Origin of the sequence: Rathayibacter sp. Leaf248 (assembly GCF_920939495.1) — a bacterium.
GTDB lineage: Bacteria > Actinomycetota > Actinomycetes > Actinomycetales > Microbacteriaceae > Rathayibacter > Rathayibacter caricis.
In genome coordinates, this window is sequence record NZ_CAKLAV010000002.1 from 562449 (window position 1) to 618348 (window position 55900).

Sequence of the window (55900 nt, forward strand, 5' to 3'; positions counted from 1 at the left end):
CCGTGATGCCGGGCTCGCCCACATCGCCGAGGACCGCATGCACGTGGGCCTCAACCGCGGCGCGACGCTGGAGGAGAACGCCGTCTCGGTCGCCTACCGCTCACCGCGCTTCCATCGGGCCGGGCTGCTCCGCCGCGGCGCCATCCACCGGTTCGCGGTGCAGCTCATCGACGACTACATCGTCCGCGGCGCCTCCGCCCGCCGTCTGATCGGCTCGCTCTCGGGCGGCAACCTGCAGAAGATCGTGATCGGCCGCGAGCTCGACGGCGACCCCGCGGTGATCATCGCCAACCAGCCCACGCGCGGACTGGACGTCGGCAGCATCGAGTTCGTGCACCGGGCCCTGCTCGCCGCGCGCAGCCGGGGCGCGGGCGTCCTGCTCCTCTCGGCCGAGCTCGAGGAGATCCTCACGCTCTCGGACCGGATCGTCGTGATGTACGACGGCCGCCTCGCCGGGCCGTTCGCCCGCGGCGAGCTCGACACCGCCGAGATCGGCGCGCTCATGGCCGGCTCCGACCTCGAGACGAGCACCCCGTGACGCGCACGCTGATCGTCGCCGACCACGTGCTGCCCGATGTCGAGGCCGACGAGCTCGGCCCGGCGGTCGTCGCGGTCGAGGACGGCATCGTCCTCTCGGTCGATCCGCTGCGCGGTGCTCGCCCCCGCGGCGCGGACGTCGTCGACCTCGGCCGCTCCGTCGTGCTGCCCGGACTGGTGAACGCGCACGCCCATGCGCCGATGATGCTGTTCCGCGGCGTCTCGGAGGGGCACTCCCTGCTGAACCTCGAGGGCTGGCTCGGAGCGATCCGCTCGCTCGAGGCGCACCTCTCGCCCGAGCTCCTCTCGGCGTCGGCGTCGGTCGCCTGCGCCGAGATGATCGGCAGCGGTACGACGTCGTTCGCCGACCAGTACCTGTTCGCCGAGTCGTACCTCGCCGCGATCGAGGACTCGGGTCTGCGCGCCCGGGTCGCGTACGGCATCGTCGAGCTCGGCGACGACGCCGTCCGCGCCCGCGAGCTCGCCGCGGCGGAGTCGTTCGTCGCGGCCTCGCAGGAGCACCCGTTGGTGCGCGGCTGGGTCGGACCGCACGCGTTCTTCGTCGACAACCAGGTCGAGGCGATCGAGGCCGAGGTCGCCCTCGCGCACCGCTTCGGCGTCGGGCTGCACACGCACTTCGCCACGTCGGGGGAGGAGGAGAACGCCTGCCGCGAGCGCTACGGCCGCGGCGCCCTCGAGACGATGGGCGGGCTCGGCCTCTTCGACGTCCCCCTCCTGCTCGCCCACTCGAACGAGATCGTGGTCGAGGATCTGGCGCTGCTCGCCGGGTCGCGCGCGAGCCTCGTGGCCGCCGCCTCCGTCGCCATGATCAGCGGAGCAGCGGCCCCTCCGGTGCGGCAGGCTCTGGACGCGGGCGTCAACGTCGCGATCGGCACCGACAACCTCTGCGGCAACAACAACGCCGACCTGTTCGAGGAGCTGCGCACGCTCGGCAAGCTGGCGGCCTTCGCCGAGCGCCGGCCGAACGCGATCACCTCCCGCGAGCTGCTCGGCCTCGCGACCTGGCGGGGGCACCGTGCCCTGGGCGGCGCCGCGGAGGACGGCTCGCTCGTCCCGGGAGCCGTCGCCGACCTGATCGCGCTCCCCGTGGAGGCCCTGCACCGCGGGCCCGTCGCGGCGCAGTCGCTCCACTCCGCGCTCGTCTACGGGGCGTCCGGCTTCGACACCTCCGACGTCATGACCGCCGGGCGCTGGCTCAAGCGCGATGGCGCCGTGACGACGGTCGACCTCGCGGCGGCGGTGGAGCAGCGGCAGCGCGACCACGACACCCTGATGGAGCGGGTGCGCGCGGCCTGAGACGCCGTCAGCGGGCCGCGTCGAAGGAGGGAGCGAGCCGCTCCTCGAGGATCCGCTCGCGCAGCTCGGGGTCCGCGAACCCGCCCGCCAGCGCGGTCCGCTGCGCCCGCTCGACGTCCGCGAGGCCCCAGCCGAAGCGGTCGACGAGCAGCCGCAGCTCGCCCGTGACGCTCGTCGCCGAGATCAGCCGGTTGTCCGGATGCACCGTGACGGCGGCTCCGATCCCGGCGAGCAGTCCGATCGGATGCTGCGCGAGCGTGTCCACCACGCCGCCGGGCTGGGAGTTCGAGCTCGGGCACAGCTCCAGCGGGATGCGCTCGTCGACGATCCGCTGGGCGACCGGGCCGAGCTCGAGCGCTGCGACCCCGCCTCCCGCCCGGCGCCACGCGGCGACCACCTCGCCCACCGGGTGCCGCGCACCGCCGATCGCGAGGTCCTCCGCGAGCCGGGCGCCGTGCCCGATGCGCTGGGCGGAGCAGTCCTCCAGCGCACCGAGGATGCTCTCGACGCCGGCGGCCTCGCCCGCGTGCACCGTCCGCGAGAGCCCGTGCTCGGCGGCGAGGCGGAACCACTCCGCGTGCTCGGCGGGCGGATGCCCCTCCTCGTGCCCGGCGAGGTCGAGTCCCACGACCGCGTCGCGGTTGCGCAGGGCGGTCACGACGACCTCGCGCCCGTGCTGCGCCGTGCGCATGATCGAGAGGATCTGCCGCACGAGCACCGGGCGGCCCTCCCGCGCGGCGTCGCGCATCCCGGCTTCGAGCCCGTCCTGCACGGCCGCCAGCGCCTCGTCCATCGAGAGGCCGCGGGCGAGGTGCTTCTCGGGCGCCCAGCGGGTCTCGGCGTAGACCACGCCGTCGGCGGCGAGCGCGGCGACGTACTCCCGCGCGACCCGGCGCAGCTGGGGAGCGGTCTGCATGACCGAGGTCGTCAGCCCGAACAGCAGCTCCCAGTCGGCGCCCGGTTCGAGCGCCGCGAAGTTCCCGAACCAGTGCTGCAGAGCCTCCGGGTCGCGGCGCGGCACCGGCGCCCCGCTCTCGGCCGCGAGGGCGAGGAGGGTCTCGGGCCGCACGGAGCCGTCGAGGTGGTCGTGCAGCGAGACCTTGGCGAGGCGGGCGAGCGGATCGGAGTGGTCGACCCAGGTGGTCGCGCGTTCGCGTCGCGAGGTGAGGTCCATGGGTCTCCGATCCGCCGGATCCCAGCGTACAAAACGTTTTGTATCGTCCGTATGACGATCCGTGGCACGCTGTCGCCATGACTGCTCCCCGGCACCTCGTCGTCTTCGACACCGACATCGGCACGGACGTCGACGACGCCCTCGCTCTCGCCGTCCTCCTCGGTGCGCGGGAGGAGGTCGAGCTGCTCGCCACGACGACCGTCTACGGCGACACCCTCCTGCGCGCCCGCCTCGCGCAGCGCTACGCGGGGCTCGCCGGTGTGCGCCTGGACGTCCACGCGGGGGAGCGCGACACCCTCTCGGGCCGCGAGGTGTGGTGGGCGGGCCACGAGGGCACCCTGCACGACGGGCTCGACGCCGAGGACGTGCAGGCCGAGCCGGCCGTCGACGCCCTCCTCCGCCACGTGCTCGCGCGGCCGGGCGAGGTCGACGTGATCGCCGTGGGGCCGCTGACCGACATCGCGGAGGCGATCCGGCGCGAGCCGCGCTTCGCCGGTGCGGTCCGCCACCTCTGGCTGATGGCGGGAGCGTTCGGCACGGGCGCGACCGAGCACAACGTCCGCAGCGACGCCGACGCGGCGCGGGTGGTCTTCGGCGCCGGCCTGCCGACGACCGTCGCCGGACTCGAGGTCACGCAGCGCCTCGCGATGCGCAGCGAGCAGGTCGAGGCGATCGCCGCCTCCGGTGCCCTCGGCGCCGCGCTGCACCGCGACATCCGCCAGTGGTGGGACTTCTGGAGCGAGACCTGGAACGTTCCGCACGACCCCGTCGCGGTCCTGGCGATGCTGCGGCCCGAGCTCGTGACGCTCTCGGAGCCGGGCACGGTGACCGTCGTTCCCGGCGGCGACCCCGTCGAGGACGGCCTCAGCGTCTTCACCCCCGATCCCGAGGGCACCGTCCGGCTCGTCGTCGACCTCGACGTCGACGCCGTCTCGGAGGCGATCGTCGCGGGCGTGCGGGCGGCCGGTGCAGGGCCGCTCGGCCTCAGGCGCTGATCGCCGCCCGCACCTCGGGAGGGGTCGGCGGAGTGGTGGCCATCAGGTCCCGCACGTAGGCGAAGAAGCGCTCGCCGTCGATCCGCTCGACGGCCGTCGCGTTCGCCGTCTCGGGCGTGCACGTCCAGTCGAAGACGGTCGCGCCGAGCGTCAGCTGCCCGTCGGTCTCGACCGCCACCGCGTACGCGCGCTCCTCGAGCACGAGGTCCTCGTCCAGGCTCAGCAGCACCGAGAGCGAGTCCGGGTGCGTCGAGCCGTCGATCCCGACGCGCACGTCGAAGTCGAAGGTGGCGCGGTTGGCGCGCACGAAGAAGTCCGACAGCGGAGTCGCGGCCGCGGCGATCTCGGCGATCCGGCCCTCGTCGAAGACGGCGTCGCGGAGGGTCAGCGGGTCCCAGGTCACGAAGCGCAGATCCGCGAAGCCCGCCCCGGTGACGATCGCGGCCGCCTCCGGATCGACGTAGACGTTGAACTCGGCCGCGGGCGTGATGTTGCCGCGGCCGTTGAGGGACCCGGCCATCACGGTCAGCCGCTCCACGTTCCGCACGAAGGACGGGTCCTTCCGCGCCGCGAGCGCGATGTTGGTCAGCGGGCCGATCGCCACGATGCGCAGTCGGCCCGCGTGCTCCGCGGCCAGTCGGATCAGGGCGTCGACGGCGTGCTCCTCCTCGGGACGCTGCGAGTCCTCGGGTCGGCGGATGCCGCCGACGCCGTCGCCGTGCACCTCGGTGGCGCTCACCCACGGGCGCAGGAGCGGAGTGCGCGCGCCGAGGTGGACGGGCACCTCTCCCGCGCGCCCGGCCAGCGCGATGGTGAGGAACGCGTTGTGGAGCTGCTGATCGAAGCCGACGTTCCCCGCGACCATCGTCACCGCCCGCAGATCGGCGCGCGGATCCAGGAGGCCGATCAGCAGGGCGAAGCAGTCGTCGGCGGCGGTGTCGGTGTCGATGAGGAGAGGGATCACGCGGCGAGCGTACGGTGCGCTCGTGTCGGGCGTGTTGCGGGGAGGCAGAATGGATCCCGATGACCTCCACACCGCCTCCGCTCGGCCTCCTCCTCGACGTCGACGGCCCCATCGCCAGCCCGATCAGCCGCACCATCGCGATCCCCGCCATCGCCGACGACCTCGTGCGCCTCGCCAACGCCGGCATCCCGATCGTCTTCAACACCGGACGCTCGGACGCGTTCCTGCGCGAGCGCGTGCTGCCCTCGCTCCTGGAGCGCGGGGTCTCGCCCGAGGCCCGCATCGTCTGCGTCTGCGAGAAGGGCGCCGTGTGGTTCACGGTCGACTACCGCGGCACGTCCGAGCCGATCGTCGACGAGTCGCTCGCGATCCCCGAGCCGGTCGCCCGTGATCTCGAGCGCATGATCCGCTCCGACTACGACGACCTCGTCTTCTTCGACGAGACCAAGCGCGCGATGGTCTCGGCGGAGCAGCTGGTCGACCTGCCCAGCGACGAGTACCTCTCGCGCCAGCTCGTCTTCGACGCCGACGCCCTGCAGATCATGACTGCGGCCGGCCTCGGAGTCGAGCGCCGCGGCATCCGCTACCCGAACGACTCCGGAGCGGTCGACTACCGCATCGACCCCACCGTCATCTCGACCGACATCGAGTCGAACCGCCTCGGCAAGGACCTCGGCGCCCAGCGCGCCGTCGAGCTGCTCGGCGCGACCGGGCCGATCCCGCAGCGCTGGCGCACCGTCGGCGACTCCCGCAGCGACTACGCCATGGCCGACTGGCTGTACGAGCACGCCTACGAGGTCGCCCACGTCGACGTCCGCCCGGCCGAGGGCGTCCCCGAGAAGCGGTACCCGATCCTGGTGGTCGACGACCTCGTCAACGACGCGGCCGGAGCCGCGGTGCTGCGCCGCTGGACCGAGCTCGTCGACGACGAGACGACCCCCGAGGCGGGCGACGGGATCTCGCTGTACACCCGCTCCTGATCCGCCACCCCTCGTTCGCGTGAAGCCCGGCCCGCTAGCGTTCGAGGCATGAGAATCGCAGTCACCGGTGGATCCGGCAAACTCGGCCGCAGCGTCGTCGCTCGCCTCCGCGCATCCGGCCACGACGTCTACAACCTCGACCGGGCGGGGGAGCGGGGCCCGGGCTTCGTGCGCATCGACGTCGCCGACTACGGCCAGGTCGTCGACGCCATCCAGGCCGTGGGCGACCAGTACGAGGGCATCGACGCGGTCGTGCATCTCGCCGCGATCCCCGCGCCGGGCATCGTGCCCGACATCGCCACCTTCCAGAACAACATGCTGTCCACGTTCAACGTGTTCCACGCGGCGATCCGCTCGGGCATCCGCAACGTCGTCTACGCCTCCAGCGAGACGGTGCTCGGCCTGCCCTTCGACGTGCCGCCGCCCTACATCCCGGTCGACGAGAAGTACCCCGCCCGTCCGGAGTCGGTCTACTCGCTCACCAAGCACCTCGAGGAGCAGCTCGCGATCGAGCTGTGCCGCTGGCACCCGGACCTGAAGATCATCGGCCTGCGCTTCTCGAACGTGATGGACGAGGCGGACTACGCCGAGTTCCCGTCGTTCGACTCCGACGCCCTGCAGCGCAAGTGGAACCTCTGGGGCTACATCGACGGCCGCGACGGCGCGCAGGCCGTCGAGAAGGCGCTCGCGCACGATGCGACCGGCTTCGACCGCTTCATCATCGCGGCGGCCGACACGGTCATGTCGCGCCCCAACGACGAGCTGATCGCCGAGGTGTTCCCCGGTGTGGAGGTGCGCGGCGAGGTCGGAGCGAACGAGACCCTGCTCTCGATCGACCACGCCCGGGAGGTGCTGGGCTACGCGCCCGAGCACTCCTGGCGCGACTCGCAGCAGGGCTGACCGAAACGCGACCGGCCCGCCGGGATCCGAGGATCCGGCGGGCCGGTCGCGTTCCTGCCGACTACTGCAGCATCAGCTGGGGATGTAGTTGAAGGTGTCGGGGTCCGGGCCGGTGCGGTGGCCGCGGTCCAGCGCCGTGATGTCGGTCATCGACTCGTCGTCGAGCTCGAAGTCGAAGAGCGCGAAGTTCTCCTCGACACGCGCGCGCGTGACCGACTTCGGGAACACGATGTCGCCGCGCTGGATGTGCCAGCGGAGCACGACCTGCGCGGGGGAGCGGTCGACGTTGCGGGCGATGCGGGTGATCGTGTCGTCCTCGAGGACCAGGCCCTGGGCGATGGGCGACCACGCCTCGGTGGCGATGCCGTGCTCGACGCCGTACGCGCGCAGCTCGTCCTGCACGAGGTAGGGGTGCACCTCGATCTGGTTCACGGCCGGCACGATCGTGGCCTCGGCGCGCAGGCGGTTGAGGTGGTTGGTCTGGAAGTTGGAGACGCCGATCGCCTTCGCCTTGCCGCTGCGGTAGATCTCCTCCATCGCCTTCCAGGTCTCGAGGTAGTCGCCCACGTTCGGCAGCGGCCAGTGGATCAGGAAGAGGTCGACGTAGTCGAACTGCAGCTCGCCGAGGGTCACGTCGATGGCGGCGAGGGCGTCCTCGCGGGCGTGGAAGCCGTTGTTGAGCTTCGAGGTGACGAAGACCTCGGAGCGGTCGAGGCCGGAGGCGCGCACGGCCTCGCCGACGCCCGCCTCGTTGCCGTACATCTCGGCCGTGTCGATGTGGCGGTAGCCGGCCTCGAGGGCGGCGAGCGTCGCGTCCTTCGTCTCGGCGGGATCGATCTGGAACACGCCGAAGCCCAGCTGGGGGATCTCCACTCCGTTGTTGAGGGTGATCGTGGGGACCGTCGTGGCGTCCGTGCTCATACTGAGTCTCGTCCTTTCATCGGGGAGGCCGCGCGCTCGACGCCCGCGGCCAGGAGTCCAGTCCACGCCCGGGGGCCTGTCGGCTGCAACCCCTTGAACACTCAGGGAACGTCGAGGGGTCGCCCCCCGTCACGCCCGCGTCGAGGGAACCGGGGCTGCGGCCGCGACGAGTCGCCGCGCGGAGCGGTCGGCAGCCGACCCGCCAAGCAGCGCGGCGATCGCGAGGGCGACCAGGAGCGGGACGTGCCCGGTCACCGGGACCAGCGCCGCGATGATCAGCGGGAAGAAGAAGCCCAGGTAGGTGAGCGTGTAGAAGGTCGCCGTGAGCCTCGCGAGATCGTCGGGTGCCGCCATCGTCTGCACGGCCTTGAGTCCCGAGAGCAGGCAGATGCCGTAGCCGGCGCCGAGGAACGGGGCGGCGAGGAGCACGAGCCACGGCGAGCCCGTGAGGGCGGCCGGCGCGAGCACGAGCGCCCCGGCCGCGAAGCAGATCGTGCCGACCGGGCCGTTGCGCCCCCGCAGAGCGTGGTCGATGCGTGCCGAGAGCAGCTGCACCGAGGTCCCGACTCCGAGGGTGATCAGCATGACGAGGGTCGCGAACGCGATCCCGAGCGTGCCGAGTCCGCCGGTCACGAGGCTCGGGCCGACGGCGAACGAGAGGCCGCAGCTGCCGAAGACGAACGGGGCGATCGGAGCGACCGTGCCGCGGAACCGGCCGCGGTAGACCGCCGGGACGCGCAGGTCGCCCAGGAGCGAGCGCCGGTGCGGGCTCGACGTGCGCGTCTCGGGCGCGCGGAGCACCGCGAGCAGCGAGAGCGCCGTGACGCCGGCGTGCACGAGGTAGGGCAGCACGGTCGGATTCGGCGCCCACTGGGCGAGCACCCCGCTGATCGCGGCCCCGCCGCCGAACCCGATCGAGAGCGAGATGCCGCTCCGACGCGCTCCGGTGCCCGCCGCCGCCGACAGCTCCTTCACCCAGCTGCTGCCGACCACGGCCGCGACGGCGACGCTGACCCCGGCGAGCAGACGGGCGACGCAGAGCCCCGCGAGGTTCGTCCCCGCTAGTGCGAACACGACGCCCGCGAGGGCGCCGAGCGCCACTCCGGCCAGCATGATCCTCCGTCGGCCGAAGCGGTCGGACCACGCCCCGGCGAGCGCGAAGCCCGGCACGATGCCGATCACGTAGACGGCGAGCAGCAGCGTGACCTCGGTCTGCTCGAAGCCGGCCACCTGCCGGTACATGACCATCAGGGGGATGAACTGGTTGCCGCCCCAGCCCAGGGCCGACATCGCGGCGGCCACGAGCAGCCACGACGACGGCGACGTACGAGGTGCGGACGGGGATCGGTCGGGGCGGGGCCGCATGGCGTCCTTCGGGTCGGGGGCACCCGGGCCGCTCGGCGCGGGAGCGGTCGCCGACCTCCGATTCTCGGGACACCGGCCGTGTCGGCGCAAGCTCCGATTGCGGACGTGTCCGCTGGAGGACGTCGGGGCGGGTGCCGGAGCGCCGTCAGCAGCTGATGCTCGGAGCCGGCGGACCGCCGGCGATGGCCGTCCCAGCGACGGCGGGAACGCCGCCCCGATGCGGCCGACCCCCGGTCGGGCGTCAGGCCGCGCTGTCCAGCCGCAGCATCGCCTCGCGGGCGAAGGCCGACGCCGCCGAGCGCCACGTGCGCTCCAGCGACAGCACGTCGTCGCCCGCCGCGCGCGAGTCAGGGAGCTGCTGGGCGGCGGCGTCGAGCACTGCGGCCCGCAGCTCGGTGTTGATGTTGATCTTGCCCAGCCCCGCGCCGACCGCGCGGCGCAGGTCGGCCTCGGGGATCCCGGACGCGCCGTGCAGGCTCAGCGGCACCCCGCTCGCCGCGTGGATCGCGTCGATCAGCGGCCAGTCGAGCTCGGGCTCCGCGGCGTAGGTCCCGTGCACGTTCCCGACCGACGTCGCCAGCACGTGCGCACCCGCCGCGGAGAGGAACGGGGCGACCAGGGCCGCGTCGGTGCGGCCCGACGGCAGCGAGGCGAGCGCGCGGTCCTCGTCGCCCGCGAGAGCGCCCAGCTCGGCCTCGACGACCACTCCGGAGCGGCGCACCGCCTCAGCCGTGAACGCCGCGTTCTCCTCGAACGGCAGAGCGCTGCCGTCGGCCAGCACTGCGTCCGCACCGGCCTCGACGGAGCGGAGGATCAGGGCGAGGTCGGTCGCGTGATCGAGCTGCACCGAGACGGGCACCGCGGAACCGTCCGCCAGGGCGCGCAGCGCGGTGAGGAACCGCGGTCCGTGCCGGTCGGCCGCGGTCTTCGGCGTGACCAGCAGGATCACCCCGCGGCCCAGCTCCTCCGCCGCGTCCACGACCGCGAGAGCTGTCGAGAAGTCGTAGCAGGTGAGGGCGCCGACCGCCCCGCCCGCCGCCTGCCGCTCGCGGATCAGGTCGTCCATCCGGACCCTCACGCGAGACCGCCCGCGACGATCCAGACGACGTAGGTCAGCGCGAACCCGACCACGCCGAGGATCGTGGTGAGCACGGTCCAGGTGCGCAGTCCGTCGGCGACGCTGAGGCCGAGGTAGCGGGTGACGACCCAGAAGCCGGCGTCGGTGACGTGCGAGAGTCCGAGCGAGCCGAAGCCGACCGCGACGGTGATGATCGCGATCTGCAGCGCGGTGTAACCACCCTCGGCGACACCCGTGGCGAGCAGTCCGCCGGTCGTCACGATGGCGACGGTGGCCGAGCCCTGGGCGGCGCGCAGCACGAGCGACACCACGAAGCCGAGCACGATCAGCGGCACGCCGAGGGTGTCGAGCGTGCTCGCGAGCGCCCCGCCGATGCCGCTGGCCTGCAGGACCGCTCCGAACACCCCGCCGCCGGCGACGACGAGCAGGATCGACGCGATCGGCGGCAGCGCGCTCTCGAAGATCTCGTTCGTCTGCGTGAGCGACCAGCCGCGCTTGACGGGCAGGGCGAAGAATGCGATCCCGACGGCGACGAGCAGCGCGAGCACCGGAGTGCCGACGAAGACGCTGAGGCCGTGCGCGAAGCTGCCCTCGGGCAGGATCAGGGCGCCGACGGTGCCGACGAGGATCTGCACGATGGGGATCGCGACGAGCAGGATGATCAGCCCGGCGCGCGGCGGGGCCAGCTCGGTGCCGTCGCGGCCGACCGTGCGGATCGCGGAGGTGACTCCGCCGACCTCGGCGAGCTGGGCTGCCACGGCCGGGGCGAGCTCGTAGTCGCGGCGGTTCATGATCGCCGAGACCGCGTAGGAGAGGACGCCGAGTACCGCGCAGATGGGCAGCGCGATGAGGGCGATGAGCCCGACGTCGGCGCCGAAGACGCCCGCTCCGGCGACGATGCCCGGGTGCGGCGGCACGGCGACGTGCACGGCGAGCATCAGGCCCACCATCGGCAGGCCGAACTTCACCGGGCTGAGCCCGGCGACCTTGCTGAACGCGTAGATGATCGGCACGAGGACGATGACGCCGACCTCGAAGAAGACGGGGATCGCGACGAGGAACGCCACGATCGTCAGTGCCACCGCTACCCGCTTGGGGCCGAGCACGCGGGTGAAGTGGTCGGCGAGGCTCTGCACGCCGCCCGATACCTCGATCAGGCGGCCGAGGATCGCGCCGAGCGCGATGATGAGGGCGACCTTGCCCATCGTGCTGCCCACGCCGTTGGCGACGAGCACGAAGATGTCCTCGAGCGGGATCCGCGCCGAGACGGCGACGAGCACGCTGACCAGCAGCAGGGCCACGAAGGCGTGGATCTTGAAACGGATGATGAGCACGAGCAGCAGGGCGATGCCCGCCGCGGCGATCCCCAGCAGGACCGGGGTGTCGAGGGTGACCGCCGGGGCGATCGGTGCGTCCGCGGCGCTGCGGATCGCGGTGGCGAGGTTCATCGGGCGTCCTTCGGGGTGAGATGCTGCGGGGCGAGGACCTTGATGACGGCGGAGTCGTCGGCGGCGGCGAGGCCCTGCGCGGCTCCGAGCAGGTAGAGCTGCTCGGCGGCCGCGGCGATCGGAGTGGCGAGGCCGGAGCCCCGGGCGGCGGAGGTCACGATGCCCATGTCCTTCACGAAGATGTCGAGGCGGCTCAGCACCTCGGCGCCGTCCTCGTCGTAGGCCTGCAGCATCCGCGGTCCGCGGTTGCCGAGCATGAACGAGCCCGCCGCGCCGGCCGAGAGCGTCTCGAGGGTGGCGGCGACGTCGAGTCCGAGCGCCTCGGCCAGGGCGAGCGCCTCGGCTCCGGCGGCGATGTGCACGCCGCACAGCAGCTGGTTGACGGTCTTGAAGGCCTGGCCGTCGCCGGCGCGGTCGCCGATGACGCTCAGCGTCGAGGCGAGCAGCTCGAGCACGGGCTGCGCCTTCGCGCGGGCCTCGGGAGCCGCTCCGACGACGATCAGCAGGTCGCCCGCTCCGGCGCGGACGGGCCCGCCGCTGAGCGGGGCGTCGACCAGGTGCACGCCGAGCGCGTCGAGCTCGGCGGCCACGGCGACGACGTCGTCGATCCCGACCGTGCTGGTCATGATGACGACGGCGCCGGGCTCGAGGGTCGAGGCGACCCCGTTCGCGCCGAACAGCACGTCGCGCAGCTGGGCGCCGTTGCGCACGGCCAGCAGCACGGCGTCGACGCCCGCCACGGCGCCGCGCGCGGAGTCGAAGGGGGTGATGCCGGCGTCGGCGGCCAGCGCCAGCCGCGGCTCGGCGATGTCGAAGCCGTGCACGGTGAGCTCGGTGGCGAGGCGGGTGGCCATGGGCAGGCCCATGGCGCCGAGCCCGAGCACGGCGACGCGGTAGGAGGGGGTGGTCACGGTGGTCCTTCTTCCTGGGGAGTGGGGGAGGGGGTGCTCGCGGGTCACGCGACTGCGGGGGTGGGACGGGTCAGCGTGCTGACGACGGCGGCGAGCGAATCGTCGTCGCCGACGTTCCCCGCGAACACGATGTAGGGGATGCCGCGCGCGGGGCCGTCGACCGGCTCCCAGAGCGAGACGATCCCGGGCAGCATCGGGCCGCGCACGATCGCGCGCCGGATGCCGAGCCCGTGGGTGGCCACGTCGCTGGACGTGATGCCGCCCTTGGCGATGACGAAGCGGGGGTGCCGACGGGCCAGCACCCGCTGCACGACCTCCACGACCGCGGTCGAGACCCGGCGCGAGATGTCGAGGCTCTCGTCCTTGTCGTCCGTGCGGCGGAGGAGCCGGCTGGTGTGCACGGCGACGTCTCCGCGGCCGAGCGCGTCGACCGCCGCGTGCACGATCCCGTCGAGGTGCGCGGCGTCCTCGGCCAGCACGGCCTCCACGTCGATCTCGAGGGTCCGCTCGAGGGCGCCCTGAGCGGTGAGCACAGCGAGCTGGCGCGAGGTGAGCCCGACGTGCGAGCCGACCACGATCAGACCGCCGACGGCGTCGCTCCCGTCGGTGCCGAAGACGTCCGGCGCCGTGAGCGGAGGGTGCACCTCCTGCCCGATGCGGGCGCGGACGAACGGCGGGCCGACGCGGAACAGGAACCGCTTGCCCTGCTCCTCCGCCGCCGCGAGTCCGAGGGCCAGCAGGCGCATGTCGTCCTCGGTCACGGCGTCGACGACGACCGGGACGGAGCCGGTCAGGGGGAGGAGCGCGCGGACGATGCCGTCGACTCCGCCGCGCAGGACGCTCAGGTCCAGGCGCACGACCTGCTCGGCGCTCCACCGGCCCTGCGTCTTCTCGGCGACGTAGTCGGCGAGGTCGGAGGAGGCGTAGCCGAACGTCGCGTCGCGGGCGAACTCGGTCTCGGCGATCGGAGTGAGGCCGTCCGGCGAGCGCATGAAGTGGACGCCGCCGATCGTGACGCGGCCGGCATCGGGGAACGCGGGCACCAGCAGCACCGCGTCGAAGCCGTGGCCGGTCGACTCCCGCACCGTCTCCTCGATGACGTCGGTCTCGAGCGGGTAGTGCCCGCGCAGCGTCGAGTCGCCCCGGCTGACGAAGGCGATCGGAGTGCCGGCATCGGCGGCCGCGCTCGTCGCGTGGGCGACGATCTCGCGGTTGCGCCGGGCGGCCGACTCGGGGTCCAGGCTGCGCGTGTTCGTGAGGACGTAGACGGCGGGGGCGCCCTGCGCCAGCGCCCAGTCGAAGTCCGCCGTCTCCCACGACGTGAGGACGGGCAGGTCGGCGACCGACTGCGTGCCCGTGGGGTCGTCGTCCAGGACGATCAGGACCCGGGTGCCGCGTCCGACGGCCGCCGCGACGTCGGCCGCATCGACGGGGACGTGCTCGGGGTGGCCCGCGAGGGCGCTCGACTCTTCCATCATCACTCCTTTGTAGCTGATAGCAGATATCATACAAGTTGATGGAGCCGCGTCAAGAGCGGTTCTGCAGGGACCGCTCAGCGCAGCGTCGGCAGGACGTGCTCGCGGAAGTCGTCCGCGGTCTGCTTCATGTGGTCCGCCATCGCGAGGCGCGCCTCCTCGGCGACGCCGCCCCGCAGAGCCTCGAGGACCGCCGCGTGCTTCGCGATCGCGTTGCGCTGGATCCGCTCGACGGCCGACGTCTGCGCGCGCTTCTCGCGCATGACCCGGGAGAGCGGGGCGAACACCGTGCCGACGAAGACGTTGCCGGTCGAGCGCAGGATCACGTCGTGGAACGCGATGTCGGCCTCGACGAACGCGGCGACGTCCTCGTCGTCGTGCGCCGCGCGCATGAGGCCCAGCAGCCGCTCCAGATCCTCGAGGTCGGAATCGGAGCGACGGGTCGCCGCGAGCGCGGCCGCTCCGCTCTCGATCATCTCGCGCACCTCGATCAGTTCGAGCTCGGTCGTGCCGGGGTCGGTGCCGTGCGCGGTCACCCGCAGGATCGCGCCCAGATCCGTCCAGAGCGAGAGGGGAGCGACCGTGCCCCGCTTCCCGCGCCGCACGTCGAGCACGCCCAGCCCCTGGAGGCGCTTCAGCGCCTCGCGCATCGTGACGCGGCTGACGTCGTGCTGCTCGGCCAGCTCCGCCTCGCTGGGCAGCTCGGAGCCGATCGCGAGGACGCCGGCGACGATGTCGTCGAGCAGGGCGTCCGCCACGGTCGTGACGAGGGAGGCGCGGACCACGGCAGGGTCTCCCGTCGGTAGAGGGCTTCCAGTGTACGGGCGCCGTCGCGCCGCCCGCGGGAACGACGAAGGCCCCCGGCACGGATGCCGGGGGCCTTCGATCCTGCACCCGGGGGTGCGGGGCGCGTGACTACGCGCGGGACTTGCGGCCGGTGATCGCGCCGTAGACCAGCAGGACGATCAGGGCGCCGACGATGGCGAGGGCCCAGGTGCCCAGGTCGAAGAACTCCTCGAGACCGCGACCGAAGATCGCGCTGCCGATGAAGCCTCCGAGGAACGCGCCGACGACGCCGAGGACCAGGGTGATGACCCAGCCGCCACCCTGACGGCCCGGGAGGATCGCCTTGGCGATGGCTCCGGCGATGAGTCCGAGGATGAGGAATCCGATGATGCCCATGATGTTTCTCCTTCGTGTTCGTGCTCGACCGGCCGTTCCGATGCGAGCGTGGACGCCTGTCGTGAGGGCGTCCTGTGAAGTTCTCTTCCGGTCAGCGGAGTGAGCGCTGCACCTTCGCGCGGGCCTTGTCCGCGATGGAGGCGAAGTGCTTGGCCTCGCGCTTGGAGGTCTTCTTGAGCTTCTTGCGCGTCTTCTTCGTGGCCGGGTCGTTCCACACGCCGAGCGCGAGGTGACGCAGCTCTTCGTAGCGGGCGCGTCCAGCGCGAGCGCCGAAGACGTACGCCGCGAGAGCGACGAGCGTCAGCAGGACGAGGCGGGGATTCATGCGGTGACCCTTCCATCGGAGAGCACAGGGACGTGCTCGACACCCATTTGACTCTCCTGCGCAGTGCGTGACAATTCAGGGCCCGACCATTGACAGCGACCCCTCCGGCCTGGTTCGCGTGCGCGCAGTGGCGTACCCGGGCCGTTCCCGCTCGCAGCGCGTCGGCGCGTTCCGCTCAGGCGCAGGATCCGGCGAAGCGCTCGTGCAGGTAGCCGCCGTAGCCGCCGTCGACCCGGTTGTCCCGACGGCCCGAGGTCACGACCTCGCCGCGGTCGGTCGCTCCGACCCGCGCACCGATCGCGTGCAGCCGCTCGACCAGGCGCACGTCCTCGTGCAGCGGCTCCACGCCGAAGCCGCCGGCGAGGAGGTAGCAGCCCGCGCGCACCCCGAGGTTCGCCCCGTGGATGCTCCCGATCGACTGCTCCCGCTCGCGGGTGCGCCGCCAGCGGGCGTACATCGCGGGCTCGAGGTCGTCCGGATCCGGCCGGACCGTGCCGACCAGGACGTCGTGCCGGTGCGCGTGCTCCACGTGGGCGAGGAGCCAGTCGATCGGCACCCGCGTGTCCGCGTCCGTGTTCGCGATCCAGATCCGCTCGACGGGAGCGGGAGCGGAGGAGAGCGCGTGCGCGATTCCCGCCGAGCGCGCCGCGCCGACTCCGCAGCGCTCGAGCTCGAGCACCTCGGCGCCGGCTGCCCTCGCCCGCTCGGCCGTGGCGTCGGTGCAGCCGTCCGCCGCGATCAGCAGCCGCACGGCGAGCCCGGGGTGCGAGCGGAGCAGCCGCGTCGCGCTGGCCTGCACCGAGGCGATCAGTCCGCCGATCCGCTCCTCCTCGTCGTGCGCGGGCACGACGACGAGCACGTGTGCGACGCCCCTCACAGCAGGCCCGTGCGGCGCGCCACGGAGCGGGGGTCGCGGGTGTGCACCTCGAGCAGCACGTCCTCCTCCTCGTGCCGCACGATCCGGTGCAGCCCGAGCCGTCCGACGGCGGCCTGCACGGCGTCCCCGTCGAGCTCGAGCCCGGCGATGGGGTGCCGCCAGTGCACCGTCACGAGCTCACCGGAGGGGGAGAGCGCGTCGCGCACGCCCCGCAGCACCCGCTCGAGCGTCGTCGCCCCGAGGTAGTAGCCGACCTCCGAGAGCACGATCAGGTCGAACGGTCCCTCCGGGACCCCGCCGGCGATGTCGTGGTGCTCGACGCGCACGTGCGGCAGCGGAGCGAGCCGGCGCGCCGCCCGATCCACGGCGGCCTCCGACACGTCCACCGCGAGCAGGCGGTCGCAGCGCTCGGCCAGCGCTTCGGCGAGCACGCCGATCGATGCGCCGATCTCGAGGGCGGAGTCGTAGCGCCGCTCGGGCAGGCACGCGAGCGTGAGGGCGCGCTTGCGCTCCTCGTACCAGCGGCTCGTGTAGCCCCAGGGGTCCTCGTGCCGCGCGTAGAGCTCGTCGAAGTAGGTCGTCCGGCCGTCCATCCCCTCGACCCTAGGCACGCGGACGGCGGCGGGCGGCCACTTGTCCGCGGGGCCGCGGTGCGCTATCCGGCCACCCGGAGCAGGTGGTCGTCGCCGAGGAAGTGGCGGAGGAAGAGCGGATGCAGCACTGCCGCCGCCCCGTCCGCGCCCCGCCGCGTCTGGCTCCCGTACTCGCCCAGAGCGGCTCGACGCCGCGCCCGCGCGTCCCCGTCGGCCTCGACGCGCAGGAGGGACGACCACGGCACCGTCGCGTCGTCCGGCCGCGCCCAGTGCCACAGCCAGATCGGCGCGGCGAGCACCGGCTGGCCGCACGCGGCTCCCGCCTCGGCGCACACCTCGCCGACCACGCGGTGGTCGCGGTGCCCGTCGCCCTCCCACGTCGAGAGCACGAGCACCGTGCCCGCGGGTCCGGATGCGCGTCGCCGCACCTCGTCCGCGATGCGGTCACGGTGCTCGGGGGTCGCGGAGTCGGGCACCTCGAGGAAGGCCAGTTGGATGCCGTCGCCGAGCCGGTCGAGCGCGGCCCGCGCCTCGCTCCGGCGCTCGGCCGCGATCGAGGGGGAGGGCTCGCCGTGCGACGCGGCTCCGTCGGTCACGACCACCACGTCGACCGCGAGCCGCCGCCGGCGCGCCAGGGCGATCGTGGCCGCGCAGCCCAGCGTCTCGTCGTCGGCGTGCGCGGCGACCACCAGCACCCGCTGCACGCCCGCGAGCACGTCGGCGGAGGGGAGCCGGTCGCGGCGTCCGTCCTCCTGCCACACCTCGAGCGGCGTCCCCTCGAGGTGGCCGTCGAAGCTCACCACGCTGTCGAACCGCCCGAGGCGAGCACCGCCCGCCCGAGCGCCGCGTCGTCGCGCTCGGCGTGGTGCTGCCGCACGTAGAGCGCGAGATCCGCGACCCGCTTCGAGTGCTCCTCGTCCAGCGCCAGCGGTGCGGGTCCGAGCGCGCGGCCCGCGCGCGAGAGGACCTCCTCGCAGGCCGCCGCCGTGCTCGCCCGCGTCCGCTTCGCCAGGAGCGCGCCGGCGGACCCGGTCGCCGCTCCGCCGTCGACGAGCGCGGCCGCCTCCGCGAGCGCCCGTCGGGCGGCCTCGAGGGCCGTGTCCACCGCGCCGAGATGCGCGAGCAGGTGCGGGTCGTCGCGGCGTGCGGCGGCCGCCGCGACGACGGCGCCGATGCCGCGCGCTCCGCCGTACCAGCAGGCCGCGACGGCGATGCCGCCCCAGGCGAACCCGGGACGCGAGAGGTACCAGCCCGCCTCGCCGACGGGCACGGCCACGGCACTGGAGAAGCGCACGGGGCCGCTCGGGATCTCGGCGAGACCGCGTGCGTGCCAGGCGCCCTCGAGCGGAACCGCCGACCCGTCGCGGAGCCCGACGGCGAAGAGGCGGCGCTCGCCGGAGCCCTCGCCCACGTGCGCCGTGACCAGCGCTGCGTCGAGCCGGTCGGCCAGTGAGCACCACGGCTTCACGCCGTCCAGCCGCCAACCGTCGCCGTCGGGCCGCGCGACGAGCGGCTCCTCTCCTCCCTCCGCCGCGAAGACCCCCCAGGCGGCGGTCGCGGCGACGCCGACGTCGGCCGGAGCGAGGCCCGCCTCGGCCAGGATCGCCAGGGCGTCGAGGTGGGGTTCGACCGTGCGGGCGACCCCGAGATCGTGCCGCGCCAGGCGCGTCAGCAGCGCCAGCAGCTCGGCCGTGCGGCCGGATCCGGGCTGCGGGGCGTCGGAGCCCAGCGCACGGGCGAAGGCGAGCGCGCCCTCGACGTCCGTCGGCAGGGGCGCGTGCAGGGGGAGGGAGGAGGTGAGAGGGTCCATCGCCGCCGACGCTACGCAGTACGCGCCCCTCGCCGCGCGCATTGCCCGGAGGCGCGCTCGGTGCTAACCGCCGCGCGTCAGAGCTCGAGTGCGGTGATGCGGTGCAGCAGCCGGGCGAGCTGGTCCACCTCGCCGGCGGGCCAGCCGCGCAGCTCCTCGTGCAGCTGCGCCTGGTCCGAGCCGCGGAGCTCGCGCAGCCGCTCAGCGGTCGCGGGCGTCACCGACAGGATCGTCGAGCGCCCGTCCGCCGGATCGGGCGCCCGCGAGAGCAGCCCCAGGCGGTCGAGGGCGGTGATCTGCCGGCTGAGCGTCGACTTGTCGGTCTCGAGCAGCTCCGCCAGGGCTCCTGAGGAGATCGGCCCGCGTCGCTCGAGAGCCGACAGCGTCGTGTAGCCCGCGGCCGTCAGCTCCGGATGCACCCGCTCGGCGTAGGAGCGGGTCATCGCCCTCACCCGGCGGAAGAGCGTGCTCAGCTCCGCCTCGACGGAGGCGATGGCCGCGTCGACGTCGCGGGCGGGGGTCGGGCTCTGGCCGGTCATGCCTCCATGGTGCCCCCTCGTCGACTTGCGCCGCTGGGTCCGGATGTCGTACGCTCTCCGAAGCCAAAGACCGCCGGTTTCCGGTGTGCGCACGAGCAGGGCCCCGGCCCCGCGAGATCGCCACTCGGACGAAGGATTCGCGAAGCGAATGGCCCGCGCAGGTGTGAACGAGATCATGACACGCGAGAGATCGCGTCTCCCGAAGCTCCGAGCGCTTGCGCCGGAGCTTTTTTCTTTGCGTGCCTTCGGGCTACCGGCACGAGAATTCACAGGAGTAGCCATGGCGAACAAGGAAGCCTCGGTTGCCGAACTCACGGAGAAGTTCCAGAGCTCGACGGCCGTTCTGCTGACCGAGTACCGCGGTCTCACCGTTGCGCAGCTGAAGACGCTGCGCAAGGACATCAGTGAGCACGCAACCTACGCCGTGGTGAAGAACACGCTGACCAAGATCGCGGCGAACAACGCCGGTATCTCGTCCTTCGACGACGAGCTCGCTGGCCCCTCGGCCATCGCGTTCGTGCACGGCGACCCCGTCGCCGTCGCGAAGTCGCTGCGTGCCTTCGCCAAGGCAAACCCTCTGCTCGTGGTGAAGGGCGGTTACTTCGACGGTAACCCCCTGACCGCAGAAGAGGTGGGCAAGCTCGCCGACCTCGAGTCCCGCGAAGTTCTGCTCGGCAAGCTCGCCGGCGCCTTCAAGGCCTCGCTGTTCGGTGCCGCATATCTGTTCAACGCCCCGCTGTCCAAGGCCGTTCGCACGGTCGAGGCGCTGCGCGAGAAGCAGGAGTCCGCGAGCTGACGTCTTCCTCCGGGAGACAGCGCACGCGGTTCGTAGACAAGAAAAACTAGGAGAAAAATCATGGCAAAGCTCACGCAGGACGAGCTCATCGAGGCCTTCAAGGAGCTCACGCTCATCGAGCTCTCGGAGTTCGTCAAGAAGTTCGAAGAGGTCTTCGAGGTCACCGCCGCCGCGCCCGTCGCGGCTGCCGGAGTCGCCGGCCCGGCCGCTCCCGCCGAAGAGGTCGAGGAGCAGACCGAGTTCGACGTCGTGCTCGAGGCCGCCGGCGAGAAGAAGATCCAGGTCATCAAGGAGGTCCGCGCGCTCACCAGCCTCGGCCTCGGCGAGGCGAAGGCCGTTGTCGATGGCGCCCCCAAGGCCGTCCTCGAGGCCGTCAACAAGGAGACCGCCGAGAAGGCCAAGGCCCAGCTCGAGGCCGCCGGCGCGACCGTCACCGTCAAGTAGTACTGCGCCGACCCCGGTCGGCATGCGCGCAGGGCGCCGTCTCCTCGGAGGCGGCGCCCTTCGCCGTTCCCGCGCCGTGCTCCTGTGGCCGTGTTCTCGCGGGCTCCGGAATCGCCCGGGCTCTAGAATCGGTGCGTGTCCGCTCCTGATCCGCTCGCAGGCCTGCCCGCTCGCGACGTGCCGCCGAGCGAGGTCTCGCTCAGCGAACTGCTGAGCGACTTCGTCTCCGTGACCCACCGCATCACCCGTTTGGCCGCGCAGGCCACCGACAACCAGGAGTCGCAGGCCGTCTGGCGCACGCTCTCGGTGCTCCTGTCGATGGGCCCGATGCGCCTGGGGGAGCTCGCCTCGCAGAGCCGCGTCTCGCAGCCGACGATGACCAAGATCGTCAAGAACCTCGTCGACAGCGGCTGGCTCGCCCGCATCGCCGATCCCGCCGACGCCCGCGCCTGGCAGATCCAGCTCACCGACGTCGGAGCCGCTGCCCTCGCGGCCTGGCGCTCCCAGCTGGGCGACGCCCTCACGCCGATCTTCGCCGACCTCGCCCCCGAGGACCGCCGCGTCCTCGAGCGCGCCGTCGAGATCATGCACGAGCGCCTGGTGGTCGGCCCCCGCCCCTGATCGGCGGTGTCGGTCGTGCCCGCTACCGTCCCCCCGTGACCCGCTTCCTGCTCCACGCCGACGCCGACGCGTTCTTCGCCTCCGTCGTGATGCGGCGGCGCCCCGATCTGCGGCGGGTCCCGATGGCGGCCGTCGCGCATGTGTTCGTCGCCAGCGCCAACTACCCCGCCCGCGCGCTCGGGGTGCGCGGCGGCATGCCGGTGCAGGAGGCGCGCGCGCTGTGCCCGTCGCTCGTCCTGGTCGATCTGCCGCGCGACGAGATCGAGGAGGCGAGCGACGCGCTGTTCGACCTCTTCGCCTCCTCGGCGCGCGCCGTCGAACCCGGCTCGATGGAGGAGGCGTTCCTCGACGTCGGCGCCTCGGACGAGTCCAGCGCCCTCGCGGCGGCTCGCGAGCTGCGCCGGAGGGCCGCCGACGAGCTCGGCCTGCCCGTGAGCGTCGGCATCGGGTCGACGAAGCTGATCGCGAAGCTCGCGTCCCGCGCCGCGAAGCCGGACGGGCTGGTCCTCATCGGCTCCTCCGAGGAGGCGGACCTCCGCGAACGGCTGCCGCTCGTGGACGCCTGGGGCGTCGGCCCCGTGAGCCGTGAGCGCCTCCGAGTCATCGGGGTCGAGCGCCTCGCAGACCTCGACGCCGTCTCGGACGGCGAGCTGACGAGCGTCTGCGGGCTGGCGATGGCGCGGCGCCTCCGCGGCTACCGGACGGGCACCGACGACGCGGTCGTCCGCCCGGTCGAGGAGCGCCGCACGTTGAGCTCGGAGGGGACCACCACCGGGTACGACCGAGCTGACCACTCGCCGTCCGAGCTGGTCGAGGCCTGCCTCGCGCGCGTGTGCCGTCGAGCACGGCGCGCAGGGCTCGTCGCGACCGGACTGTCCCTCGCCCTCCGCCCTGCGTCGGGCGGAGCCGCGATCGTGCTGCGGCGGGCCCGCGCCGACGCCTCGGCCGACGAGGAGGAGTGGGGTGCGACGGTGCAGGAGCTGCTCGCCGGAGCGGTGCCGCCCCCGCTCAGCGGAGCCGCCGTCACGCTCACCGGCCTCGCGCCTCGGGGAAGTGCTCCGCTCGCCCTGTTCTGACGCGCGGACGCGCGCCACACTGGGGGCGTGCGCATGCGACTCGAGCTCGTCCCCCTGCCCGTCGCCGATGTCGATCGGGCGGTGGCGTTCTACAGCGGCGTCGTCGGGTTCGAGGTCGACCACGACGTCCGCCCGACCGAGGGGATGCGCATCGTGCAGCTGACTCCGCCCGGCTCGGCCTGCTCGGTCGTCCTCGGCACCGGCATGGGCCTGGACCCGGCGGACGGCGTGGTCCGCAACCTCCACCTCGTCGTGGACGACCTCGCCCAGGTCCGCGCCGAGCTGGTGTCCCGAGGGCTCGACGTCAGTGAGGTGCACGACATGGGTGGCGTGCTCTACGCGTACTTCGCCGATCCGGACGGCAACTCGTGGGCGCTGCAGCAGATCGGCGCCGACGCCCGCCCGCCGGCCTGACCGGGACTCAGTCCTCGGGCCACTCCACGCAGGCCTGCACCTCGGAGTGCTTGCGGAGCCACGCGGCGATGAACGGGCAGCGGGGGACGACCGTGCCACCCGCCTCCGTCACGGCGGCAACCGCTGCGCGGGCGAGGGCGCTGCCGAGGCCGTGGCCCTCCCAGGCGTCCTCGACGACGGTGTGGGTGAAGACGACGCGGTCGCCGCGGAGGGAGTACGCGGCGTAGCCCGCCGTCTCGCCTCCGACCGAGATCTCGAAGCGCGATCGCTCGGGGACGTCGCGGACTGCGGGGGAGTCGGAGTCGCTCATGCTCCGATTCTGCCCCTCACGCTCCGATCCGGGCCCTCACGCTCCGATCCGGGCCCCTCGCGGCGCCGAGGTGCTGGTGCGGATCACGAGCGACGCCGGGATCGTGGTGTGGCGGGCCGGGGGAGGGGACTCTCCTCGGCCCAGCGCGGCCAGGGCCTCGAGGATCAGCTCGACGGCCAGCTCGCCCTGCTGCCGCGGGTCCTGGCGGATCGAGGTCAACCCGAAGAGGTCGGCGAGCGGATGGTCGTCGATGCCGATGATCGAGACGTCCTCCGGGATCGACAGCCCGAGCTCCCGCGCGGCCAGCACGATGCCGATGGCGATCTCGTCGGAGGCGGCGAAGATCGCGGTGGGGCGTGTGCGCGGGTCGCCCAGCACCTGGCGCCCGGCGCGGTGGCCGCCGGGGATGTCGAAGGTGGTGGGGGCGAAGGTGCTCTCGTCGAACTCGAGCGACGCCGCCTCGAGGGCCTGGCGGAAGCCCACGAGGCGCTTGGTGTGCACGCGGAAGTCCATCTCCTCCTCCGCCAGGCCGCCGATGTGCACGATGCGCTCGTGCCCGAGCGAGAGCAGGTGCTCGGTCGCGAGCCGCGCGGCCGCGACGTCGTCGATGCTGAAGGTGGGGATGCCGGGGAGCTCGCCGCCGATGCCGACCACGGGCTTCCCGAGCGCGAGGAGCGCCTCCGTCTCGCCGGGCGAGATCTCGAGGGTCACGGCGACGATCGCGTCGACGCGCTTGCGCACGAGGTAGTACTCGAAGACGCTGCGCCGGGCGTCGCGGTGCTTGTCGATGTTGTAGAGCAGCAGGTCGTAGCCGGCCGCGAGGAGGGCGTGCTCGATGCCGTCGATGATGCCGCCGAAGAACCACTGGTTGATCACCGGGATGATCACCGCGACGTTGTTGCTGCGCCCGGTGACCAGGCTCGAGGCGTTCGCCGAGACCACGTAGCCCAGGCTCGCGGCGGCCTTCTCGACGCGCTGCTTCGTCCCCGCCGAGACGTAGCCGCGACCGCTCAGGGCACGCGAGACCGTCGCCTTCGAGACCCCGGCGAGCTCGGCGACCTCTTCGATGCCCGTCACGGCGTACCTCCCGTCCCGTCCGGCGTCGATGCTGGAAACGGTTCCAGGAAGTTATACCCCTTCCGCGGGGTCGTCACCATTCCGCGCCAGCGCCGTACGCCGTCGTTCCGCGGCGCGATCCGCGGTTCGACGCAGAATCGTTATCTGAGAGAGCGCTCTATCGTGGGCGTTGTGGTTTCATCGAAGTTGTGGAAAGGTTTCCCTCCGTGGGAGCCCTGCCCACGTGAAACCGGTGATCCGCACGGAGGACCTCCCTGCGGCACTCGAGTCTGACGGGCCTCGCCCTCGGCTGAACCACCACTCAATGAGGAGGAACCATGCGGTCATCCCTGCACCGCCGTATCACCCTTCCGGTCGCCGTTCTCGCGGCCGCCGGAATCGCGCTCGCCGGCTGTTCCGGCGCCAGCGACCCCAACGACCCGAACGCCGGTGGCGGCACCGGCAACTCCGTCGGCACGGCCGACGGCGTCGTCAACGTCTACGGCACCATCAACGGTGACGAGGCCACCCTCCTCGAGCAGTCCTGGGCGGACTGGGAGGAGGAGTCGGGCATCGACATCAAGTACACCGGCGACAAGGAGTTCGAGAAGCAGATCGGCATCAAGGTCCAGGGTGGCGACACCCCCGACCTCGCGATCTTCCCCCAGCCGGGACTGCTCGCCGACACCGTCGCCTCCGGCAAGGTCCAGGAGCTGCCCGAGGGCGCCCTGACCGAGGTGCAGAACAACTGGTCCGAGGACTGGCAGAAGTACGGCCAGGTCGACGGCACCCAGTACGGCGCGCCGCTCATGGCGAGCGTCAAGGGCTACATCTGGTACTCGCCGGCCAAGTTCGCCGAGTGGGGCGTCTCCGTTCCCACCACGTGGGACGAGATGGAGGCGCTCGGCAAGACGATCGCCGAGAAGACCGGCGGACCGTCCTGGTGCGCGGGCTTCAACTCCGGTGAGGCGTCGGGCTGGCCCGGCACCGACTGGATCGAGGACGCCGTCCTCCGCGAGGCCGGCCCCGACGTGTACGACTCCTGGGTCGCGGGCGACACCCCGTTCACCGACCCCGAGATCAAGGCGGCGTTCGACTCGGTCGGCTCGATCCTGCTCGATCCGACGCTCGTCAACGCGGGCTACGGCGACGTCTCGTCGATCAACTCGACCGCGTTCGGCGACGTCGCGCAGAACATCGCCAACGGCACCTGCGCGCTGACCCACCAGGCCTCCTTCTTCGAGGGCTTCCTGATCTCGGCCGGCGCCGACGTGTCCGAGGACGGCGACGTCTGGGCCTTCCTCACCCCGCCGACCTCGGCCGACGACCCGCAGGCCGTCACCGGTGGTGGCGAGATGGTCGCCGCGTTCTCGAACGACGAGGACACCGCGAAGGTCCAGGAGTACCTGGCCAGCGCCGACTGGGCCAACAGCCGCGTCGCGCTCGGCGGAGTCATCTCGGCCAACAAGGGACTCGACGCCGAGAACGCGGGCAGCGAGATCCTGAAGGACTCGATCGCCATCCTGCAGAGCGAGGACACCACGTTCCGCTTCGACGGCTCGGACCTCATGCCGAAGTCCGTGGGTGCCGACAGCTTCTGGAAGGGCATGGTCGACTGGATCGACGGCTCGAGCACCGATCAGGTCCTCGAGGAGATCCAGGCCGGATACACCTCCTAGCGGCAACGACGACGAGGGCCGCCGCTCCCTGGGCGGCGGCCCTCGTCGTCGCTAGGCTTCACCTGAGTTCAGAGTCGCACTCGAAAGGGCGTCCATGTCCGCATTCTTCCAGTGGCTGGCGAGCATCCCCCCGCTCGCGCAGATCCCGATCATCCTCCTCGCGTTCGCGGCAGTCGTCGCGATCATCCTGTTCTTCGTCGAGATCGCGCCCCGGCGCGGCACCGGCTACACGGTCCTGCGTCTCGCGGTCACCGTGCTCCTGCCGGTCGTGCTGCTCCTCGCGTTCGGCCTCTACAACTCGGTCATGTGGGTCGCGGTCGTCGCCGCGGTGCTGGGCGGGATCCTGTTCCTGCTCGACTTCCGGTCCCGCAAAGGCGCGGGCTACGGGCTCCAGCTGGTCGCGTTCATGGCTCCGGCCGCGTTCTTCATCCTGATCGGCCTGATCTACCCGACGATCACGACGGCGCTGAACGCGTTCATGAAGAACGACGGATCCGGCTTCGCCGGGCTCGACAACTTCATCTGGGTCTTCACCAGCCCCGACGGCGTGACGGCGTTCTTGAACACCGTGGTCTGGGTGCTCCTCGCCCCGATCACCGCGACGGCCATCGGCCTCGCCTACGCCGTGTTCATCGACAAGAGCCGCGGCGAGAAGTTCTTCAAGCTGCTGGTCTTCATGCCGATGGCGATCTCGTTCGTCGGCGCCTCGATCATCTTCAAGTTCTTCTACGACGTGCGCCAGGGCGAGCAGATCGGTGTGCTCAACGGCATCCTGACCGCGTTCGGCGCCACTCCGGTCGACTGGCTGGGCCTGGAGCCGTGGAACACGCTCTTCCTGGTCGTCGTGCTCATCTGGACGCAGGCCGGCTTCGCGATGACGGTGCTCTCCGCCGCCATCAAGGGCGTGCCGTCCGAGCAGCTCGAAGCGGCGTCGCTCGATGGCACCAATGCCTGGCAGTCGTTCTGGAACGTCACGGTGCCGGGCATCCGCTCCTCGATCGTCGTGGTCCTGACGACCATCTCGATCGCGTCCCTCAAGGTCTTCGACATCGTCTCGGCGATGACCGGCGGCCGCTCCGACACGACGGTCCTGGCCTTCGAGATGGTGCGCCAGTTCCAGCTCGGAGCCCGCAGCGGCTACAGCGCGGCCCTCGCGGTCATCCTGTTCCTGCTCGTGCTGCCGATCGTCGTCTACAACGCCCGCCAGCTCGCCAAGCAGAGGGAGATCCGATGAGCGTCACGCCCACTCCGATCCAGGTCCCGGTCGACCGCACCACCGAACGGCGCCTCGCCCGCGGGGAGTCGAAGATCGAGACGGCCAGCGGCAAGGTCCGCAAGGCGACCACCTCGCGCGGAGCGACCCTCGCGGCCGCGATCATCGCGGCGATCTGGACGATCCCGACCCTGGGGCTGTTCATCTCGTCGTTCCGCCCCGCGAACGACATCAAGACGACCGGCTGGTGGACGATCTTCGCCAACCCCGGCTTCACGCTCGACAACTACGCGAACGCCATCAACTCGGGCGACAGCCTGACGCTGGGCAAGGCGTTCGTGAACTCGCTCGTCATCACGCTGCCCGCGGCGCTGATCCCGATCACGATCGCGAGCCTCGCGGCCTACGCGTTCGCCTGGATCGACTTCAAGGGCCGCAACACGCTCTTCGTGCTCGTGTTCTCGCTCCAGATCGTGCCGATCCAGATGGCGCTCGTGCCGCTGCTGCAGCTGTTCTCGGACGGACTGCGCATCGGCAACCTCTACATCCTCCCCGGGCTCGGGGTGAACGGGTTGGACGGCTCGTACGCGAAGGTGTGGATCGCGCACACGATCTTCGCGTTGCCGCTCGCGATCTTCATGCTGCACAACTTCATCTCGGAGATCCCCGGCGAGGTCATCGAGGCGGCGCGCGTGGACGGAGCCGGCCACGGCCAGATCTTCTTCCGCATCGTCCTGCCGCTCTCGGTGCCGGCGATCGCCTCCTTCGGCATCTTCCAGTTCCTGTGGGTGTGGAACGACCTGCTGGTCGCGACCGTCTTCACCTCCGGGCAGGGGCTGCCGATCACGAAGGCGCTGCAGGACCTCTCGGGCTCCTACGGGCAGTCGTGGGAGCTGCTCACGGCGGGCGCGTTCATCTCGATCATCGTGCCGCTGATCGTGTTCTTCGCCCTCCAGCGGTTCTTCGTCCGCGGCCTGCTCGCCGGCGCGACGAAGGGCTGATCCCCTCACCCTCGAACGGCCCGGGACTCCTGCTCAGCAGGGGCCCCGGGCCGTTCGGCGTTCCGCGCAGTTCAGGCGCAGCCGCAAGCACGGATCCGCCCTGGGCGGAAGCGGGAGAAGGTGTCGGCGGCCGGGGTTATGGTCGAGCGATGAGCAGGATGGGCGACGTGGCGGCGAGCGGCGGCATGCGCCCGGGAGCGGTGCGCGGGAGGATCTCGAGCAGCGATCCCGACAGCCAGCGGCGGCAGAACGAGGAGGCCCCGCGGGTCGAGCACCTGCTGCGGCGCATCGCGGATCTGTTCCGCGCGCACCGCGCCAAGCTGACGCTCACGGTCGTGCTCGTCCTCGTCGGCGCCGCCCTCACGGTCGTGCCGCCGCTGCTCACCCAGCTCGCCTTCGATCGCGGCCTGTTCCCGCCCGACGGCACTCCGGACCTCCCGGTCCTGCTCGAGCTCGTCGGCATCATGGTGCTGGTCTGGGTGCTGTCGGCGGTCCTCGGCGTCTGGCAGACGCTGCTGACCGCCACGGTGGGCAACTCCGTGATGGGCGAGCTGCGCATCCGCCTCTTCCGCCACCTGCAGGCGATGGAGCTCGGCTTCTTCACACGCACGCGCACCGGAGTGATCCAGTCGCGTCTCGCGAACGACGTCGGCGGGGTCGCCTCCGTGCTGACCAACACGGTGTCGAGCGTGCTCGGCAACACGGTCACCGTGATCGCGGCCGTCGTGGCGATGCTGCTGCTGTCGTGGCAGATGACGATCGTCGCGCTCGTGCTCATGCCCGTCCTCGTCGTCGCTCAGCGCCGCGTCGGCCAGGTGCGCGCGCGCATCGCGACGAAGACGCAGGAATCGCTGTCCGAGATGACCGCGATCACCCAGGAGACGCTGAGCGTCTCCGGCATCCTGCTGGCGAAGAGCTTCGGGCGGCAGGAGTCGGAGGTGTCGCGCTACGCCGACGAGAACGGCCGGCAGATCGATCTGCAGGTGCGCCAGCAGATGTCCGGCCAGTGGTTCTTCGCGACGGTGCAGATCTTCCTCTCGGTGATCCCCGTGGTCGTCTACCTCGCCGCCGCGTGGCTGATCCTCGGCGGCACCACGGTCACCGCGGGCACGGTCGTCGCGTTCACGACCGTGCAGGCCCGGCTCATGTGGCCGCTCCTGGGACTCATGCGGGTCGCCCTCGACCTGCAGACGGCCGGTGCGCTCTTCGCCCGCATCTTCGAGTACCTCGACCTGCGGCCCGCGATCACCGACCGCGCGGACGCCCGCGTCGTCGATGGGGAGCTCGGTCGCGTCGAGCTCGACGACGTCGTGTTCCGCTACCCCGATCAGAGCGAGGAGGTGCGGCCGACCCTCGACCACGTCTCCGTCTCGATCGCCCCGGGCCAGTTCGTCGCGTTCGTCGGCCCCTCCGGAGCGGGCAAGACGACGATCTCGTACCTCGTGCCCCGCCTGTACGACGTGACCGGCGGCGCGGTGCGCTTCGCCGGCACCGACGTGCGCGAGCTGCGCCAGGAGTCGCTCGTCTCGCACATCGGCATCGTCAGCCAGGAGACGTACCTCTTCCACGCGACGATCGGCGACAATCTGCGCTACGCCCGCCCCGACGCGACGCAGGAGGAGCTCGAGTCGGCTGCTCGCGCCGCCAACATCCACGACACGATCGTCTCGTTCCCCGGCGGCTACGACACCCTCGTGGGCGAGCGCGGCTACCGCCTCTCGGGCGGCGAGAAGCAGCGGCTCGCCATCGCGCGCGTCCTGCTGAAGGACCCGGCCGTCCTCATCCTCGACGAGGCGACGAGCGCCCTCGACACCGTCTCGGAGCGGATCGTGCAGGCCGCCCTCGACGACGCGTCGCGCGGCCGGACGACCATCGCGATCGCCCACCGCCTCTCGACGGTCGTCTCGGCCGACGTCATCCACGTGGTCGCCGCGGGCCGCATCGTCGAGTCGGGGACGCACCGGGAGCTGCTCGCGCTCGACGGGCTCTACGCCTCCCTCTACGCCCAGCAGGCCGAGTCGTCGGTCACCGCCTGAGGCCGGGAGCCGGCGTCAGGCGGCCGGGCGGGCCTCGAGCATCTGCTCCATCAGCGAGATCTCGGCCTCCTGCGCCTTCACGACGGAGGTGGCGAAGTCGGTCGCGACGCGGTCGCGGCTGCGCGCGAGCAGCGCCTCGGCCATGTCGATCGCTCCGCGGTGGTGCGCAATCATCAGCTCGAGGAACATGCGGTCGAGGTCGGGGCCGGACGACGCGGTGAGCGCGCGGATCTGATCGGGGGTCGCGAGGCCGGGCATGCTCGAGGGCACGACGCCCTCCTCGGTGCCCATGCCCATCGACGAGTGCTCGTCGGCGGCACCCTCGAGGGTCGGCCGGCCCATCCAGGTCATCGACGGCTCGGGGGAGGCCTGGGGCAGGTCCCACGAGACGAGCCAGCCGAAGAGCTGGCCGGCCTGCTGCTGCTGCGTGAGCAGGATGTCGGTCGAGATCGTCAGGACCTCGCCGTCGGTGCTGCGCTCGTGCGCGATCAGCGCCAGTTCGGCGCCCTGGAGGTGGTGCACCTGCATGTCGCGGGCGAATCCGGCCTCGGCGCTCGTCGAGGACGGGGTCGCCGTCGGCGCGAACGGTGCGAGCGCGCCGACGACGTAGCCGCCGGCGACGCCCAGGAGGAGGGCGACGACGGCGACCGCGGCGACGAGGACGCGGCCTCGGGTGCTGCCCGCCGCCATCACTGCTTGCCGGGGGCGTCGATGCCCCCGGTGCAGGGCGCTCCGGGCTCGGGGGCGGTCGACGCCTGCCAGAAGCGCTCGACGAAGGCGTCGATGCGCGGGTCCTCGGGCGAGTCGATCGCGACCTGGGCGTCCCAGGCGCTGAGCACGATCGGCGACTCGAGGCCCTCGTACGGCGAGACGACGGTGTAGGTGTCGGGCAGCGCCGCGATCAGCGAGTCGACCTCGCTCTGGGGGAGGGAGGGGTCGTAGGTCGCCCACACGGCGCCGTGCTCGAGGTCGTGCACCGCGTTCTCGTTCGGGACGGGCTGGTCGTAGACGCCGCAGTTCATCCAGACGGCGTTGTGCGGGCCTCCCGCCGGGGGAGTCTGCGGGTACTCGACGGCGCCGGTGACGTGGTCGGCGTCGTTCTCGAAGGTCTGCAGGCCGTCGATGTTGCGCGCCTCGACGATCTGCTGGTTGCCGATCACGGTGACGGCCACGATGCCGCCGATGGCGAGGATCGCGAGGGCCGAGAGCGAGACGATCCAGATGCGGCCGCTCTTCTTCTTGCGGGCCTGCTCGCGCTTGTAGGCCTCGACCTTCTCCTGGCGGGCGCGGTTCTTGGCGGACATCGTGTCTTTGGGCACGGCGGCGTTCTCTCGTTCCATCGGGGGGCGGTCGCGCCGTCGCGCGGCGCAGGCGCCCTGAGAGGCGCTCTCAGAGGATAACGAGAGAGGCTCCGGATCGGATCAACGCGATCGCCACCGGGTTCGGCCGGGAGGGTCAGCCCGCGAAGGTGAGCCAGAGCAGCAGTGCGTTGAGCACGATGAGGAACACCGCTGCGAGCACCGCCCCGAGCGTCGTGAACCAGCGGTTGGCCTGATCGCCCATCAGGCGGCGGTCGCGGGTGAGGATCACCAGCGGCACCAGGGCGAACGGGATGCCGAACGACAGCACCACCTGGCTGAGCACGAGCGCGCGGGTCGGGTCGAAGCCCACGGCGAGCACGACGAGCGCCGGGATCAGCGTCACGAGCCGCCGGGTGACGAGCGGCACCCGCACGTGCAGCAGTCCGTGCATGATCTCGGCTCCGGCGTAGGCGCCGACCGACGTCGAGGCGAGCCCGGAGGCGAGGAGGCCGACCGCGAACAGGGTCGCGATGACGGGGCCCAGCGCCGATCCGATGGCCGCGTGCGCGCCCTCGAGGCTGTCGGTGCCGGCGACGCCCGCGAGCGAGTGGGCGGCGAGGAGGAGGATCGCGAGGTTCACGGTGCCGGCGATCGCGAGCGCGACGGTGACGTCGATCCGGGTGGCGGTGAGGATCCTCCGGCGGGCGCCGACACCGTCGACCCGGCCGAAGCGATCGCGGGCGAGGGCCGAGTGGGCGTAGATGGCGTGCGGCATGACGGTCGCGCCGAGGATCGACGCGGCGAGCAGCACCGACTCCGAGCCCTCGAAGCGCGGCACGAGCCCCACGACGGCCGAGCCGGCGTCGGGCGGATCGACGACGACCCCGATCGTGAAGCCGACGGCGATGACGACCATGAGCGCCGTGATGACGCGCTCGAACGGCCGCGCGCCTCCGCGGGTCTGGATGAGCAGGAGCGCGAGCGACACCGCGCCGGTCACCAGGCCGCCGGCGAGCAGCGGCAGCCCGAACAGCAGGTTCAGCGCGATCGCGCCGCCGATCACCTCGGCCAGGTCGGTCGCCATCGCGACGACCTCGGCCTGCACCCAGTAGGCCCGGCGGCCCCAGCGGCCGCGGAGCCGGTCGCCGAGCAGCTCGGGGAGGCTGCGGCCGGTCATCAGGCCGAGCTTGGCCGAGAGGTACTGGATCAGCCACGCCATCAGGTTGCCCAGGACCACCACCCAGACGAGCAGATAGCCGAAGCGGGCGCCGGCCGTCATGTTGCTGGCGACGTTGCCGGGATCGAGGTAGGCGACTCCGGCGACCATGGCGGGTCCGAGCAGGCGCAGGAGCCGGCCGTCGGTGCCGTGCCGCGGAACGGCGGCGATCGGAGTGGTCATGCTGGTCCGTTCCGCGCGTCTCGGGGGGCGTCTCGAGCGGGCGTCGAGACGGCCGCGGACCCCCACGATAGGGCAGCACGAGCACCCGCGTCACGGGGCTCGCGCGGGTTCCCGGCGGCGGTTCAGGGGCTCCCGTCACATGCCGAACAGCGGTTGCTACGCTTTTCCCATGACCCTCGATCGAGCCCTGCCAGCACGCCCGGAGACCGGGATGGCCTACGCCGACTCGGTGCTGGACCTCATCGGGGACACCCCCCTCGTGAAGCTCGGACCGGTCGCGTCCGGAGTGCGGGCCACCGTGCTCGTGAAGGTGGAGTACCTCAACCCCGGCGGGTCCTCGAAGGACCGCATCGCCACCCGCATCATCGACGCGGCCGAGCGCGACGGCCTGCTGAAGCCCGGCGGCACGATCGTCGAGCCCACGAGCGGCAACACCGGTGTCGGCCTGGCGCTCGTCGCCCAGCAGCGCGGGTACCGCTGCGTCTTCGTGCTGCCCGACAAGGTCGGGGAGGACAAGCGCAACGTGCTCACGGCCTACGGGGCCGAGATCGTCGTCACTCCGACGGCCGTCGAGCCGGACGACCCCGACTCCTACTACTCCGTCTCGGACCGCCTCGCCCGCGAGATCCCCGGCGCCTTCAAGCCCAACCAGTACGCGAACCTCAACGGGCCGCTCAGCCACTACGAGACCACCGGCCCCGAGATCTGGCGCGACACCGCCGGTCGCATCACCCACTTCGTCGCCGGAGTGGGCACGGGCGGCACCATCAGCGGCACCGGCCGGTACCTCAAGGAGGTGTCGGACGGCCGCGTGCAGATCATCGGCGCCGACCCCGAGGGCTCGGTCTATTCGGGCGGCGGCGGGCGTCCCTACCTCACCGAGGGCGTCGGCGAGGACTTCTGGCCCAGTGCTTACGACCCGAGCGTGGTCGACGGCATCATCGCCTCCAGCGACGCCGAGTCGTTCGCGATGACCCGCCGGCTCGCCCGCGAGGAGGGGCTGCTCGTGGGCGGCTCGAGCGGACTGGCCGTGTCGGTCGCGCTCAAGGCGGCCGCCGACCTCGGCCCCGACGACGTGGTCGTCGTGCTGCTGCCCGACGGCGGCCGCGGCTACCTCGGCAAGATCTTCAACGACCGGTGGATGCGCTCCTACGGGTTCCTCGAGCACCGCGAGGAGAGCACCGTCCGCGACGTCCTGCGCGCCCGCGCCGCGAATCCGCAGACCGGCGAGCTGCCCGACCTCGTGCACGCGCATCCGAGCGACACCGTGCGCGATGCGATCGAGATCATGACGACGTACGGCGTCTCGCAGCTGCCGGTGCTCTCGGCCGAGCCGCCCGTCGTGATGGGCGAGGTCGTCGGAGCGGTCGACGAGCGCGAGCTGCTCGACCGCGTCTTCAGCGGCGCCGCCTCGATGACCGACCCGCTCGGCCCCTCCGCCGGCGACCCGCTGACCCTGATCGGCCTCGGCGAGAGCGTCTCGGCCGCCCGGGCCGCGCTCACCGATCGCAGCGCCCTCCTCGTCACCGACGAGGGCAAGCCCGTCGCGGTCATCACGCGGCAGGACCTCCTGTCGTTCGCCAGCGCGTGACCGGCGCACCCCCCTCCCCGACTCCTCTCGACCCGGAAAGCACGCTCATGCCCAAGAAGCAGCACTTCGACACCCGCGCCATCCACGCCGGACAGGAGTTCGACCCCACCACCGGCGCCGTCGTGCCGCCCGTCTACATGACGTCGACCTTCGTCCAGGACGGCATCGGAGGGTTCCGCGGCGGCTACGAGTACGCCCGCTCGGCGAACCCGACGCGCGACTCCCTGCAGGAGCTCATCGCCTCGATCGAGGGCGCCGACGTCGCCTACTCCTTCGCGTCGGGCCTCGCGGCCGAGGACACCCTGATCCGCGCCGCGCTCGCCCCGGGCGACCACATCGTACTCGGCAACGACGCGTACGGCGGGAGCCACCGGCTGATCGACCGCGTGCACGCCGGGTGGGGCATCCGCAACACCGCCGTCGACATGTCGAACCTGCGCGAGGTGCAGCGCGCGATCGTCCCCGGCGAGACGAAGATGCTGTGGGTCGAGACCCCGTCGAACCCGCTGATGACCATCAGCGACATCGCGGAGCTGGCCGACCTGGCCCACGCGCACGACCTGATCGTCGTCGTCGACAACACCTTCGCCTCCTCCGCTCTGCAGCAGCCGCTGGCGCTGGGCGCCGACGTGGTCGTGCACTCGACCACGAAGTACCTCGGCGGCCACTCGGACGTCGTGGGCGGCGCGCTCGCCCTGCGCTCCGGGCCGCTCGCCGAGAAGATCGGGTTCCTGCAGTTCGCGGTCGGAGCGATCTCGAGCCCGATGGACGCGTGGCTGACCGTGCGCGGCATCAAGACGCTCGCGATCCGGATGGAGCGGCACTCGGCCAACGCGCAGAAGGTCGCGGAGTTCCTCGCGGAGCACCCGGCGGTCACGGCCGTGCACTACCCGGGGCTGCCGACGCACCCGGGCCACGAGCTGGCGAAGCGCCAGATGTCGGGGTTCGGCGGCATGCTCTCGGTCGAGCTCGCGACGCCCCGCGCCGCGCGGAAGTTCGCCGAGTCGACCGAGCTGTTCCAGCTCGCCGAGTCGCTGGGAGGCGTGGAGTCGCTGATCGGCTACCCGAGCGAGATGACGCACGCGTCGGTCAAGGGCACGCCGCTCGAGGTGTCGGAGTCGCTGGTGCGGCTCTCGGTGGGCATCGAGGACGCCGACGACCTGATCGCGGACCTGTCGGCGGCGCTGCCCAAGCGCTGACCCCGGGGGCCCGGCCTGTGGCCCGAAGGCGCGGGGGAGTGGCAGGAAGTAGTGCGACGTCGATATCCGGCCACTGCGAGGATCGGCGCATGACCTCCTCTCCGCGCCGCTTCGTCGACCTCAGCCACACCGTCTCGGACGGCCTCGTCACCTACCCGGGGCTGCCCGTGCCGCGCATCCGGCCGCACCTGACCCGCGAGGCCTCGCGCGCCTCCTACGCCCCGGGCACGGAGTTCGCGCTGGACGTCATCGAGATGATCGGCAACACCGGCACCTACCTCGACAGCCCCTTCCACCGCTACGACGGGGGCACGGACCTCGCGGGCCTCGACCTCGCCACCCTCGTCGACCTCCCGGCGCTCGTGGTGACCGCGCGCGGCGATCGGGCCGTCGGGCCGGAGGCGTTCGCCGGACTCGACGTGCGCGGTGCGGCCGTGCTGCTCTCGACCGGCTGGGACGCGCACTTCGCCACCGCGGAGTACGCGCGCGACGCTCCGTTCCTCACCGAGGACGGTGCGCGGGCGATCGTGGACGGCGGCGCGGTGCTCGTCGGCATCGACTCGCTGAACATCGACGACACCCAGGGCGCGGGGACGCGCCCGGCCCACTCCCTCCTCCTGGGGGCCGGCGTGCACGTCGTCGAGCACCTCACGGGCCTCGGCGAGCTGCCCGCCTCCGGAGCGCGCTTCACCGCGGTGCCGCCGAAGGTGAGCGGATTCGGCACCTTCCCGGTGCGCGCGTTCGCCGTGGTCGACGGGGCCTGAGCGCCCCGGGGCCTGCCGACGGCTCCCGTTATCCTGGAGCGATGCATCCCGCCCTCGCCGCGCTCGGCCGCCGAGTACGACCTCGCACCCGGCTCGCCGCGCTGGGTCGGAGGGTGCGCCCGAGGACCCGCCTCCTGGCGCTCTCCCGCCGGGTCCGGGCCGTGCCGCGCGGGCTCCGCGAGCGCCGAGCGGCGGTCGTCGCCGCGCGTCCGATCGACCACCCCGCCTCGCTCGCGTTCCGGGTCGAGCTGCTGGCGCTGGACCTCGCGAACCGCTTCTCGCGGCGATCCGTCGTCGATCCCGACGGCGAGGTCGTGGTCACCATGACCACGCACGGTGAGCGCATCCGACGCGTGCACGTGGCCCTCGAGTCCATCGCCCGCGGCGACGCCCGACCCGCTCGGCTGGTGCTGTGGCTCGACGACCCGGCGCTCGCCGCCGACCTGCCGCCGGCGCTCCAGCGGCTGCGCCGTCGGGGCCTCGAGGTGCGGCTGGTGGACGGCTACCGAGTGCACACCAAGTACTACCCGCACCTGCTCTCGGGCCGTGCGGGCGAGCGCGACCTGGTCACCTCGGACGACGACATCGTCTACCCGCGCACGTGGCTGCGGGGCCTGCTCGACGCCCGCTCCCGCTACCCGCGCGAGACGGTGCTCTGCTACCGCGCGCACCGCGTCGGCCTCGTCGACGGAGCGGTCGCCCCGTACACGAGCTGGCGCCCGGTCGACGACACCCGCGCGTCCTTCGACGTGTTCGGCACCTCCGTCTCGGGGCAGCTGTTCCCCCGCGCGCTGATGGAGGAGGTCGCGCGGCACGGCGACGCGTTCCGCGAGATCGCTCCCGACGCCGACGACATCTGGCTGCACGTGCGCGCCGTCGACGCCGGCTACCGCATCGCCCAGATCGAGCCCCGTGCTCAGCTGTTCCCCTTCGTCCCGCGCACCCAGCAGACCGGCCTCTACCTCGTGAACTACTGGGACGGCGGCAACGACCGTCAGGCCCGTGCGAGCTACACGGAGGCGGTCACCGCCCGGATCCGCGAGGACGCGACTCCCGATCGGCAGGTGCCCCCCGCATGACCACCGAGACTCCGCCGCTGCGGCTCCTCTTCCTCAGCAACCTCTACCCGCCGCAGGTGCTCGGCGGCTACGAGATGACCTGTGCGCGGGTCGCCGAGGCGATGGCGGCGCGCGGCCACACGGTGCGGGTCCTGACCACGCCCACCTACCTCCCGCCCGAGCCCTCCGGTGTCGAGGTGCACCGCACGCTGAGCCTGCGCACGTACTTCCCGCTGCCGCGCACGGGCGGCGAGATCGCCCAGCTGATGCACCACGAGAGCGCCGTGTCGCGCTTCGAGAACACGCGGATCCTGCTCGAGGAGCTGCGCGACTTCGCTCCGACGCACGTCGTCGCCTTCAACCTGAACGGGCTGGGCGGCCTCGCGCTGATCGATCTGCTGCGCGCGGTCGACGCGAGCTGGATGTGGAACCTGGGCGACCGGGTGCCGAACCAGCTCGTCGACGGACTGCCCGAGCGGGTGCTCGCCGTCTACGGAGCGGACGATCCGCTGCACTTCGCGCGCGGCGAGATCGTGGCGGTCAGCTCGGCCCTGGTCGAGGCGATCGAGGCCGGCGGGCGGCCGCTCGGCGACGTGGAGGTGATCGGCCGCGGAGTGAGTGTGCCGCCGGACACCGGCGCCGAGCGCACCTACCGCGACGGCGGGATCACGCGCTTCACCTTCGCCGCGTCGCTCGGCGAGCACAAGGGCGTCGACCTGGTGCTCGAGGCGGCCGCGGCGCTGGCCGCTGAGACGCGCGACTTCCGGGTCGACCTGTACGGCGACGGCGACGTCGAGGGCTACCGCGCCCGGGCCGCCGAGGCGGGACTCGACGGCGTCGTCGAGTTCCACGGCGCCCGCCCGCGCGAGGAGGTGCTCGCCGCGCACGGGCGGGCCGACGCGTTCCTGTTCCCGACCTGGTCGGGCGAGGCGTTCGGCGTCGCTCCCGTCGAGGCGGCGGCCGCGGGCTGCGTGCCGATCGTCACCGGGACGAGCGGAGTGGCCGAGTTCCTGATCGACGGAGTGGACTGCCTCAAGATCACCCGCTCGGCCGACTCCCTGCTCGCCGCGATGCGCGACGTGGTCACGGGAGCGGTCGATCTGGAGGCCCTCGGCCGGCGCGGGCGGGCGACGGCGCGCGGTCCGCTCTCGTTCGAGCGGTCGGTCGAGCTGATCGAGCGCTCGCTCGTGCGCCGCACCAGGCCGGGCGACCTCGCGGAGCGCACCGCCGACACCGGCCTCGAGGCCGCCATCATGGACAAGGACCGCCGGGCGATGGATCTGCTCCACCGCCGGCTCTCCGGACGGGACGACGACGATGACCAGTGACGACCAGTACCGGGAGGCCCCCGGCTCCGTGCCGACGAAGCTCGGCCGGGGCGGACTCGCCCTGCGCGAGGCCGTGCACCGCCTCGTGGCGCCGTACTTCGAGCAGGCGCGCCTGCGCACCGAGGAGGTCCGCGCCGAGACGGCCGCGCTGCGGGACGAGCTTGTGGCGGTCCGGAGCGAGCTCGGCGGGCTCCGCGACGAGCTCGCGGCGCTGCGGGCCTCCTCCGACGATCTCGGCAGTGCTCTCGCCGAGGCGCGGAGCTCGGCGGACGAGGCGGCCGAGGAGCAGGCTCGACGCCACGATGCGAGCGAGCGTGGCGCGGCCGAGATCGAGGAGCGGCTCCGCGGTGCGGAGCTCGAGCTGCGCGCGGTGACCCGCCGTCTGGCCGACGCGGTCGACGCGGGGCTCTGAGCCCTCAGGCCGGGACGGCCGTGCGCGCGAGCAGCTCGGCGATGCGGCCGGTGCAGCCGCCGCAGCCGGTGCCGGCCCTCGTCGCCGTGCCGATGCACGCGACCGTGTCGTGGCCGGCGGCAGCCGCCTCCGTGATGGTGCCGGCCGAGACGCCGTTGCACCAGCAGACGGTGGCGTCCGGAGCGAACGGGTCGCCGGTCGGGGCGGCTCCCGCATCCGGGGCGTCGAGCCGCAGCAGGCTCGAGCGGTCGGCGGGCAGCTCGGAGCCGCGCTCGAACAGCAGCGTCAGCTCAGCGCCCACACGCGGCAGGCCGACCGAGACGAAACCGCGGAGCACGCCGCCGACCGTCACGAGCTTCGCGTAGCCGCCGCGGGCGGGGTCGGCCCAGACGGTCACCTCGGCGTGGTCGGCGCACGAGGCGGAGTGGGGTGTCACGTCCCACGGCTCGGGGGTCGGGTCGCCGCCCGCGACGAGGTCGACGCCCTCGGCCTTCAGCATGACCACGGCCTGGCGGGCCTCGGGCACGCGCTCGTCGGCCGCGCGCCCGGACGCCTCGGCGGTGATGCGGGCGGCGAGGCGGTCGGCCTGCTGCCAGCCGGGTCCGATCAGTCCGCTGGGCCCGCCCTCGACCCGGCCGTCGGGCAGAGCGGAGCCGCGCGGGGCGACGTGCGCGCAGTCGCCGATCGCGTAGACGTCCGGGTCGCTCCAGCTGCGCTGGTGCTCGTCGACGAGGATCCCGGTCGAGACCGCGAGGTCGGCGCTCGCCGCGAGCTCGGTGCGCGCGCCGACTCCGCAGGACAGCACGAGCAGGTCGCCCTCGATCTGCTTGCCGTCGGCGCAGACGAGCGCCTGGAAGTGCGCGCGGCCGAGGTCGTCGTGGGCCAGCAGGATGCTCTCGGAGCGGGCGTGCGAGACCATGTCGACGCCGGCTGCGCGGGCCGCCGAGGCGAGCATCCGCCCGCCGCCGTGATCGAGATTGCGACCCATGGGGATGTCGCCGTGGTAGACCACGACGACCTCGGCGCCCTGCTCCGCGGCGGCGAGCGCGAACTCGACTCCGAGCACTCCCGCGCCCAGCACGACGATGCGCGAGCCGGTGCGGACGGCCTCGCGGACGACGTGCGCGTCGGCGAGGTCGCGGAGAGCGACGACACGGTCGGGCAGCGGACTTGCGCCCTGATCGAGGGTCTCGGGGGAGGCCGAGCGCACCCGGCGGTCGCGGCGCGAGCGCTCCATCCCGGCGAGCGTGGGCACGTTCGCCCGGGCACCGGTGGCGAAGACGAGGCGGTCGTAGGCGAGGCGCTCGTCGTCGTGCAGGCGCACGACGTTCCGCGCGCGGTCGAGGCCGACGGCGGCCGCGCCGAGGCGGAAGACGACTCCCGCCTCCTCCGCCGTCGCCCGGTCGCCGAGGTCGAGGCGGTCGCGTGCGGCCCGGCCGACGGCGTACTCGGCGAGCAGCACCCGGTTGTAGGCGTCCTCGGGCTCGGCGCCGACGACCGTGAGGGCGACGGACCCGGCGCGGACGGCGGGCAGCAGCTCCTCGACGAAACGCGCGCCGACGGGACCGTAGCCCAGGAGCACCACGCGCTCGGGGGTCTCAGACGGCATCGGGCACTCCTTCCGCGCGGACCCAGACGCGGGTGCGCTTGAACTCCGGCATGGACGAGATCGGATCGACGACCGCCTCCGTCAGCAGATTGGCGCACTGGCGTCCCGCGTAGTGGAAGGGCAGGAAGACGGTGTCGTGGCGGATGTCGGCGGTGACGCTCGCGCGGGCGGTGACGACTCCGCGCGCGTTGCCGATCGAGACGAGGGCGCCGTCGCGCACGCCGAGTCGCGAGGCGGTGGCCGGGTGGATCTCGAGCCGCGCCTCCGGCCGCGCGGCGTCGAGCTCGGCGACCCGGCGGGTCTGCGTGCCCGACTGGTACTGCTGCAGGTAGCGCCCGGTGATCAGCGTCAGCTCGTCGCCGCGGTCGACGACCGAGCGGTCGGCGGCCGAGACCGCGACCAGCCGCGCGCGGCCGTCGGGGTGGCCGAAGCGCTCGCCGAAGGGGCGCGGGGTGCCGGTGCTGCCGACGGGGTAGGGCCAGTAGGCCTCCGCTCCCGTGTCGAGCAGGGCGTGCGAGAGTCCGGAGTAGTCGGCCGGGCCCCCGGCGGAGGCGCGCGCCAGCTCGTCGAACACCTCGGACGGAACGGTCGACCAGGTCGAGGGTGCCTCGAGCCGGCGGGCGAGCTCGCTCAGGATCCAGAGCTCGCTGCGGACGCCCGACGGCGGCTCGAGGGCGCGACGGCGGCGCAGCACCCGGCCCTCGAGCGAGGTCATGGTGCCCTCCTCCTCCGCCCACTGCGGCACAGGCAGGACGATGTCGGCGAGCGCCGCCGTCTCGGAGAGGAAGAAGTCGCAGACCACGAGGGTGTCGAGCGCCTCGAGCCCCGCCCGCACCGCGTCGACGTCGGGCGCCGAGACGACCACGTTCGAGCCGTGCACGAGGAGGCACTGGACGGAGCGGCCGAGTTCGCCGAGCAGCGCGACGGCCGGCAGTCCGGGCCCCGGGATCGACGCCTCGTCGACTCCCCAGACCCCGGCGACGTGGCGACGCGCCTCCGGATCGCGGATCGAGCGGTAGCCGGGCAGCTGGTCGGCCTTCTGGCCGTGCTCGCGCCCGCCCTGCCCGTTGCCCTGACCGGTGAGGGTGCCGTAGCCCGAGCCGGGGCGGCCGACGAGGCCCAGGATGAGGGACAGGTTGATCGCCGCGGTGGCGGTGTCGGTGCCGTCGACGTGCTGCTCGACCCCGCGGCCGGTGAGCACGTAGGAGCGGCCCTCGGCGAGCCGCCGCGCTGTGCGGCGCAGCAGCTCGACCGGCACGCCGGTGACGGAGGAGGTGCGCTCGGGCCACCACGACGCGACGCTGCGGCGGACCGCGTCGAAGCCGGTCGTCCGCGCCTCGAGGTACTCCGCGTCGGCGAGCCCCTCCGCGAGCACGAGGTGCGTGAGCCCGAGCAGCAGGGCGAGGTCGGTGCCGGGAGCCGGCTGCAGGTGCGTTCCCGCGCCGTCCTCGGTGAGGCGGGCGGTGGCGGAGCGGCGCGGATCGACGACCACGAGACCGCCGCGCGAGCGCGCCCCGGCCAGGTGCGCCAGGAACGGCGGCATGGTCGCCGCGACGTTCGAGCCGAGCAGGAGGATCGTGTCGGCCTCGTCGAGATCGGCCACCGGGAACGGGAGCCCGCGATCGACTCCGAACGCCCGGTTGCCGGCCGCCGCGGCCGAGGACATGCAGAACCGGCCGTTGTAGTCGATCCGCGAGGTGCCGAGGGCGATCCGGGCGAACTTGCCCAGCTGGTACGCCTTCTCGTTGGTGAGACCGCCGCCGCCGAAGACCGCGACCGCGTCGGCGCCGCGGCGGAGACGGGTCGACACGACCGCCTCCGCCACCGCGTCCAGCGCCCGCTCCCACGTCACCTCGGCGAAGGAGCCGTCCGCGCCGCGCAGGAGCGGTGCGCGGAGCCGCTGCCCGCTCGCGAGCAGCTCGGCCGACGTCCAGCCCTTGGCGCACAGCCCGCCCCGGTTCGTCGGGAACTCCCGCCCGGCGACGGCGATCGGCGTCGGTGCGTCGACCGGCGTCAGCGTCATCGCGCACTGCAGCGCGCAGTAGGGGCAGTGGGAGTCGACTCCCGCGGGGGCGGACGGTGCGGCGGCGGTCTCCATGCCTAGATCCTGGTCCCCGTCGTCGCGGCGAGGCGGAGGTAGACGCCCGCCGTGATCGCGAGCATCACCGCGTAGGCGCCCACGAACCAGCCCAGGGCCGTCGTGTAGTCGCCGAACTCGGTCTTCGAGAAGCCCAGGAGCTGCGGGATGACGAAGCCGCCGTAGGCGCCGATGGCCGAGATGAGGCCGAGGGCGGCGGCCGCCTTGCGCTGGGCGCCGACGCCGTCGCTGCCCGATTGGCGGGCGCGCAGGGCGAAGACGGTGGGGATCATCCGGTAGGTCGCCCCGTTGCCGATGCCCGCCGCGGCGAACAGCACGAGGAAGCCGAGGAGGAACAGCCAGAAGCTGCCCAGCGGGAGCGTCGCGATGACTCCGACGATGCCGGCGCCCATCGCGATGAACGCGACGATCGTGACCGGCGCCCCGCCGAAGCGGTCGGCGAGGCGGCCGCCGTAGGGACGGGAGAGCGAGCCGACGAGGGCGCCGAGGAACGCGAGCGTGAGGGTCGCGGAGCCGACGGCGAAGGTCGAGTACTCGGGGAACGTGTCGGCGATGAGCTTGGGGAACACCCCGGCGAAGCCGATGAAGGAGCCGAAGGTGCCGATGTAGAGCACGGCCAGGATCCACAGGTGCGGCTCGCGCAGAGCGGCGAGGGAGGCGGCGACGTCGGCCTTGGCGGTGGAGAGGTTGTCCATCCGCTTGTACGCCCCGATCATGGCGACGACGATCAGGGGCACCCAGATCCAGCCGGCGAGCGGCAGGTTCACGGTCGCCGCGGCTCCGATCGTGATGGCGATCGGCACGATCAGCTGTGCGACGGCCGCACCCAGGTTGCCGCCCGCGGCGTTGAGCCCGAGTGCGTAGCCCTTCTGCGCGTGGGGGTAGAAGAAGGTGATGTTCGCCATGGAGCTGGCGAAGTTGCCGCCGCCGAAGCCGGCGAGCGCCGCGATGAGCAGCATCACTCCGAAGGGCGTCTCGGGGTTCCCGACCGCGAGCGCCAGCCCGATGCTCGGGATGAGGAGGAGGCCGGCCGAGACGATGGTCCAGTTGCGCCCGCCGAAGCGGGGGACCATGAAGGTGTAGGGGATCCGGAGCGTCGCCCCGACCAGGCTCGGCATCGAGATCAGCCAGAAGATCTCGCCCGTGGTGAAGTCGAAGCCCGCCGCCGGAAGCTGCACCACGACGACCGACCAGAGCTGCCAGACGACGAAGCCGAGGAACTCGGCGAAGATCGACCAGCGCAGGTTGCGGCCGGCGACGGAGCGCCCCTCCGCCTGCCACTGCGCGGGGTCCTCGGGGTTCCAGCCGTCGATCCAGCGGCCGGGTCGGCGGGTGATGCCGGAGCCGGGAGCAGCGGTGGCGGGGGCGGTGGTCGGTGGTGCAGCAGTCATCGTGGTCCTCCGGGGAAGGGTCGGCGCGCGCGGGGGCGCGCTCGGGAAGGGGAGGTGGAGCGGTGGTGGTGCGGGGGGAGCGGAGTGCTCAGGCGTGGCGCCCGAACAGCTCCGAGACGATGTCGACGAGCTCGCGCGCGGGCGGATCGACGGCCGTGAGAAGAGGAGCGGACGCGACGTCCGCGCCTGCGGAGGCGGCCAGACCGGCGAAGTAGCCGGGGGCCAGGAGGTAGGTCGAGACGACGACGCGCGCGCTGGGGTGGGCCGCGCGCTCGGCGGTGACCGCATCGGCGACGCGCGGCTCGGCGGCCGAGATGAACGAGACGCTCACCTCGCGGCCGAGCTGGGCGGCGAGCAGGCGCCCGGTGGTCCAGCAGTCGGCGACCGCCCCGGCGTCGCTGGAGCCGGCGGCGGCGAGCACGATCCGGTCGCCCTCGCGAAGGCCCGCCTCGTGCAGGCGGCGGGCGAGGACCGTCGCGAGCCGCGGATCCGGCCCGAGCGCGCCGGTGACCCGCACGGGTCGCTCCGCCTCGGCCGCGGCCTCGGCGAGGTCGACGTGCACGTGGTAGCCGGCGCTGAGCAGCAGCGGGACGACGACCGCGGGGCGACCGGGCTCGAGCGTGCCGAGGGTCTCGGGCACGTCCGGCTGCTGCACGTCCACGAAGGAGTCGAGCACGTCGAGCGCGGGGTTCGCAGTCCGCACCGCGTCGACCAGCGCGGCGACGGCGCGGCGGCCGTCGTCGTCCGAGGTGCCGTGCGAGGCGGCGACGAGGGCGGTCCGCTGGGCCACCTCGATCACGCCGTCCGACTCCCGCACACTCCACGTCGCGAGGTGCAGCGACTCGGAGGTGTAGCACCGGCCGGTCTCGAGGTCGAAGACGTCCTTGTGCAGCGGCGAGGCGATCGTGGCGCGCTGCACGCCGTCGACGTTCCGCGAGCCGACGATGCCGCGCGAGAGCACGGCGGCCCCCGTCGCGGGGTCGAGGTTCGAGACGGCGAAGACGCGTCCGTCCGGGAGGAGGAAGAGCGCGAGCTGGACGCCGCCGACGAGCGCGGCCTCGCCCCAGAGCGGCTCGAGCTCGAGGCGGTTGCAGACGGGGACCCAGGTCGTGGTCGACGAGGGGGAGCGGGTCAGGTCGAGGAGTGTCATGGTCCCGCCTTCTCGATCGAGGATCCCGCAGCCGATCGGAGGCGGTGAAGGACACGGTAGGGACCCCGCGTTTCAGCCGATGACGTCTGCGGTGTCCCGGGCGTAACGAAGCTCTCACGACCGCTCCGCGGCACCGTGAGACGCCCGTCACAGAGCGTTACGTCCGGGCAACGGCGGGGAAACGGCGCCTGCCTACGGTGGACCCCATGACAACCGCAGGAGCGAACCCCGCCGCCGACGCCCCCCGACGCGTGCTCGTCGTCGGCGCCGGCCCCGCCGCGCACCGCCTGGTCGACGCGCTCGTCGCGCGGGCCGACTCCGCTCTCGACATCACCGTCTTCGGCGAGGAGGTGCACCACCCCTACGACCGCGTCGCGCTCTCGAAGCGGCTCGAGGGGCGCGTGGACCTGACCCTCGGCGACGGCGCCCTGTGGGAGTCGGCGCGGCTGATCACCTCCTCCCGCGTCGTCGCGATCGACCCCGAGCACCCCCGCGTCGAGCTGGCCGACGGCCGCTGGTTCGAGGGCGACGAGATCGTGCTGGCGACCGGCTCCTCCGCCACGGTGCCCCCGATCGCCGGTGCCGAGCACGGCCGCGTCTACCGCACGCTCGAGGACGTCGACTCGCTCGTGGCGGACCTCGCCGCCTTCCAGGAGCGCAAGGGCCGCCCGGCGAACGTGGTCGTGGTCGGAGGAGGGCTGCTCGGCCTCGAGGCCGCGGGCGGCGCGCACCGGCTCGGCGCGCGCACCGCGCTCATCCACTCCGGCCGCTGGCTGATGAGCGCGCAGCTCGACGAGGGTGCGGGCCAGGCGCTGGGCCGCATCATCTCGGCGCAGGGCATCGCGCTGCACCTCGGCAACCGGCCCACCGAGATCCTCACCTCGCCCACCGGCACCGTGCTCGGCGTCACCCTGACCGACGGCTCGAGCATCGGCGCCGACCTCGTCGTCTTCTCGATCGGGATCACCGCTCGCGACGAGCTGGCGCGCGCGGTCGGCATCGACGTCGCTCCGCGCGGGGGAGTGGTGGTCGATGACGCCTGCCGCACCAGCCGCGAGCACGTCTGGGCCATCGGCGAGGTCGCCGCGATCCAGGGGCGCACGGTCGGCCTGGTCGCACCGGCCAACGCGATGGCCGAGGTCGTCGCCGACCGGCTGCTCGGCGGCGACGCGACGTTCCCCGGAGTGGACGACGCCACCAAGCTCAAGCTCTCGGGCGTCGAGGTGGCCAGCTTCGGTGACGCGCTCGGGGCGGGCGAGGGCGCCCTCGAGGTCGTCTACGCCGACCCGGCCCGCGGGCTGTACCAGAAGATCGTCGTCTCGGACGATGCGAAGACCCTGCTGGGCGGCATGTTCGTCGGCGACGCCGGCCCCTACTCCTCCCTCCGCCCCCTGCTCGGCCGCGAGCTGCCCGCCGAGCCCAGCGCGTACCTCGCGGCGGCCGGCGCCGAGGCTCCGAGCGGCGACCTGCCCGACGACGTCCAGCTCTGCTCGTGCAACAACGTCTCGGTGGGCGAGGTGCGCCACGCCATCGGCGAGGGCTGCACCGAGCTCGGGCCGCTGAAGGCCTGCACCCGCGCCGGCACGCAGTGCGGCTCCTGCGTCCCCCTGGTCAAGAAGCTGCTCGACACCGAGCTCACCCGCGCCGGCGTGGAGGTGTCGCGCGCGCTCTGCGAGCACGTCTCGCTCAGCCGCAGCGAGCTGTTCGAGTCGGTGCGGATCCTGGGCCTCCACTCGGCCGAGCAGGTCATGGAGCGGTTCGGCTCGGGCCTCGGCTGCGATGTCTGCAAGCCCGTGATCGCCTCCGTCCTCGCGACGCAGACCAACGCCTACATCCTCGACAAGGGCCAGGCGCCCCTGCAGGACACCAACGACCGGGCGCTGGCCAACATGCAGAAGGACGGCACGTACTCGGTCGTCCCGCGCATCCCGGGCGGCGAGATCACGCCCGCCAAGCTCAAGGTCATCGCCGAGGTGGCCGAGCAGTACGGCCTCTACACGAAGATCACCGGCGGCCAGCGGATCGACATGTTCGGCGCCCGCCTCGAGCAGCTGCCCGAGATCTGGACCCTGCTGGTCGACGCCGGCTTCGAGTCGGGCCAGGCCTACGGCAAGTCGCTGCGCACGGTGAAGTCGTGCGTCGGATCGACGTGGTGCCGCTACGGCGTGCAGGACGCGGTCGGCATGGCCATCTTCCTCGAAGAGCGCTACCGCGGCCTGCGCTCCCCGCACAAGTTCAAGCTGGGCGTCAGCGGATGCGCGCGCGAGTGCGCGGAGGCGCGCGGCAAGGACATCGGCGTGATCGCGACCGACACCGGCTGGAACCTCTACGTCGGCGGCAACGGCGGCTACCAGCCCGCCCACGCGCAGCTGCTCGCGCAGGACCTCGACGACGCCACGCTCGTGCAGTACATCGACCGCTACGTGATGTACTACGTCCGCACGGCCGAGCGCCTCCAGCGCACGGCCCGCTGGCAGGAGGACCTGCCCGGCGGCCTCGACCACGTGCGCGAGGTGGTCTGCGAGGACTCGCTCGGGATCGCCGCCGAACTGGAGGCCGCCATGGCGACCCACGTGGACACCTACGTCGACGAGTGGGCGGCGACCCTGGCCGACCCCGATCGGCTGCGCCGCTTCCGCTCGTTCGTGAACGCGCCCGACACCGCGGATCCGCGGGTCTCGACGGTGCGCGAGCGCGGGCAGATCCGGCCGGCGGGGAGCGACGAGCGCTCCGACGGGCCGGTGCTGGTGGCGGGGACGACGATCCCGGTCGGGCCGGTGAGCGTCGTGGGGCCGCCGGCGTCGCTGGCGGCGTCCGCTTCCGCTTCGGTGAAGGAGTCCTGATGCAGCTCTCGCTCGATCTGACCGGCCGGCGCGTGCTCGTCGTGGGCACCGCCTCCGGGACCCGCCGCGTGCTCGCCCGCTACCGCGCCGCAGGGGCGGTTGTCGAGCGGCGCGAGGCCGACGACGCGCTGCCCGTGCGGCTCGCCTCCGCGTCGCTCCTGGCCGCCGGATGCCCGGCGCTCCTCGTCTGGGTCGAGGGAGCCGCCGAGCTGCGCGCCGCCGCCTCCGCCGAGGCCGCCCGGCACGGGATCTGGACCGTCGACGAGGCCGGCGCTCCCCACCGGCCCCTCGGGCACGTGAGCATCGTCGGGGGCGGCCCCGGCGACTCCGATCTGATGACGCTCGCCGCGCATCGCGCGCTGCGCGAGGCGGACGTCGTGCTCTACGACCGCCTCGGCCCGCACGACGGCCTCGCCGACCGGGCGCCCGGAGCCGAGCTCATCGACGTGGGCAAGACGCCCGGCCACCACGCGGTGCCGCAGCACGAGATCGAGCGGCTGATGGTCGCCCGCGCGCTCGACGGCCTGGACGTGGTGCGGCTGAAGGGCGGCGACCCGTTCGTCTTCGGCCGCGGCTCCGAGGAGGTGCGCGCCTGCCGCGTCGCCGGCGTGCCCGTCACGGTCGTGCCAGGAGTGACGAGCGCGATCTCGGTGCCGGCAGCCGCGGGCATCCCGGTCACGCACCGCGAGGTCAGCCGCGCGTTCACGGTGGTCTCGGGCCACGCCCCCTTCAGCGAGGAGGAGCTCGGGCACCTGGCCGGGCTGGGCGGCACGCTCGTCGTCCTCATGGGCGTGAACACCCTCCCGCACCTGGTCGCCGGGCTGCAGCGCGCGGGCATGACCGCCCAGATGCCGCTCGCGATCGTCGAGCGCGGCTGGTCGCACGCCCAGCGCACCACGATCACCTCCGTCGGCGAGGTGATGGGGCTGCTGGCCGACCTCGCCCCGCGCTCTCCCGCGGTCATCGTCATCGGCGAGGTCGTGCGCCAGGCCTCGTGCGATGATTCTCAGGATCCCGAGAGCATCGCCCGCGCGGTCGATGCGCTGACGACGTGAGAGCCCGAGGGGGCCGCCGATGAGCACCACCGACGCACCCGACTCCGACGCCTCCTCACCGGGATTCCGGCCCGACCAGCTCGTCGGCTTCCGCATCGGCGTGACCTCCGACCGCCGCTCCGAGGACCTCATCGCCGCCTTCGAGCGCCGCGGCGCCGACGTCACCCACGCGCCCACCATCCGGATGCGCGGCATCGACACCGAGGGCGTCCTCGAGGACGAGACCCGCGCGATCGTCGCCGGGCGCCCCGACGTGCTGCTCGCGACGACCTCCTACGGGATGCGCCGCTGGCTCGAGGCGGCCGACGCCGCGGGCCTGGGCGACGAGCTCACCGACGCGCTCTCGGCCGCGCGGATCCTCGTCCGGGGTCCGAAGGCCCGCGGAGCCGTCCGCGCCGCCGGCCTCGACGACCACGGCATGAGCGAGCGCGAGACCACCACCTCCCTCGTCGACCTGGCCCTGCGCGAGGGAGTGGACGGCCGCACGATCGCGGTGCAGCTGCACGGCTTCACCGACCCGCACCAGCTCGAGCGCCTGACCGACGCGGGCGCGACGGTCCTCACCGCCGCCCCCTACCGCTGGAGCGTGCACGAGGACTCGGCGCGGGTCCTCCGCCTGATCGAGGCGATCTGCTGCGGCGGGATCGACGCCGTCACCTTCACCAGCGCCCCCGCGGTCGAGGCCCTCTTCACGGTCGCCGAGGCCGCGGGCCGGCTCGACGCCCTGCAGGCCGCGTTCCGCGAGACGGTCGTCGCCGCGGCGGTCGGCCCCGTCACTGCGGCACCGCTCGTCGAGGCGCAGATCCTGCCGATCGTCCCCGACCGGTTCCGGATGGGCGCCCTCATCCGCCTGCTCTGCGAGCACCTCGAGCAGAGCGCCCCGCGCATCGAGACCGCGTACGGACCCCTCGAGCTCCGCGGCCGCCACGCCGTGCTCGCGGGGGAGCGGGTGCCGCTGACCCCGGTGGCGCTGGCGCTGTTCCGCACCCTGGTCGCCGCCGAGGGCGCGACCGTCGCGCGCGGCGTGCTCGCCGCCTCCGCCCCCGAGGCGCTCGACGACCACGCGGTCGACGTCGCGATCAGCCGCCTGCGCCAGTCGCTCCCGGAGCCGCGCCTCGTCGCGACGGTCATCAAGCGCGGCTACCGCCTCGCGACCCCGCTCTAAGCGTGCCCCCTGTGGTCTGCGGGTCGCCGTTGGACACTTTCTGCTGCTGTGACGGCTCTGTAGCCGCAGAAAGTGTCCAACGGCATCAGTGCCCGGTTCGCCAGCCGGCTGCCAGGAGTCGCGCGCGGACGCGGGCGGCGCACCCCGCCGGGTCGCGGGTGAAGGAGGTCCCCGCGATCCGCACGATCGAGTATCCGGCCGCGGCCATCCTCTCGTAGCGGATCAGGTCGCGGTCCCACTGCGCGCGGTCGGTGCGGTGGTGATCGCCCTCGTACTCTCCGCCGACTCCCCAGTCCGGGTAGAAGACGTCCACCCGTCCGAGGAACGAGCCCTCCGCGTCGAACAGCTCGATCTGGAGCTCCGGCTCGGGAAGTCCCGCATCCAGGAGCGCGAGCCTGAAGTGGGTCTCGCGTCGCGACTCGGCCCCTGAGCGCACGAGAGCGAGAGCGCGCCTGGCGGCTCGGGCTCCTGGGCCGGTGAAGCCGGCGACGCGGCGCTGGAGCTCGTCGCGGGTGATCCAGGGGCGCCGATCCCCGACGACCTGTCGCACCGGTGCGCGCACCAGCGCGTCCCCGACCGCCACGAGGTCCTCGACAGCGAGCACGGTCGCAAGGTGGCAGAAGAGGCTCGCGCCGTCGACGAGGCGCAGTCCGTGTCGGAGGACGGCGCGCACGTCCGGGTCGCGGATCGAGTGCCCGACCACACCTCGCCGCCGCGGAGCTCGGCCGGGATGCCGGACCGCGACGTGCAGCGGCTCGTCCTCAGCCTCACGCGGCAGATCGAGTGGCCACAGTCGAGCTGCGGTGAGGTGACTGAAGACGGCTCCGTCGCCGAGCACGGTGGAGAGGGCGCGGGCGCGAGCGGCGACGGTCGTCGGTGATCCTCGCGGGGTCCGCACCCCCGAGTGGGGCCTGTCGAGATCTGATGCGCGCAGGCGTGCGGCGGTGACGCCGGTCGCGGCGGCCTCGGCGACCGAGAACGCACGTCCGGGCAAGCCGTCGGGGAGTGGGGAGGGCTGTCGCATCCGGGAAGAATGCCCCGGATCGGTGGATCCCCGCTCCCGTTCTCCACAGGTCGGCGGGCCGAGCACGGCTGCCAGAATGGGGCGCATGAGCAGCGCAGCCCTCCGTGTCGTGATCGCCCCCGACTCCTTCAAGGGGTCCGCGACGGCCGTCGAGGTCGCGGAGGCGCTCGCCGAGGGCTGGAGCGAGGAGCGTCCCGGAGACGAGGTCGTGCTCGCTCCGATGGCCGACGGCGGGGAGGGGACGGTCGACGCGTTCGAGGTCGCCGTCCCCGAGGCGGCGCGGCACACGCTCACCGTGACCGGGCCCGACGACGGGCCCGTCGAGACCTCGTGGCTGCTGCTGCCGGACGGCGCGGCGGTCGTCGAGCTCGCCTCCGGCAGCGGCATCACCCTGCTCGATCCGCTCCGCCCCCTGACCGCGCACACCCGGGGGTTCGGGCAGGCGATCGCGGCCGCTCTCGACGCCGGGGCGCACTCGCTCCTGCTGGCGATCGGCGGCAGCTCCTCCACCGACGGCGGAGTCGGGGCCCTCCGCGAGCTGGGCGCGCGCTTCCTCACCGTGTCCGGGCACGAGATCGCAGACGGCGGAGGCGCCCTGCACGACCTCGCGGCCGTCGACCTGCACGCGCTGCGGCGGGTTCCGGTCGGCGGCGCGCTGATCCTCAGCGACGTGACGAACCCGCTGCTGGGCGACTCCGGAGCAGCGCACGTGTTCGGACCGCAGAAGGGCGCCTCACGCGACGACGTGCTGCGGCTCGACGACGGGCTGCGGCACCTGGCCGCGTACCTCGACGCCGATCCGGAGGAGGCGGGCACGGGCGCGGCCGGCGGCACCGGGTTCGGCCTGCTCGCATGGGGCGCCCGCCTCGCCCCCGGCTCGGCCGCCGTGGGCGAGGCGCTCGGCCTCCCCGCGCTGATCAACGGTGCGGACGTCGTGCTCACGGGGGAGGGGCGCTTCGACGCCCAGTCGAGGGCGGGGAAGGTGCCGTCCTACCTCCTGGGGCTGGCGGAGGAGGCCGGTGCGCGGGCGATGCTGGTCGCCGGAGCGATCCAGGCGCCCACCACGGGCTTCGCCGCGTCGGGCTCGCTGGTCGAGGCCGCGGGGTCGGCCGCCGCGGCGATCGCGGACCCGCTGCCGTACCTGAGGGCAGTGGCGCGGGACCTGGCGCGCCTGGCCTGAGAACTCTCGGCCGCGCCCCCGGTGTCGGTGGTGCGGCCTACCGTTCGAGCATGATCCCGGACGCACGACGACCCCTACATGTGGTGGTCCGACCCTGCCTCCGACCCCGGATGTCGGGAACAGCGACACGCCGACGAGCGTTGTACACAGGGAACACCGGGAGCCTCTCCACAGCGGTGGATAACTCCGGGCGATCCGCGTCCTCGCGCGGATCCGCGGGCCTCGGCCTGTGGATGAACGGGGGACGAACCGGTGCATAACTACACGAATGTAACTACTAGCCCTAGTGGGCTCCCGCCGGGCGCCCCCCTATATGTAGTATTGCTGAGCAGGTCGGGGCGAGCGCCCCTCCGGCGCCCAGCACCACCCCAGACGTACCATTCACGACCGTCTCCCACCCCGATCGGCACGCCGACGGAACGCCTCGGAGCCGGCCCAGGACACCCTCCCGGAAAGGACGACACGCATGGCCGTGACGGTCTACACCAAGCCCTCCTGCGTTCAGTGCACGGCGACCTACCGCGCCCTCGACAGCAAGGGCATCGACTACGAGGTGTTCGACCTCTCCGTCGACGAGAAGGCCCTCGAGGCCGTCAAGGCGCTCGGCTACCTGCAGGCGCCCGTCGTCATCACCGACGACGACCACTGGAGCGGCTTCCGCCCCGACAAGATCGCGACCCTCGGGGCCTGACACCCCTCGCCGCCCGCGTCCCTCCCCGACGCGGCGGCCCCACGCTCCGCCGGTCCGGGTGGGCAGGTTCTGCCCCGGACCGGCGGAGGATCCGAGTCGCGAGGCTCGGGTCCTCACCGGAACGACCGCCACGACGCCCCGCAGGGCACCCGGAGGAGGAGCACACGATGAGTGAGCTCGTCTACTTCTCCAGCAGCTCGGGCAACACGCACCGCTTCATCGAGAAGCTGGGGCGGCCCGCGCAGCGCATCCCGCTGCACTCGCACCGCGACGGGGCGAAGGCCGACACGCTCCACGTCGACGAGCCCTACGTGCTCGTCCTGCCGACCTACGGCGGCGGGATCGACGGGGGAGCGGTGCCCAAGCAGGTCATCCGGTTCCTGAACCAGCCCCGCAACCGCTCCCTGCTCCGCGGCGTCATCGGCGCCGGCAACACGAACTTCGGCGAGGCCTACTGCCTCGCCGGCGACATCATCGCGAGGAAGTGCGCCGTGCCGCACCTCTACCGCTTCGAAGTATTCGGAACCCCCGACGACGTCCGCGCCGTCGACGAAGGATTGGACACGTTTTGGACGCAGCAGTGATCGACGCCCCCCGGGACGCCGCGCAGATGGACTACCACTCGCTCAACGCGATGCTGAACCTGTACGGCCCGAACGGAGAGATCCAGTTCGACAAGGACCGCGAGGCCGCTCGCGAGTACTTCCTGCAGCACGTCAACCAGAACACCGTGTTCTTCCACTCCCTCAAGGAGCGCCTGGACTACCTGGTCGAGAAGGAGTACTACGAGCAGGCCGTGCTCGATCAGTACTCGTTCGAGTTCATCCAGCAGCTGAACGACCTCGCCTACTCCAAGAAGTTCCGCTTCGCGACGTTCCTCGGCGCCTTCAAGTACTACACGTCGTACACGCTCAAGACGTTCGACGGGAAGCGCTACCTCGAGCGCTTCGAGGACCGCGTCGTGATGACCGCCCTCGGACTCGCCCAGGGCGACGAGAAGCTCGCCGTCGCCCTCGTCGAGGAGATCGTCGCCGGCCGCTTCCAGCCCGCGACCCCCACGTTCCTCAACACGGGCAAGGCCCAGCGCGGCGAGCTCGTCTCGTGCTTCCTGCTGCGCATCGAGGACAACATGGAGTCGATCGCCCGCGGCATCAACTCCGCGCTGCAGCTGTCCAAGCGCGGCGGCGGAGTGGCGCTCTCGCTCTCCAACATCCGCGAGGCCGGCGCCCCGATCAAGCAGATCGAGAACCAGTCCTCGGGCATCATCCCCGTGATGAAGCTCCTGGAGGACAGCTTCAGCTACGCCAACCAGCTCGGCGCCCGCCAGGGTGCGGGAGCCGTGTACCTCTCGGCGCACCACCCCGACATCCTGCGCTTCCTCGACACCAAGCGTGAGAACGCCGACGAGAAGATCCGCATCAAGACGCTGTCCCTCGGCGTCGTCGTGCCCGACATCACGTTCGAGCTCGCGAAGAACAACGAGGACATGTACCTCTTCTCGCCGTACGACGTCGAGCGCGTCTACGGCCTGCCCTTCGGTGACATCTCGATCTCCGAGAAGTACCGCGAGATGGTCGACGACCCGCGCATCAAGAAGACCAAGATCTCGGCGCGCGAGTTCTTCCAGACCATCGCCGAGATCCAGTTCGAGTCGGGCTACCCCTACATCGTGTTCGAGGACACGGTGAACAAGGCGAACCCGATCAAGGGCCGCATCAACATGTCGAACCTGTGCTCCGAGATCCTGCAGGTCAACACGCCGACGACCTACAACGAGGACCTCTCCTACGCCACCATCGGCAAGGACATCTCCTGCAACCTCGGCTCGATGAACATCGCGCTGACCATGGACTCGCCCGACTTCGGCCGCACCATCGAGACCGCGATCCGCGGCCTCACCTCGGTGTCGGACCAGTCGCACATCACCTCGGTCCGCTCGATCGAGGACGGCAACGACAAGTCGCACGCCATCGGCCTGGGCCAGATGAACCTGCACGGCTACCTCGCCCGCGAGCGCATCCACTACGGATCCGAGGAGGGCATCGACTTCACCAACATCTACTTCTACTCGGTGCTGTTCCACGCCCTGCGCGCCTCCAACAACATCTCGATCGAGCGCGGCACCACCTTCGAGGGCTTCGCCGACTCGAAGTACGCCTCGGGCGAGTTCTTCGACACCTACACCGAGAAGGAGTGGGCTCCCGCCACCGAGCGCGTCGCCCGCCTCTTCGCCGAGGCCGGCATCGCCGTCCCCACCCAGGACGACTGGCGCTCGCTCAAGGCCTCGGTCATGGAGCACGGCATCTACAACCAGAACCTGCAGGCCGTCCCGCCGACAGGCTCGATCTCGTACATCAACAACTCGACGTCCTCGATCCACCCGATCGCGTCGAAGATCGAGATCCGCAAGGAGGGCAAGCTCGGCCGCGTCTACTACCCGGCGCCGTTCATGACGAACGACAACCTGGAGTACTACCAGGACGCGTACGAGATCGGCTACGAGAAGATCATCGACACCTACGCCGCGGCGACGCAGCACGTCGACCAGGGCCTCTCGCTGACGCTGTTCTTCAAGGACACCGCGACCACCCGCGACATCAACCGC

General features: G+C 72.4%; 53 protein-coding genes (2 of these 53 only partly in view). 27 read left to right on the forward strand and 26 right to left on the reverse strand.

The genetic code is table 11. From position 1 onward, the window contains the following. Both LRG51_RS15715 and LRG51_RS15720 read left to right on the forward strand, forming a co-directional pair. Window positions 1-538: the final stretch of an ABC transporter ATP-binding protein gene (locus LRG51_RS15715; RefSeq protein WP_107573324.1), read on the forward strand. Its footprint begins 1001 nt before the window's first position; 538 of the gene's 1539 nt are visible here — the last part of the coding sequence; the start codon falls outside the window, past its left edge; its stop codon occupies window positions 536-538. Beyond that, on the forward strand, window positions 535-1854 hold the full coding sequence (locus tag LRG51_RS15720) for an amidohydrolase family protein (RefSeq protein WP_230673552.1): 1320 nt from the start codon (window positions 535-537) through the stop codon (window positions 1852-1854). Before LRG51_RS15715 ends, LRG51_RS15720 begins: the two co-directional genes overlap by 4 nt. A gap of 7 nt (window positions 1855-1861) precedes the next feature. Here the strand turns inward: LRG51_RS15720 and LRG51_RS15725 are convergent, their stop codons facing one another. After that, a complete protein-coding gene (locus LRG51_RS15725) occupies window positions 1862-3028 on the reverse strand; it encodes an adenosine deaminase family protein (RefSeq protein WP_230673554.1) in 1167 nt (388 codons plus the stop codon). 77 nt (window positions 3029-3105) lie between these two features. On the opposite strand from LRG51_RS15725, the gene LRG51_RS15730 reads away from it, so the two are divergent. After that, window positions 3106-4023, forward strand: coding sequence for a nucleoside hydrolase (locus LRG51_RS15730; RefSeq protein WP_055790964.1), 918 nt, complete (start codon window positions 3106-3108; stop codon window positions 4021-4023). Here the strand turns inward: LRG51_RS15730 and LRG51_RS15735 are convergent. Beyond that, window positions 4013-4987 carry a nucleoside hydrolase gene (locus LRG51_RS15735; RefSeq protein WP_230673556.1) on the reverse strand — a complete coding sequence of 325 codons (975 nt, stop codon included), beginning with the start codon at window positions 4985-4987 and terminating at the stop codon, window positions 4013-4015. The two genes, LRG51_RS15730 and LRG51_RS15735, sit on opposite strands and share 11 nt — an antisense overlap. A gap of 59 nt (window positions 4988-5046) precedes the next feature. On the opposite strand from LRG51_RS15735, the gene LRG51_RS15740 reads away from it, so the two are divergent. Continuing rightward, window positions 5047-5967, forward strand: coding sequence for a hypothetical protein (locus LRG51_RS15740; protein ID WP_230673558.1), 921 nt, complete (start codon window positions 5047-5049; stop codon window positions 5965-5967). A gap of 48 nt (window positions 5968-6015) precedes the next feature. Beyond that, complete coding sequence (locus LRG51_RS15745) at window positions 6016-6867, forward strand: NAD-dependent epimerase/dehydratase family protein (RefSeq protein ID WP_230673560.1); 852 nt, start codon at window positions 6016-6018, stop codon at window positions 6865-6867. 72 nt (window positions 6868-6939) lie between these two features. Here LRG51_RS15745 and LRG51_RS15750 read toward each other — a convergent pair whose 3' ends face one another. From LRG51_RS15750 to LRG51_RS15815, 14 genes are all read right to left on the reverse strand, one after another. Continuing rightward, entirely contained in the window at window positions 6940-7788 is an 849-nt protein-coding gene (locus tag LRG51_RS15750; RefSeq protein WP_230673561.1) for an aldo/keto reductase, read from the reverse strand. A 129-nt stretch (window positions 7789-7917) separates the two neighbouring features. Continuing rightward, window positions 7918-9153, reverse strand: a complete 1236-nt coding sequence (locus tag LRG51_RS15755; RefSeq protein WP_230673563.1) for an MFS transporter — start codon at window positions 9151-9153, stop codon at window positions 7918-7920. A gap of 241 nt (window positions 9154-9394) precedes the next feature. Continuing rightward, entirely contained in the window at window positions 9395-10219 is an 825-nt protein-coding gene (locus tag LRG51_RS15760; RefSeq protein ID WP_230673565.1) for a class II fructose-bisphosphate aldolase, read from the reverse strand. Between the two features lie 8 nt (window positions 10220-10227). Next, the gene (locus LRG51_RS15765; RefSeq protein WP_055790989.1) at window positions 10228-11679 is read right to left on the reverse strand and encodes a GntP family transporter; all 1452 of its coding nucleotides are present in this window, start codon (window positions 11677-11679) and stop codon (window positions 10228-10230) included. Then, complete coding sequence (locus LRG51_RS15770) at window positions 11676-12590, reverse strand: NAD(P)-dependent oxidoreductase (RefSeq protein WP_082481274.1); 915 nt, start codon at window positions 12588-12590, stop codon at window positions 11676-11678. The genes LRG51_RS15765 and LRG51_RS15770 overlap by 4 nt, the downstream gene beginning before the upstream one ends. Window positions 12591-12634: 44 nt before the next feature. Further along, window positions 12635-14068 (reverse strand): four-carbon acid sugar kinase family protein, encoded by a 1434-nt coding sequence (locus LRG51_RS15775; RefSeq protein ID WP_055790992.1) that lies wholly within the window; start codon window positions 14066-14068, stop codon window positions 12635-12637. 74 nt (window positions 14069-14142) lie between these two features. After that, window positions 14143-14850 carry a FadR/GntR family transcriptional regulator gene (locus LRG51_RS15780; protein ID WP_055790995.1) on the reverse strand — a complete coding sequence of 236 codons (708 nt, stop codon included), beginning with the start codon at window positions 14848-14850 and terminating at the stop codon, window positions 14143-14145. Window positions 14851-14980: 130 nt separating this feature from the next. After that, on the reverse strand, window positions 14981-15247 hold the full coding sequence (locus tag LRG51_RS15785) for a GlsB/YeaQ/YmgE family stress response membrane protein (protein WP_055790998.1): 267 nt from the start codon (window positions 15245-15247) through the stop codon (window positions 14981-14983). Between the two features lie 91 nt (window positions 15248-15338). Next, on the reverse strand, window positions 15339-15572 hold the full coding sequence (locus LRG51_RS15790; RefSeq protein ID WP_055791000.1) for a hypothetical protein: 234 nt from the start codon (window positions 15570-15572) through the stop codon (window positions 15339-15341). Window positions 15573-15747: 175 nt separating this feature from the next. Beyond that, window positions 15748-16449, reverse strand: a complete 702-nt coding sequence (locus LRG51_RS15795; protein ID WP_230673567.1) for a glycosyltransferase — start codon at window positions 16447-16449, stop codon at window positions 15748-15750. Continuing rightward, window positions 16446-17042 (reverse strand): class I SAM-dependent DNA methyltransferase, encoded by a 597-nt coding sequence (locus LRG51_RS15800; protein WP_107573310.1) that lies wholly within the window; start codon window positions 17040-17042, stop codon window positions 16446-16448. The genes LRG51_RS15795 and LRG51_RS15800 overlap by 4 nt, the downstream gene beginning before the upstream one ends. Window positions 17043-17104: 62 nt before the next feature. Next, the gene (locus LRG51_RS15805) at window positions 17105-17845 is read right to left on the reverse strand and encodes a PIG-L deacetylase family protein (RefSeq protein ID WP_230673569.1); all 741 of its coding nucleotides are present in this window, start codon (window positions 17843-17845) and stop codon (window positions 17105-17107) included. Continuing rightward, on the reverse strand, window positions 17839-18852 hold the full coding sequence (locus LRG51_RS15810; RefSeq protein ID WP_230673571.1) for an acyl-CoA dehydrogenase: 1014 nt from the start codon (window positions 18850-18852) through the stop codon (window positions 17839-17841). The genes LRG51_RS15805 and LRG51_RS15810 overlap by 7 nt, the downstream gene beginning before the upstream one ends. A gap of 77 nt (window positions 18853-18929) precedes the next feature. Next, complete coding sequence (locus tag LRG51_RS15815) at window positions 18930-19391, reverse strand: MarR family winged helix-turn-helix transcriptional regulator (protein WP_230673572.1); 462 nt, start codon at window positions 19389-19391, stop codon at window positions 18930-18932. A gap of 280 nt (window positions 19392-19671) precedes the next feature. Between LRG51_RS15815 and rplJ the strand changes: the two genes are divergently transcribed. From rplJ to LRG51_RS15840, 5 genes are all read left to right on the forward strand, one after another. Further along, entirely contained in the window at window positions 19672-20187 is a 516-nt protein-coding gene (gene rplJ, locus LRG51_RS15820; RefSeq protein ID WP_055791018.1) for a 50S ribosomal protein L10, read from the forward strand. 60 nt (window positions 20188-20247) lie between these two features. Next, window positions 20248-20631: a 50S ribosomal protein L7/L12 gene (gene rplL, locus LRG51_RS15825; protein WP_055791021.1), complete on the forward strand. Its 384-nt coding sequence runs from the start codon at window positions 20248-20250 to the stop codon at window positions 20629-20631. Between the two features lie 135 nt (window positions 20632-20766). Continuing rightward, window positions 20767-21252: a MarR family winged helix-turn-helix transcriptional regulator gene (locus LRG51_RS15830; protein ID WP_230673574.1), complete on the forward strand. Its 486-nt coding sequence runs from the start codon at window positions 20767-20769 to the stop codon at window positions 21250-21252. A 35-nt stretch (window positions 21253-21287) separates the two neighbouring features. Next, window positions 21288-22328 carry a Y-family DNA polymerase gene (locus LRG51_RS15835; RefSeq protein WP_230673576.1) on the forward strand — a complete coding sequence of 347 codons (1041 nt, stop codon included), beginning with the start codon at window positions 21288-21290 and terminating at the stop codon, window positions 22326-22328. 27 nt (window positions 22329-22355) lie between these two features. Beyond that, window positions 22356-22742: a VOC family protein gene (locus LRG51_RS15840; protein WP_230673578.1), complete on the forward strand. Its 387-nt coding sequence runs from the start codon at window positions 22356-22358 to the stop codon at window positions 22740-22742. Window positions 22743-22749: 7 nt separating this feature from the next. Here the strand turns inward: LRG51_RS15840 and LRG51_RS15845 are convergent, their stop codons facing one another. Both LRG51_RS15845 and LRG51_RS15850 read right to left on the reverse strand, forming a co-directional pair. Then, a complete protein-coding gene (locus LRG51_RS15845) occupies window positions 22750-23052 on the reverse strand; it encodes a GNAT family N-acetyltransferase (protein ID WP_230673580.1) in 303 nt (100 codons plus the stop codon). A 36-nt stretch (window positions 23053-23088) separates the two neighbouring features. Further along, window positions 23089-24129 carry a LacI family DNA-binding transcriptional regulator gene (locus tag LRG51_RS15850; protein WP_230673582.1) on the reverse strand — a complete coding sequence of 347 codons (1041 nt, stop codon included), beginning with the start codon at window positions 24127-24129 and terminating at the stop codon, window positions 23089-23091. Window positions 24130-24446: 317 nt separating this feature from the next. Between LRG51_RS15850 and LRG51_RS15855 the strand changes: the two genes are divergently transcribed. The 4 genes from LRG51_RS15855 to LRG51_RS15870 all read left to right on the forward strand — a co-directional run bounded on the left by LRG51_RS15855 (window position 24447) and on the right by LRG51_RS15870 (window position 30037). After that, window positions 24447-25787 carry an ABC transporter substrate-binding protein gene (locus LRG51_RS15855; protein WP_230673584.1) on the forward strand — a complete coding sequence of 447 codons (1341 nt, stop codon included), beginning with the start codon at window positions 24447-24449 and terminating at the stop codon, window positions 25785-25787. A 94-nt stretch (window positions 25788-25881) separates the two neighbouring features. Further along, the gene (locus tag LRG51_RS15860) at window positions 25882-27021 is read left to right on the forward strand and encodes a carbohydrate ABC transporter permease (RefSeq protein ID WP_055791034.1); all 1140 of its coding nucleotides are present in this window, start codon (window positions 25882-25884) and stop codon (window positions 27019-27021) included. Next, window positions 27018-28001 (forward strand): carbohydrate ABC transporter permease, encoded by a 984-nt coding sequence (locus LRG51_RS15865; protein ID WP_055791037.1) that lies wholly within the window; start codon window positions 27018-27020, stop codon window positions 27999-28001. The genes LRG51_RS15860 and LRG51_RS15865 overlap by 4 nt, the downstream gene beginning before the upstream one ends. A 158-nt stretch (window positions 28002-28159) precedes the next feature. Then, window positions 28160-30037 (forward strand): ABC transporter ATP-binding protein, encoded by a 1878-nt coding sequence (locus LRG51_RS15870; protein ID WP_230674082.1) that lies wholly within the window; start codon window positions 28160-28162, stop codon window positions 30035-30037. A gap of 15 nt (window positions 30038-30052) precedes the next feature. On the opposite strand, the gene LRG51_RS15875 is transcribed toward LRG51_RS15870, so the two are convergent. From LRG51_RS15875 to LRG51_RS15885, 3 genes are all read right to left on the reverse strand, one after another. Continuing rightward, the gene (locus tag LRG51_RS15875; protein ID WP_230673586.1) at window positions 30053-30727 is read right to left on the reverse strand and encodes a DUF305 domain-containing protein; all 675 of its coding nucleotides are present in this window, start codon (window positions 30725-30727) and stop codon (window positions 30053-30055) included. After that, complete coding sequence (locus tag LRG51_RS15880; RefSeq protein WP_230673588.1) at window positions 30727-31356, reverse strand: DUF3105 domain-containing protein; 630 nt, start codon at window positions 31354-31356, stop codon at window positions 30727-30729. The genes LRG51_RS15875 and LRG51_RS15880 overlap by 1 nt, the downstream gene beginning before the upstream one ends. 136 nt (window positions 31357-31492) lie before the next feature. After that, the gene (locus LRG51_RS15885) at window positions 31493-32737 is read right to left on the reverse strand and encodes an Nramp family divalent metal transporter (protein ID WP_230673590.1); all 1245 of its coding nucleotides are present in this window, start codon (window positions 32735-32737) and stop codon (window positions 31493-31495) included. A 211-nt stretch (window positions 32738-32948) separates the two neighbouring features. On the opposite strand from LRG51_RS15885, the gene LRG51_RS15890 reads away from it, so the two are divergent. The 6 genes from LRG51_RS15890 (at window position 32949) to LRG51_RS15915 (ending at window position 39089) form a co-directional block, all read left to right on the forward strand. Next, window positions 32949-34328, forward strand: a complete 1380-nt coding sequence (locus LRG51_RS15890; RefSeq protein WP_055791051.1) for a cystathionine beta-synthase — start codon at window positions 32949-32951, stop codon at window positions 34326-34328. 47 nt (window positions 34329-34375) lie between these two features. Next, on the forward strand, window positions 34376-35527 hold the full coding sequence (locus LRG51_RS15895; RefSeq protein WP_107573299.1) for a cystathionine gamma-synthase: 1152 nt from the start codon (window positions 34376-34378) through the stop codon (window positions 35525-35527). 89 nt (window positions 35528-35616) lie between these two features. Then, complete coding sequence (locus tag LRG51_RS15900) at window positions 35617-36291, forward strand: cyclase family protein (protein ID WP_230673592.1); 675 nt, start codon at window positions 35617-35619, stop codon at window positions 36289-36291. Window positions 36292-36332: 41 nt separating this feature from the next. Further along, entirely contained in the window at window positions 36333-37370 is a 1038-nt protein-coding gene (locus LRG51_RS15905; protein WP_230673594.1) for a hypothetical protein, read from the forward strand. Continuing rightward, window positions 37367-38677 (forward strand): glycosyltransferase family 4 protein, encoded by a 1311-nt coding sequence (locus LRG51_RS15910; RefSeq protein WP_230673596.1) that lies wholly within the window; start codon window positions 37367-37369, stop codon window positions 38675-38677. Before LRG51_RS15905 ends, LRG51_RS15910 begins: the two co-directional genes overlap by 4 nt. Next, on the forward strand, window positions 38667-39089 hold the full coding sequence (locus LRG51_RS15915) for a hypothetical protein (protein ID WP_230673598.1): 423 nt from the start codon (window positions 38667-38669) through the stop codon (window positions 39087-39089). The genes LRG51_RS15910 and LRG51_RS15915 overlap by 11 nt, the downstream gene beginning before the upstream one ends. Window positions 39090-39093: 4 nt before the next feature. Here LRG51_RS15915 and LRG51_RS15920 read toward each other — a convergent pair whose 3' ends face one another. From LRG51_RS15920 to nirD, 4 genes are all read right to left on the reverse strand, one after another. Then, the gene (locus LRG51_RS15920) at window positions 39094-40698 is read right to left on the reverse strand and encodes an FAD-dependent oxidoreductase (RefSeq protein ID WP_230673600.1); all 1605 of its coding nucleotides are present in this window, start codon (window positions 40696-40698) and stop codon (window positions 39094-39096) included. Next, the gene (locus LRG51_RS15925) at window positions 40688-42796 is read right to left on the reverse strand and encodes a molybdopterin oxidoreductase family protein (protein ID WP_230673602.1); all 2109 of its coding nucleotides are present in this window, start codon (window positions 42794-42796) and stop codon (window positions 40688-40690) included. The genes LRG51_RS15920 and LRG51_RS15925 overlap by 11 nt, the downstream gene beginning before the upstream one ends. 2 nt (window positions 42797-42798) lie before the next feature. Then, a complete protein-coding gene (locus LRG51_RS15930) occupies window positions 42799-44187 on the reverse strand; it encodes an MFS transporter (RefSeq protein WP_230673604.1) in 1389 nt (462 codons plus the stop codon). A gap of 88 nt (window positions 44188-44275) precedes the next feature. Further along, a complete protein-coding gene (nirD, locus tag LRG51_RS15935; RefSeq protein ID WP_230673606.1) occupies window positions 44276-45337 on the reverse strand; it encodes a nitrite reductase small subunit NirD in 1062 nt (353 codons plus the stop codon). Between the two features lie 206 nt (window positions 45338-45543). Between nirD and nirB the strand changes: the two genes are divergently transcribed. The 3 genes from nirB to LRG51_RS15950 are packed head-to-tail and all read left to right on the forward strand — an operon-like array spanning window position 45544 to window position 50400. Further along, the gene (gene nirB, locus LRG51_RS15940; RefSeq protein ID WP_230673608.1) at window positions 45544-48180 is read left to right on the forward strand and encodes a nitrite reductase large subunit NirB; all 2637 of its coding nucleotides are present in this window, start codon (window positions 45544-45546) and stop codon (window positions 48178-48180) included. Beyond that, complete coding sequence (gene cobA / locus LRG51_RS15945; protein WP_230673610.1) at window positions 48180-49235, forward strand: uroporphyrinogen-III C-methyltransferase; 1056 nt, start codon at window positions 48180-48182, stop codon at window positions 49233-49235. The genes nirB and cobA overlap by 1 nt, the downstream gene beginning before the upstream one ends. Before the next feature lie 19 nt (window positions 49236-49254). Continuing rightward, window positions 49255-50400: a uroporphyrinogen-III synthase gene (locus tag LRG51_RS15950; protein WP_107573288.1), complete on the forward strand. Its 1146-nt coding sequence runs from the start codon at window positions 49255-49257 to the stop codon at window positions 50398-50400. Between the two features lie 85 nt (window positions 50401-50485). Here LRG51_RS15950 and LRG51_RS15955 read toward each other — a convergent pair whose 3' ends face one another. After that, complete coding sequence (locus tag LRG51_RS15955) at window positions 50486-51424, reverse strand: hypothetical protein (protein WP_230673612.1); 939 nt, start codon at window positions 51422-51424, stop codon at window positions 50486-50488. An 85-nt stretch (window positions 51425-51509) separates the two neighbouring features. Between LRG51_RS15955 and LRG51_RS15960 the strand changes: the two genes are divergently transcribed. From LRG51_RS15960 to nrdE, 4 genes are all read left to right on the forward strand, one after another. Next, the gene (locus tag LRG51_RS15960) at window positions 51510-52604 is read left to right on the forward strand and encodes a glycerate kinase (protein ID WP_230673614.1); all 1095 of its coding nucleotides are present in this window, start codon (window positions 51510-51512) and stop codon (window positions 52602-52604) included. Window positions 52605-53070: 466 nt separating this feature from the next. Beyond that, complete coding sequence (gene nrdH, locus LRG51_RS15965) at window positions 53071-53295, forward strand: glutaredoxin-like protein NrdH (protein WP_055791091.1); 225 nt, start codon at window positions 53071-53073, stop codon at window positions 53293-53295. Window positions 53296-53462: 167 nt separating this feature from the next. Continuing rightward, on the forward strand, window positions 53463-53879 hold the full coding sequence (gene nrdI, locus LRG51_RS15970; RefSeq protein WP_055791095.1) for a class Ib ribonucleoside-diphosphate reductase assembly flavoprotein NrdI: 417 nt from the start codon (window positions 53463-53465) through the stop codon (window positions 53877-53879). 26 nt (window positions 53880-53905) lie between these two features. Beyond that, on the forward strand, window positions 53906-55900 hold the 5' portion of the coding sequence (gene nrdE, locus LRG51_RS15975; RefSeq protein WP_055791597.1) for a class 1b ribonucleoside-diphosphate reductase subunit alpha. 111 nt of this gene lie beyond the right edge of the window; 1995 of the gene's 2106 nt are visible here — the first part of the coding sequence; it begins with the start codon at window positions 53906-53908; the stop codon falls past the right edge of the window.

Excerpts from the sequence above, each read along its gene's own strand:
- LRG51_RS15725 (WP_230673554.1), bottom strand. The coding sequence starts at position 3,028 with ATGGACCTCACCTCGCGACGCGAACGCGCGACCACCTGGGTCGACCAC.
- LRG51_RS15730 (WP_055790964.1), top strand. The coding sequence starts at position 3,106 with ATGACTGCTCCCCGGCACCTCGTCGTCTTCGACACCGACATCGGCACG.
- LRG51_RS15740 (WP_230673558.1), top strand. The coding sequence starts at position 5,047 with ATGACCTCCACACCGCCTCCGCTCGGCCTCCTCCTCGACGTCGACGGC.
- LRG51_RS15745 (WP_230673560.1), top strand. The coding sequence starts at position 6,016 with ATGAGAATCGCAGTCACCGGTGGATCCGGCAAACTCGGCCGCAGCGTC.
- LRG51_RS15750 (WP_230673561.1), bottom strand. The coding sequence starts at position 7,788 with ATGAGCACGGACGCCACGACGGTCCCCACGATCACCCTCAACAACGGA.
- LRG51_RS15755 (WP_230673563.1), bottom strand. The coding sequence starts at position 9,153 with ATGCGGCCCCGCCCCGACCGATCCCCGTCCGCACCTCGTACGTCGCCG.
- LRG51_RS15760 (WP_230673565.1), bottom strand. The coding sequence starts at position 10,219 with ATGGACGACCTGATCCGCGAGCGGCAGGCGGCGGGCGGGGCGGTCGGC.
- LRG51_RS15765 (WP_055790989.1), bottom strand. The coding sequence starts at position 11,679 with ATGAACCTCGCCACCGCGATCCGCAGCGCCGCGGACGCACCGATCGCC.
- LRG51_RS15775 (WP_055790992.1), bottom strand. The coding sequence starts at position 14,068 with ATGATGGAAGAGTCGAGCGCCCTCGCGGGCCACCCCGAGCACGTCCCC.
- LRG51_RS15785 (WP_055790998.1), bottom strand. The coding sequence starts at position 15,247 with ATGGGCATCATCGGATTCCTCATCCTCGGACTCATCGCCGGAGCCATC.
- LRG51_RS15790 (WP_055791000.1), bottom strand. The coding sequence starts at position 15,572 with ATGAATCCCCGCCTCGTCCTGCTGACGCTCGTCGCTCTCGCGGCGTAC.
- LRG51_RS15800 (WP_107573310.1), bottom strand. The coding sequence starts at position 17,042 with ATGGACGGCCGGACGACCTACTTCGACGAGCTCTACGCGCGGCACGAG.
- LRG51_RS15810 (WP_230673571.1), bottom strand. The coding sequence starts at position 18,852 with ATGGACCCTCTCACCTCCTCCCTCCCCCTGCACGCGCCCCTGCCGACG.
- LRG51_RS15815 (WP_230673572.1), bottom strand. The coding sequence starts at position 19,391 with ATGACCGGCCAGAGCCCGACCCCCGCCCGCGACGTCGACGCGGCCATC.
- rplJ (WP_055791018.1), top strand. The coding sequence starts at position 19,672 with ATGGCGAACAAGGAAGCCTCGGTTGCCGAACTCACGGAGAAGTTCCAG.
- rplL (WP_055791021.1), top strand. The coding sequence starts at position 20,248 with ATGGCAAAGCTCACGCAGGACGAGCTCATCGAGGCCTTCAAGGAGCTC.
- LRG51_RS15845 (WP_230673580.1), bottom strand. The coding sequence starts at position 23,052 with ATGAGCGACTCCGACTCCCCCGCAGTCCGCGACGTCCCCGAGCGATCG.
- LRG51_RS15855 (WP_230673584.1), top strand. The coding sequence starts at position 24,447 with ATGCGGTCATCCCTGCACCGCCGTATCACCCTTCCGGTCGCCGTTCTC.
- LRG51_RS15860 (WP_055791034.1), top strand. The coding sequence starts at position 25,882 with ATGTCCGCATTCTTCCAGTGGCTGGCGAGCATCCCCCCGCTCGCGCAG.
- LRG51_RS15865 (WP_055791037.1), top strand. The coding sequence starts at position 27,018 with ATGAGCGTCACGCCCACTCCGATCCAGGTCCCGGTCGACCGCACCACC.
- LRG51_RS15870 (WP_230674082.1), top strand. The coding sequence starts at position 28,160 with ATGGGCGACGTGGCGGCGAGCGGCGGCATGCGCCCGGGAGCGGTGCGC.
- LRG51_RS15875 (WP_230673586.1), bottom strand. The coding sequence starts at position 30,727 with ATGGCGGCGGGCAGCACCCGAGGCCGCGTCCTCGTCGCCGCGGTCGCC.
- LRG51_RS15885 (WP_230673590.1), bottom strand. The coding sequence starts at position 32,737 with ATGACCACTCCGATCGCCGCCGTTCCGCGGCACGGCACCGACGGCCGG.
- LRG51_RS15890 (WP_055791051.1), top strand. The coding sequence starts at position 32,949 with ATGGCCTACGCCGACTCGGTGCTGGACCTCATCGGGGACACCCCCCTC.
- LRG51_RS15895 (WP_107573299.1), top strand. The coding sequence starts at position 34,376 with ATGCCCAAGAAGCAGCACTTCGACACCCGCGCCATCCACGCCGGACAG.
- LRG51_RS15900 (WP_230673592.1), top strand. The coding sequence starts at position 35,617 with ATGACCTCCTCTCCGCGCCGCTTCGTCGACCTCAGCCACACCGTCTCG.
- LRG51_RS15905 (WP_230673594.1), top strand. The coding sequence starts at position 36,333 with ATGCATCCCGCCCTCGCCGCGCTCGGCCGCCGAGTACGACCTCGCACC.
- LRG51_RS15910 (WP_230673596.1), top strand. The coding sequence starts at position 37,367 with ATGACCACCGAGACTCCGCCGCTGCGGCTCCTCTTCCTCAGCAACCTC.
- LRG51_RS15915 (WP_230673598.1), top strand. The coding sequence starts at position 38,667 with ATGACCAGTGACGACCAGTACCGGGAGGCCCCCGGCTCCGTGCCGACG.
- LRG51_RS15920 (WP_230673600.1), bottom strand. The coding sequence starts at position 40,698 with ATGCCGTCTGAGACCCCCGAGCGCGTGGTGCTCCTGGGCTACGGTCCC.
- LRG51_RS15925 (WP_230673602.1), bottom strand. The coding sequence starts at position 42,796 with ATGGAGACCGCCGCCGCACCGTCCGCCCCCGCGGGAGTCGACTCCCAC.
- LRG51_RS15930 (WP_230673604.1), bottom strand. The coding sequence starts at position 44,187 with ATGACTGCTGCACCACCGACCACCGCCCCCGCCACCGCTGCTCCCGGC.
- nirD (WP_230673606.1), bottom strand. The coding sequence starts at position 45,337 with ATGACACTCCTCGACCTGACCCGCTCCCCCTCGTCGACCACGACCTGG.
- nirB (WP_230673608.1), top strand. The coding sequence starts at position 45,544 with ATGACAACCGCAGGAGCGAACCCCGCCGCCGACGCCCCCCGACGCGTG.
- cobA (WP_230673610.1), top strand. The coding sequence starts at position 48,180 with ATGCAGCTCTCGCTCGATCTGACCGGCCGGCGCGTGCTCGTCGTGGGC.
- LRG51_RS15950 (WP_107573288.1), top strand. The coding sequence starts at position 49,255 with ATGAGCACCACCGACGCACCCGACTCCGACGCCTCCTCACCGGGATTC.
- LRG51_RS15955 (WP_230673612.1), bottom strand. The coding sequence starts at position 51,424 with ATGCGACAGCCCTCCCCACTCCCCGACGGCTTGCCCGGACGTGCGTTC.
- LRG51_RS15960 (WP_230673614.1), top strand. The coding sequence starts at position 51,510 with ATGAGCAGCGCAGCCCTCCGTGTCGTGATCGCCCCCGACTCCTTCAAG.
- nrdH (WP_055791091.1), top strand. The coding sequence starts at position 53,071 with ATGGCCGTGACGGTCTACACCAAGCCCTCCTGCGTTCAGTGCACGGCG.
- nrdI (WP_055791095.1), top strand. The coding sequence starts at position 53,463 with ATGAGTGAGCTCGTCTACTTCTCCAGCAGCTCGGGCAACACGCACCGC.